Annotated in this window: 44 protein-coding genes and 1 tRNA gene; 17 read left to right on the top strand and 28 right to left on the bottom strand. The window is 63.7% G+C overall.

Annotated elements, in window-relative coordinates:
* Positions 1–187 precede the first annotated feature (187 nt).
* From AK81_RS21115 to AK81_RS21105, 3 genes are all read right to left on the bottom strand, one after another.
* The gene (locus AK81_RS21115) at positions 188–1,150 is read right to left on the bottom strand and encodes an aliphatic sulfonate ABC transporter substrate-binding protein (RefSeq protein WP_043202153.1); all 963 of its coding nucleotides are present in this window, start codon (positions 1,148–1,150) and stop codon (positions 188–190) included.
* Between the two features lie 14 nt (positions 1,151–1,164).
* Positions 1,165–2,127, bottom strand: a complete 963-nt coding sequence (locus tag AK81_RS21110; RefSeq protein ID WP_043202150.1) for an ABC transporter substrate-binding protein — start codon at positions 2,125–2,127, stop codon at positions 1,165–1,167.
* A 120-nt stretch (positions 2,128–2,247) separates the two neighbouring features.
* Positions 2,248–6,576: an NEL-type E3 ubiquitin ligase domain-containing protein gene (locus AK81_RS21105; protein ID WP_043202148.1), complete on the bottom strand. Its 4,329-nt coding sequence runs from the start codon at positions 6,574–6,576 to the stop codon at positions 2,248–2,250.
* Positions 6,577–6,819: 243 nt separating this feature from the next.
* Between AK81_RS21105 and AK81_RS21100 the strand changes: the two genes are divergently transcribed.
* On the top strand, positions 6,820–8,733 hold the full coding sequence (locus AK81_RS21100; RefSeq protein ID WP_043202146.1) for a tyrosine-protein phosphatase: 1,914 nt from the start codon (positions 6,820–6,822) through the stop codon (positions 8,731–8,733).
* Between the two features lie 186 nt (positions 8,734–8,919).
* On the opposite strand, the gene AK81_RS21095 is transcribed toward AK81_RS21100, so the two are convergent.
* The gene (locus tag AK81_RS21095; RefSeq protein WP_043202144.1) at positions 8,920–9,891 is read right to left on the bottom strand and encodes an AraC family transcriptional regulator; all 972 of its coding nucleotides are present in this window, start codon (positions 9,889–9,891) and stop codon (positions 8,920–8,922) included.
* Positions 9,892–10,020: 129 nt separating this feature from the next.
* Between AK81_RS21095 and AK81_RS21090 the strand changes: the two genes are divergently transcribed.
* Positions 10,021–11,169, top strand: a complete 1,149-nt coding sequence (locus tag AK81_RS21090) for a M14 family metallopeptidase (protein WP_043202141.1) — start codon at positions 10,021–10,023, stop codon at positions 11,167–11,169.
* Between the two features lie 204 nt (positions 11,170–11,373).
* Here AK81_RS21090 and AK81_RS21085 read toward each other — a convergent pair whose 3' ends face one another.
* The 7 genes from AK81_RS21085 to AK81_RS21055 all read right to left on the bottom strand — a co-directional run bounded on the left by AK81_RS21085 (position 11,374) and on the right by AK81_RS21055 (position 17,713).
* Positions 11,374–12,342 (bottom strand): Csu type fimbrial protein, encoded by a 969-nt coding sequence (locus tag AK81_RS21085; RefSeq protein WP_043202159.1) that lies wholly within the window; start codon positions 12,340–12,342, stop codon positions 11,374–11,376.
* On the bottom strand, positions 12,339–14,636 hold the full coding sequence (locus tag AK81_RS21080; protein ID WP_043202139.1) for a fimbria/pilus outer membrane usher protein: 2,298 nt from the start codon (positions 14,634–14,636) through the stop codon (positions 12,339–12,341). Before AK81_RS21080 ends, AK81_RS21085 begins: the two co-directional genes overlap by 4 nt.
* Before the next feature lie 108 nt (positions 14,637–14,744).
* Positions 14,745–15,521 (bottom strand): fimbrial biogenesis chaperone, encoded by a 777-nt coding sequence (locus AK81_RS21075; RefSeq protein ID WP_043202136.1) that lies wholly within the window; start codon positions 15,519–15,521, stop codon positions 14,745–14,747.
* Between the two features lie 39 nt (positions 15,522–15,560).
* Positions 15,561–16,064, bottom strand: coding sequence for a Csu type fimbrial protein (locus AK81_RS21070; protein ID WP_043202132.1), 504 nt, complete (start codon positions 16,062–16,064; stop codon positions 15,561–15,563).
* A gap of 3 nt (positions 16,065–16,067) precedes the next feature.
* Positions 16,068–16,601 (bottom strand): Csu type fimbrial protein, encoded by a 534-nt coding sequence (locus AK81_RS21065; protein WP_043202130.1) that lies wholly within the window; start codon positions 16,599–16,601, stop codon positions 16,068–16,070.
* 18 nt (positions 16,602–16,619) lie between these two features.
* Positions 16,620–17,156, bottom strand: a complete 537-nt coding sequence (locus tag AK81_RS21060) for a Csu type fimbrial protein (RefSeq protein ID WP_043202127.1) — start codon at positions 17,154–17,156, stop codon at positions 16,620–16,622.
* A gap of 29 nt (positions 17,157–17,185) precedes the next feature.
* Positions 17,186–17,713, bottom strand: a complete 528-nt coding sequence (locus AK81_RS21055; RefSeq protein ID WP_043202126.1) for a Csu type fimbrial protein — start codon at positions 17,711–17,713, stop codon at positions 17,186–17,188.
* A gap of 268 nt (positions 17,714–17,981) precedes the next feature.
* Here AK81_RS21055 and AK81_RS21050 point away from each other — a divergent pair, with 268 nt between their 5' ends.
* The 3 genes from AK81_RS21050 to AK81_RS21040 are packed head-to-tail and all read left to right on the top strand — an operon-like array spanning position 17,982 to position 23,106.
* The gene (locus tag AK81_RS21050; RefSeq protein ID WP_043202124.1) at positions 17,982–20,228 is read left to right on the top strand and encodes an ATP-binding protein; all 2,247 of its coding nucleotides are present in this window, start codon (positions 17,982–17,984) and stop codon (positions 20,226–20,228) included.
* Positions 20,229–20,243: 15 nt separating this feature from the next.
* A complete protein-coding gene (locus AK81_RS21045; RefSeq protein WP_043202122.1) occupies positions 20,244–20,705 on the top strand; it encodes a response regulator in 462 nt (153 codons plus the stop codon).
* Between the two features lie 13 nt (positions 20,706–20,718).
* Positions 20,719–23,106: a response regulator gene (locus AK81_RS21040; protein ID WP_043202121.1), complete on the top strand. Its 2,388-nt coding sequence runs from the start codon at positions 20,719–20,721 to the stop codon at positions 23,104–23,106.
* 222 nt (positions 23,107–23,328) lie between these two features.
* On the opposite strand, the gene AK81_RS21035 is transcribed toward AK81_RS21040, so the two are convergent.
* Positions 23,329–23,403, bottom strand: a tRNA-Gln gene (locus AK81_RS21035).
* Positions 23,404–23,663: 260 nt separating this feature from the next.
* On the opposite strand from AK81_RS21035, the gene AK81_RS21030 reads away from it, so the two are divergent.
* A complete protein-coding gene (locus AK81_RS21030) occupies positions 23,664–23,906 on the top strand; it encodes a hypothetical protein (protein ID WP_043202120.1) in 243 nt (80 codons plus the stop codon).
* A 127-nt stretch (positions 23,907–24,033) separates the two neighbouring features.
* Positions 24,034–25,104, top strand: coding sequence for a cell division protein ZapE (zapE, locus tag AK81_RS21025; protein WP_043202117.1), 1,071 nt, complete (start codon positions 24,034–24,036; stop codon positions 25,102–25,104).
* A gap of 126 nt (positions 25,105–25,230) precedes the next feature.
* Here the strand turns inward: zapE and AK81_RS21020 are convergent, their stop codons facing one another.
* Positions 25,231–27,120: a propionyl-CoA synthetase gene (locus AK81_RS21020; protein ID WP_043202115.1), complete on the bottom strand. Its 1,890-nt coding sequence runs from the start codon at positions 27,118–27,120 to the stop codon at positions 25,231–25,233.
* Positions 27,121–27,299: 179 nt separating this feature from the next.
* Between AK81_RS21020 and AK81_RS21015 the strand changes: the two genes are divergently transcribed.
* On the top strand, positions 27,300–28,166 hold the full coding sequence (locus tag AK81_RS21015; protein WP_043202113.1) for a LysR family transcriptional regulator: 867 nt from the start codon (positions 27,300–27,302) through the stop codon (positions 28,164–28,166).
* Here the strand turns inward: AK81_RS21015 and AK81_RS21010 are convergent.
* From AK81_RS21010 to AK81_RS20990, 5 genes are all read right to left on the bottom strand, one after another.
* Positions 28,140–29,294 carry an HPP family protein gene (locus AK81_RS21010; RefSeq protein ID WP_043202111.1) on the bottom strand — a complete coding sequence of 385 codons (1,155 nt, stop codon included), beginning with the start codon at positions 29,292–29,294 and terminating at the stop codon, positions 28,140–28,142. The genes AK81_RS21015 and AK81_RS21010 overlap by 27 nt on opposite strands.
* A 324-nt stretch (positions 29,295–29,618) precedes the next feature.
* Positions 29,619–30,938 carry an ATP-binding protein gene (locus AK81_RS21005; RefSeq protein ID WP_043202109.1) on the bottom strand — a complete coding sequence of 440 codons (1,320 nt, stop codon included), beginning with the start codon at positions 30,936–30,938 and terminating at the stop codon, positions 29,619–29,621.
* On the bottom strand, positions 30,935–31,603 hold the full coding sequence (locus tag AK81_RS21000) for a response regulator transcription factor (RefSeq protein WP_016500523.1): 669 nt from the start codon (positions 31,601–31,603) through the stop codon (positions 30,935–30,937). Before AK81_RS21000 ends, AK81_RS21005 begins: the two co-directional genes overlap by 4 nt.
* Positions 31,604–31,918 (bottom strand): PepSY domain-containing protein, encoded by a 315-nt coding sequence (locus tag AK81_RS20995; protein ID WP_043202108.1) that lies wholly within the window; start codon positions 31,916–31,918, stop codon positions 31,604–31,606.
* Positions 31,918–32,226, bottom strand: a complete 309-nt coding sequence (locus tag AK81_RS20990; protein WP_016714736.1) for a PepSY domain-containing protein — start codon at positions 32,224–32,226, stop codon at positions 31,918–31,920. Before AK81_RS20990 ends, AK81_RS20995 begins: the two co-directional genes overlap by 1 nt.
* A 238-nt stretch (positions 32,227–32,464) precedes the next feature.
* Here AK81_RS20990 and AK81_RS20985 point away from each other — a divergent pair, with 238 nt between their 5' ends.
* Both AK81_RS20985 and queD read left to right on the top strand, forming a co-directional pair.
* Positions 32,465–33,544 carry a patatin-like phospholipase family protein gene (locus AK81_RS20985; protein WP_043202106.1) on the top strand — a complete coding sequence of 360 codons (1,080 nt, stop codon included), beginning with the start codon at positions 32,465–32,467 and terminating at the stop codon, positions 33,542–33,544.
* A 53-nt stretch (positions 33,545–33,597) separates the two neighbouring features.
* Complete coding sequence (queD, locus tag AK81_RS20980) at positions 33,598–33,954, top strand: 6-carboxytetrahydropterin synthase QueD (RefSeq protein ID WP_043202104.1); 357 nt, start codon at positions 33,598–33,600, stop codon at positions 33,952–33,954.
* A gap of 130 nt (positions 33,955–34,084) precedes the next feature.
* Here the strand turns inward: queD and AK81_RS20975 are convergent, their stop codons facing one another.
* A complete protein-coding gene (locus AK81_RS20975) occupies positions 34,085–34,564 on the bottom strand; it encodes a DUF1289 domain-containing protein (RefSeq protein ID WP_162491984.1) in 480 nt (159 codons plus the stop codon).
* Between the two features lie 406 nt (positions 34,565–34,970).
* On the opposite strand from AK81_RS20975, the gene acnB reads away from it, so the two are divergent.
* Positions 34,971–37,580, top strand: coding sequence for a bifunctional aconitate hydratase 2/2-methylisocitrate dehydratase (acnB, locus tag AK81_RS20970; protein ID WP_043202101.1), 2,610 nt, complete (start codon positions 34,971–34,973; stop codon positions 37,578–37,580).
* Positions 37,581–37,769: 189 nt separating this feature from the next.
* On the opposite strand, the gene prpD is transcribed toward acnB, so the two are convergent.
* From prpD to AK81_RS20940, 6 genes are all read right to left on the bottom strand, one after another.
* Positions 37,770–39,254: a 2-methylcitrate dehydratase gene (prpD, locus tag AK81_RS20965; protein WP_043202098.1), complete on the bottom strand. Its 1,485-nt coding sequence runs from the start codon at positions 39,252–39,254 to the stop codon at positions 37,770–37,772.
* A 161-nt stretch (positions 39,255–39,415) separates the two neighbouring features.
* Positions 39,416–40,606 (bottom strand): 2-methylaconitate cis-trans isomerase PrpF, encoded by a 1,191-nt coding sequence (gene prpF, locus AK81_RS20960; protein WP_043202096.1) that lies wholly within the window; start codon positions 40,604–40,606, stop codon positions 39,416–39,418.
* A gap of 146 nt (positions 40,607–40,752) precedes the next feature.
* The gene (acnD, locus tag AK81_RS20955; RefSeq protein ID WP_043202156.1) at positions 40,753–43,341 is read right to left on the bottom strand and encodes a Fe/S-dependent 2-methylisocitrate dehydratase AcnD; all 2,589 of its coding nucleotides are present in this window, start codon (positions 43,339–43,341) and stop codon (positions 40,753–40,755) included.
* 160 nt (positions 43,342–43,501) lie between these two features.
* Positions 43,502–44,629 (bottom strand): bifunctional 2-methylcitrate synthase/citrate synthase, encoded by a 1,128-nt coding sequence (prpC, locus tag AK81_RS20950; RefSeq protein ID WP_043202093.1) that lies wholly within the window; start codon positions 44,627–44,629, stop codon positions 43,502–43,504.
* Between the two features lie 174 nt (positions 44,630–44,803).
* A complete protein-coding gene (gene prpB, locus AK81_RS20945; protein WP_016485912.1) occupies positions 44,804–45,694 on the bottom strand; it encodes a methylisocitrate lyase in 891 nt (296 codons plus the stop codon).
* Positions 45,691–46,407: a GntR family transcriptional regulator gene (locus AK81_RS20940; protein ID WP_043202092.1), complete on the bottom strand. Its 717-nt coding sequence runs from the start codon at positions 46,405–46,407 to the stop codon at positions 45,691–45,693. The genes prpB and AK81_RS20940 overlap by 4 nt, the downstream gene beginning before the upstream one ends.
* Before the next feature lie 307 nt (positions 46,408–46,714).
* On the opposite strand from AK81_RS20940, the gene AK81_RS20935 reads away from it, so the two are divergent.
* The 5 genes from AK81_RS20935 to AK81_RS20915 all read left to right on the top strand — a co-directional run bounded on the left by AK81_RS20935 (position 46,715) and on the right by AK81_RS20915 (position 52,123).
* Entirely contained in the window at positions 46,715–47,251 is a 537-nt protein-coding gene (locus AK81_RS20935) for an ATP-dependent zinc protease family protein (protein ID WP_016500534.1), read from the top strand.
* A gap of 5 nt (positions 47,252–47,256) precedes the next feature.
* Positions 47,257–48,792: an inactive transglutaminase family protein gene (locus AK81_RS20930; protein WP_043202090.1), complete on the top strand. Its 1,536-nt coding sequence runs from the start codon at positions 47,257–47,259 to the stop codon at positions 48,790–48,792.
* Complete coding sequence (locus tag AK81_RS20925; RefSeq protein WP_023048389.1) at positions 48,792–49,772, top strand: alpha-L-glutamate ligase-like protein; 981 nt, start codon at positions 48,792–48,794, stop codon at positions 49,770–49,772. Before AK81_RS20930 ends, AK81_RS20925 begins: the two co-directional genes overlap by 1 nt.
* A gap of 193 nt (positions 49,773–49,965) precedes the next feature.
* On the top strand, positions 49,966–51,309 hold the full coding sequence (gene pabB / locus AK81_RS20920; RefSeq protein ID WP_043202086.1) for an aminodeoxychorismate synthase component I: 1,344 nt from the start codon (positions 49,966–49,968) through the stop codon (positions 51,307–51,309).
* Between the two features lie 79 nt (positions 51,310–51,388).
* Positions 51,389–52,123 carry a phosphoadenylyl-sulfate reductase gene (locus AK81_RS20915; RefSeq protein ID WP_043202085.1) on the top strand — a complete coding sequence of 245 codons (735 nt, stop codon included), beginning with the start codon at positions 51,389–51,391 and terminating at the stop codon, positions 52,121–52,123.
* Positions 52,124–52,248: 125 nt separating this feature from the next.
* On the opposite strand, the gene cysB is transcribed toward AK81_RS20915, so the two are convergent.
* The 3 genes from cysB to AK81_RS20900 all read right to left on the bottom strand — a co-directional run bounded on the left by cysB (position 52,249) and on the right by AK81_RS20900 (position 54,934).
* Complete coding sequence (cysB, locus tag AK81_RS20910) at positions 52,249–53,223, bottom strand: HTH-type transcriptional regulator CysB (RefSeq protein WP_043202083.1); 975 nt, start codon at positions 53,221–53,223, stop codon at positions 52,249–52,251.
* A 128-nt stretch (positions 53,224–53,351) separates the two neighbouring features.
* Entirely contained in the window at positions 53,352–53,849 is a 498-nt protein-coding gene (locus AK81_RS20905) for a universal stress protein (RefSeq protein ID WP_016500539.1), read from the bottom strand.
* 137 nt (positions 53,850–53,986) lie between these two features.
* Entirely contained in the window at positions 53,987–54,934 is a 948-nt protein-coding gene (locus AK81_RS20900; protein WP_043202080.1) for a putative 2-dehydropantoate 2-reductase, read from the bottom strand.
* Between the two features lie 233 nt (positions 54,935–55,167).
* Between AK81_RS20900 and AK81_RS20895 the strand changes: the two genes are divergently transcribed.
* Positions 55,168–56,244 carry a 3-deoxy-7-phosphoheptulonate synthase gene (locus AK81_RS20895; RefSeq protein WP_016500541.1) on the top strand — a complete coding sequence of 359 codons (1,077 nt, stop codon included), beginning with the start codon at positions 55,168–55,170 and terminating at the stop codon, positions 56,242–56,244.
* Positions 56,245–56,354 lie beyond the last annotated feature (110 nt).

Here is a 56,354-nt window from a genome sequence, read left to right as displayed (position 1 = left end):
AGATTACGGCCCTCATCCAACTGTTCGGGCTCTCGCCAAAGTGGAACGGTGAATGGCAGCTTTTGCTCCCACACGTGCTCTGGGCACCTCGGGTTATCAGCTTGCCATTCACCGCTCTCACTTCAGATTCTATTCCCTCTCCAAGACACAAGCGGGTTCACCCGCGAAGAGGCCGGCACAGGCATCCTCAGTCAGCAACCTTGGGCTCGAACACAGTCACCGCACGCGCATCCACCGGTTTGGGCAGCAGCCCTTCACGGTAGAAGGCATCGGCAATGCGTTGCTGTTCGCCAAGGTTGTCCAGTTGCACCGGCTGCACGTCATAGCTGCGTCGGCCATTGGCCTGCTGCACCGTGGCGCTGTCCAGGTTGCCCCACAGCGGCCCCAGCACCCGGGCAGCCGCTGCGGGGTTGGCCTTGGTCCAGGCACCGATCTCGCGCAGCGCCTGATACACCTGCTGCAGCACTTCAGGGTGCGCCTTGGCGTAATCGCTACCGGCCAGGTAGTAGCGCTGGTAGCTCGCCAGCTCGCTGCCATCGGCCAGGATGCGTGCATTCTGCTGACGCTGGGCACTGGCTACGTAAGGGTCCCAGGTGACCCAGGCATCGACCTTGCCATTCTCGAACGCCGCCCGGCCGTCGGCTGGGATCAGGTACGCCGGGGTAATGTCCTTGAAGCTGAGGCCGGCCTTGGCCAAGGCCTGGATCAACAGGTAATGGCTGCCCGCCGCCTTGGTCACCGCCACCCGCTTGCCCTTGAGGTCGGCCAGGGTCTTGAGCGGCGAACCGGCGGGTACCAGGATGGCCTGGGCCGTGGGCGATGGCGCCTCACGAGCAAAATAGGTGAGCTTGGCGCCAGCCGCCTGGGTGAACACCGGCACGGTGTCGGCCACGTCCGCCGACAGGTCGACATTGCCCAGGTTCAGCGCCTCCAGCAGTGGCAGGCCGCTGGGGAACTCGTGCCAGCTGACGCGAATACCTTCGGCCTGCAGGCGCTGCTCCAGCGTGCCACGGGCTTTGAGCAAGGTCAGCAGGGTCGAGGATTTCTGGTAACCGATGCGCAAGGTCTGCTCGGCATGGGCAAGCGAGGGCAGCAGGCCACCGAGCAGCAGGCCCAGGGCCAGGTGACGCAGGCGTTTGCGGTGCAGCATGGGGTGTCTCCAGGTCAATGTTGGGCCAGTGAGTCAGTGGCGGGCACGGTAAAGCCCGTGGCGAAGGTCGGGGCAACGTCCAGGCGTTGATTCATAAGGCCGTGGGCGTGGTAGAAGTCAGCGGTTTCCTGCTGTTCACCGATGGTCTTCGCGTCGATGGCCTGCCAACGCAACTGGCGGCGCTCGAACTGCAGGCGGGCGGCGTCCTGCGGGAAGCCGATGATCGCGGCCAGGGCTTGCGAATAGCTGTCCAGGTGCTGGTACGCCCAGACCTGGGCGCCGGCCAGGCGGGCCAGGTAATCCTGCAGTGCGGCCTTGCGCGCCGGGTCATCCAGCGCCTCGTCGGTGGCCGCCAGGAAACTGTTGCCACTGGACAACCCACGGCCGTTGACCAGCACTTTGCCCTGGCCGCTCAGCTCGGCCAGCGCGGTGTAGGGTTCCCAGGTCGACCAGGCGTCCACCGAGCCATTGGCCAGGGCGATCTTGGCGTCGACCGGGCCGAGAAAGCGGAACTCCACGTCTTTTTCGCTGAGCCCGACCTGATCCAGCGCCTTCAACGCCAGGTGATGGCCGATAGAGCCACGGCCAGTGGCGATGCGCTTGCCCTTGAGGTCGGCAGCGCAGTGCAGCGGGGCATCTGGGCGCACCAGCAGCGCCGTGCCATACGGGTCGGACTTGTCCACGGCAATGGCTTTGACCGGAGCCCCGGAAGCCAGCACGAACAGCAACGGCGCATCGCCAATGATGCCGGCATCAATCGCCCCGGCGTTCAACGCCTCGGCCAGCGGCGCGGCAGCGGGGAACTCTGCCCAGCGGATGTCATAAGGCAGGTCGCGCAAGGCATCGGCCGCCTCCAGCTGGGCGCGCATGTTGCCTTTCTGGTCACCGATGCGCAGGGTCAGGCGGTCACTGGCCAAAGACTGAGTGGCCAGCAGCGTGGCGGCGGCGAAAAGCAGCAGGCGAGATCGAAGGGACATTCGCAGTTCCTTGCAGGTTGAGGAAATGCGAATGTAACGGGCCACATCAAATAAATAAAAGTGATTAAATGCATAAGCTAATATGCAAAATACAGAATCGTCACATCTTCTCTTGAAGCATCAGACCGGATGCCTGTCATAGGCCTGGCGGGTCAGTTCAAGATACAACGCTCGCTCTGCTGCCGAACGCTCGGCCTGCAGCGCCTCGATAGACTCGCGAAACACCAGGTCAGTCATCTGCTCGCGCTGATCGAATATTGCCTCCAGCCGATCATGGAACGGCCCGCCCATGGCCTCGAACCTGTCGGCATGCAAGCGCTGCAAGTATTGCTGCCAGAAGTCGCGCGCGGCCATTGAGCGGCTCAACGCTTCAGCGTTTTCGGCAAGCTGAACCTCAAGCTTGGCGAGCTCCAGGTCATGTTTGCTCACGCCACTGACGTATCCGTAGTTCATTGCCGAGGGTTGCCCGGGCAAATCGAGGCCATCCGCCAAGCCAACCCGGTAGGCCAGGTGCACTTCTACCTCGTCGACCGCCATGTAGGGGGCACTTATGTGCATCTGCTGGATATGCCGGATGGCGATACGGTCGACCTGATCCAGGCGGAACAGCTCCCGCCCCAACTGCAGCAGCGGCCGCATGGCGTAGGCCCCTTCCAGCCCGGCAGCACGCTGCGCCGCCAAGGTACGCACCTCAAGGGCACTGAGGATCAACAACATCTGGTCGGCACAGCTGCGCGGCCCGGCGGCTTGCTGAAACACCGCTTCACGCACTTCACCGTTCAGCTCGCAGGCCTCGATGATGCCCCACACCCGACGGCTCATTTCACGCGGCTGTCGCCGAAAATCCGCAGAGCACGAAAAGTCGGTAAAAAAGCGGAACAAATCCTGCGCCCCCTCTTCCCCCGCCAGGTTGCTCCATTGTGCCAGGCGGCGGTTCTGGTCGCTGGGTGCCACGCCGTCCAGGTAGCGCAGGCGCTCATCCTCAAGCAACTCTTCATGGACACGACCAGGCAGCACGATTGCCGCCTGGTTGCCCACCAGCTCACGCAGTTGCCGGATGGCCCGCGGCGACAGGGGATTGCCATGCAAAAAGACTCGGCCCGGGTTGCGCCTGATCAGTTGCAGCACCGCTTCGGGCAGCTCGCTGATGCCGTTTTCGCGCAGGTCGATTACGGTCAGCGTGGGTGATTCGAGCAGCACCATCGGCAATTCGCGCAGCCCCGTGTTGCGCATGTTGAGGATCCGCAAACGGTACAGTGCGCGCACATCCGGGGCACGACCCAACAGATTGCCGTGCAGGTCAAGGGACACCAGCCGGTGCAGTGCAGCAAGACGCTGGCTGCTTTCGCGGGTCAGGACGATGTGGTTTCCGGCAAGGTTCAGCTCCACGAGCTCCACCAACTGCTCGATACTGGCGGGCATCGCCGTCAGCAAGTTGCCACGCAGGTCCAGGCTGCGCACCCGGCTGAACCGCTGCAGGAAAGCGGGCTCGATCTCCAGCAGGCTCATGTCGCGCAAGGTCAGGCGGGCAACATGGCTGAAGTCCACGGCTTCAGGCAGCCTTGGCAGCCGCCCTACCCGCCAGCCATCAATGAGCAACTGGTAGTTGCCATGGGTATCCCGATGCTGGCGCTGCCAGGCGCGGCGGATCACCCTTGCCACCCAGGCGCGGCGTACGTTTTGCGTCGGGCCGGCAGACGCTCGCCGCCAGTCGCTCAGTGCGTTCTCCAGAAGACGCAGCTGCTCGCGCAACTGGAAGCAGTAATGCCAAGGCGTCACACCCTGGCGGTCGGCCGAGGCGATAAACGCCTCCAGCTCGGCATCGGTGAAACCCGGAAACAAACGCCTGATCGCCCGGTGCAACGCCTCGGTGCTGCTTTCTCCCCGCCCGCTGAGCGGGTAGCCAAGGCGACCATCCCCCAGGCGCACCGGCGGGCGCACTCTGCCGCCCACGGGTGCCATGCCCAGCAAGGTGGCCAACCCGTCGCGCTGTGCGAAGGCCCGCTCTGCCAGCGCCTGTGCCAACTGTGCGGCCGATTGCCCGGCATCCCCCAGCGCCTGTCGCTGTGCAGTATTCAGTTGCCACAGCAGCGCCTGCACAAGGCTGTCACTCTCGCTCGCACCCTGCAAAGGCAACCCCGAGCGGTCCTGGGCCTGATAACCGTGGCGCCCCTTGGCGACCACGCGTACTTCGGCTGCGGACGGAGCGCCCATACTGGCCAATGGCATTGCCCCTGGCTCGGCCTCACGCAGCTCTATCCGCTGCGTATCGGGCCAGCTCAACCACTGACCCAGCAACCCGAACGCCAAGCGCTCGGTATCGGCATTGACTGCCTCGGCCTGGCCAAGGCCCGCACACGCCCGGTCCAGGCGGCTGTCCCTGAGCAACCAGCGGGCTTGCTCGGCCAAGGCCAGCGGCACCCGTTGCCGGTCAACCATGCGCTCGACCAGCAGCTCATCAGCCTGTTGCACGATTTCACTCGCACCCCGGGCTGTAAGCCCCGGGAAATCACGCAGTAAAACCTGTTCGGCAGGTGACGGCACCCGCTGCTGTTCGAGGAAATGCTGTTCGAACGCAGCCCCTTGCAAGCTCGGAAACTGCTCGTGCAGCGCCCAGCGCTGCAGGGCATCGAGCAAACGTGCCGGCGCCGCGCCCTCCTCCTGGTGCAAACGCCGCAGCCGGTCCTCATCGTAGCCCGTGGCCCACAACACATCGCGGGCCACCTGCTCATCCACCTCAGCCAAGCCACTGTTCAGGCGCCGCAGCAACTCTACCCCCTGCCATGCCTGCGGTGTCTCCAGTTCATGCCGCCATGCGCCGTCCCCCAGGTGCCGCAACTTTGGCGCATAGGCCCCATCACGCTGCGGATGCTGGATGTACAACTCGCCTTCGTAAAAGTCGCCGGCTACCCGGTAAGCCGCCTGGTGCGTTCGTAAGTGAGCCTGACCCGCGACGCTGGCGTACTGGCCGGTGGCAAGAAGGTCATCATTCAGCGCGTAGGCCTCCAACCGTGGGTCGATCAATTTGTACTGCCCCTGCGCAGTTTGCACGGGCGCCAGCGCGTCAACAAATGAAGCGCGGCGTAGCAGGCGCTCCGAGGCTGCTCCTGCCCCGGCAGTCACCGCCGCTTGTGCCACGTTCACCGCTACGCTGAAGGCATGTTCCAGCGCGCTCTGCCGGTCTCCCAGTTGCCAGTCGACGTAACCCTCATACACGTCATCCACCACCTGCAGCGCAGAGATACCCAAAAGCGGCAGGCCGAGGCCCGGCACGTAGAAGCTCGCCAACCCCAGCAAGTCGAGGCCGAGGCTTGCGTAGAAGTGCAGCCGTCGATCACGTTCGGCACTGTCCTGAATGGCAGTAGGCACAGCCAGCACCTGCGCATCGTCGAACAGGGTGTCGAGTTGGCTTTTCTGCAGGAACCGGAACAAGGGTTCGCGGATAACTTCGTGGCGCCCATCAAGCACCACGGGTGTGTGCGCCGCCCCCTGTGCCAAGGCGAGGTTCAATGCCAGTGTGTAACGCTCGCGGTCACGTTCGCTGATGAATCGCTGGAAGTACTCACGGTAGCCGGGCACTCGAAACCGCCTGCCCAACATCTGAAACAGTGCACCCCAGGACGCATGCCAAGTCATTGCTCCCTGCGGGTCGTCAGGTAACCAGCACAACACGCCTTGCAGTTGCCCCTCGCCCAGGCCGTCGCTGTGCAGCTCGAAGGCCACGGCCCCACGCACACGCTTGCCAAACACGCGCAATGCGTTCGGGCGCATCCGCGTAACCGCGCCTTGCTCAACGCTGATCGCCGCCAGGCATTGCACCTGTGCAGTCTCATCAATGTCACCTTTGAGGGCAGCAATACGCAAGGCAGCTTCAAGCGCATGGCGCTGGCCTTGCTCAAGCAGCATCGCCACCCGCTGCCCCGCCTCCCCCTGCGCGGTCAACTGCGCTTTCAGGTAGGCCTGGTACTGCCCACCAAGGTCCAGCGTGCGGCAAAGCCCGGCAAAGGCCCTGGCCGTCATGGGCAAGACGTTGCCCTGGGCATCCAGCAGCCTCGATTGATCTGATAGCCCAAGCGAACGGGTTTCGCCGTGGCTGAAATTGTGCAGTGCAGCGGCCAGCAAGCTGTGCTGCAGGGTGCGCTCGCGAACACCTGGCGGTACTTCCGGGCGGGAGCCGGGATAACGTTCGATGAAGTGTATTTTCAGCATGGCCTTGCGCACATCCTGTGAATGCACAAGCGGCTCGGCAAGCGCGTTCTGGAGCAAGGGTGCAGCAAAGACATCGAGGGGCACCAGGTCACCAAACAATGCCTCCAGATGTTGCTGCACAGCCTGTTGCTCGCGTAAACAGGCATGCAACTCGACCAGCCGGGTGGCCGAGGCTCTCGCCAGCCACTCGGGCAACTGGCTGGCGATCAAGGTGTCGATGGAAGCTGCGGGGGTTGGCATCCTGGGCCTCTCCTTTCGGGAAAGGCACCATCACACCCGATGGGGTTACTCCACTGCGGTAGTTATGTCTGCGCACCGAAGGCAGTGCGCCCGCTGTACAGGGAATATTGGCGCCTGAAAGACAAAACGCGCAGGAGCAAGACAGAACGCGCACCCTTTCACCCGCTACCGCACCTTGTAACATTCAGTTTCATCTTGCCCCCGGACAGTAGGCAGCCCAACCCACTGACTGAGGCCTGATCCGTGCTGCAACGTGTGCTCTGCTCCCTGTCCCTGCTCACCCTTGCCATTTCCACCGCCCACGCCGCCGAGGCGCTCGACACGCCGCGCCTGGCCGGCATGGACAATTTCCGCGACATCGCCGGCACCACCAGTGCCTACACCACAAGCCATGACGGCACGATGCGGGCCGGGGTGTTCTACCGCTCCAATGCCCTTACCCCGACCGCTGCCGACCTGGCCACCCTCAATGGCCTGGGCATCAGCGATGTGTACGACCTGCGCACTGCGAGCGAAATCGCCAGCACGCCCGATACCCTGCCGGACGGCGCCAGCTACACCAACATCGACATCATTGGCAGCACCGCATCGGGCTCCAACATCACCAACATTTCCTTCAGCAGCGCTGAACAGGCGCGGGCGATGATGCAGGAGACCAACCGCGCCTTCGTCAGCGACGCCGGCATGCGTGGCCAGTTCACCGTGCTGTTCAACGAACTGGCCGCCGCCGACGGCGCCGCGCTGTTCCATTGCACCGCCGGCAAGGACCGCACCGGCTGGACGGCCGCCGTGCTGCTGAGCATCGCCGGGGTGGACGACGCCACCATCATGAGCAACTACCTGGCCACCAACGACTACACCGCCGCCCGCGTGGCTGCCACCCTGGCGGCAATGCCGGCAAGCATGGCCGCCATCTACGCGCCGTTGCTCGGGGTTGAAGCCAGCTACCTGCAGACGGGTCTTGATGAAGTCAGCGCCGCGTACGGCAGCATGGACAACTACCTCAAGCAGGGACTGGGCCTGAGCCAGGAAACGATCTACGTGTTGCGCGGCAAGATGGTGCGCTATGGCTCCCTGCCCGGCGAGGCTGGCCTGTTGGGCAACGCTGCCGCGGGCGCGCAACTGTTGCGCGAGCTGCAGGACACGTCGCTGTCGGGCAGCTACAGCGCCTATAACTACTACCTGCAATCGGCCATCGATGCCGGCACCTTGGGCGGCGTGACGTCTACCGTTGGCGGCCAGGTGCACGCGGATGCCGCCAGCTACCTGCTGCGCCAGGGCGCCATGGTCGAGCGTGCGGCTTCGCCGTTTGCCGACGCCAGCAACCTCAAGGTCGGCCAGGCGCGCTTGTGGAGCACAGCGCTGGCCGGCTACCTGGGCACTGACGGCTCAGCCCACGCGGCCAGCAGCAACGAGCACAGCCAGGGGTTGATGGTGGGCATGACCCAGCGTTTCTCGGAACAGCTCAGCGCTCACGCCGGCTTTGGCTACAACCGGGGCAGTGTGGGCGGTGCCGGTGGCGAGGCCGACACCGACCTGACCTTCCTCAGCCTGGGCGCACGCTTTGCCCCAGGGAGCCTGGAGCACGGCCTGTTCATCGATGCCGACATCAGCGGCGGCTGGCTCGACTACTCCAGCAAGCGCGAACTGGGCGGCGGCCTAGGCACAGCCAAGGGTGACAGCCACGGCACCCTGGCGGGTGCCAGCCTGGCATTGGGTTACCGCCTGCCCACCAATGGCGTGGTGCTGGAGCCAAGCCTTGGCATGCGGGTCAGCCACGTTGACCTGAACGGCTTCACCGAGAAAGGCAGCGAACTGGCCCTGCAGGTGGACGACCTGAAAGAAACCCGTCGCAGTGCGGTGGCCAACCTCAAGGCGTCGTTCGCGCCGATTCCCGTAGGCAGCTGGCAATTGGTGCCGGGGGTGGAAGTGGGTTACGAGCATGCCCTGGGTGATCATCAAGTGGACAGCCAGGGGCACCTGCTGGGGCTGGATATCGAGCAACGGGCAGCGTTCGACAACCGCGACCAGTTCACTGGCGGGGTGAACCTGATGGCCAACCTGGGTGCCTTGAGTGTCGGCGCCGAAGTGGCGGCGATGGGCGGTGGCGACAGCCACGGGGTGAGTGGCAGCCTCAAGGCCAGCTATGCGTTCTGACCCTTTAACCGCTGGCACCGGCTGCGCCGGTGTTCGCGGGTGAACCCGCTCCCACAGGGACGGCGCTGACCTTGCAAACTATGATCAGACCTGCACCCACAGGTACTGCAGCACTTTTGAAGGCCGTACTGCACCTGTGGGAGCGGGTTTACCCGCGAACACCGGCACAGCCGGCGCCAGGCTGTGCTAACCGCCGCGCCGTACTTCGGCCGGGCTTACCCCGAACGCCCGCTGAAAGTACTGGGCAAAACGCCCCGCGTTGCTGAACCCATGTCGCAAGGCCACTTCGGCCACCGACCCGCCCTCCCCGCGCGCCAGCACCTGGCGCGCACTTTCCAGCCGTACCTGCCGCTGATAAGCAACAATCGAGGTCCCGGCAAAACGGCGAAAGCCATCCTGCAAGGCGCGCAGGCTGACGTTGGCCAACCCCGCCAGCTCAGTGCCACTGACCAAGCGCGCCGGATGCTCGTGCAGGTAGGCCATCGCCAGCTTCACATGGCGCGGCGCCAACGCAGGTGCGGGGCTGCGCAGTGCCTCGCTATAGTTGTGCGGCCAGGCCTCCAGCACCGCATCCACCAACATTTCCTGCAGGCGGGTCGGCATCAGTACGCCGGTATTGATCAGTTGGTCAAACTGCGTACCGGTGGCCATTTCCAGTAACGCACGTATGCCCTGGAACACCGGCAACGCCAAGTCCACCACCGGGGCAAAACACACCGGTGCCGCCAAGGGCTGGCCTAACAACAATGACAGGCGCTCGGCAAACAACCCGCGGCGGATCGACATGCCGCACTGGGCATGGTTTTCGGCAAAACGTACCGTGCGAATATCGCGTTTGTCGACCGCCAGCCCCACCTGGGCACCCCCAATCGATTCGCCTCGGTGACCGAAAATGATCTTGCCAGCGGTGGACAGCACGAAGGTGATTTCGTCCTGTGGCGTGGGCAGGGTGATGCTGAAATCCCCGCCATACTGCATGCGCCGCACGCTCATGCCTTCAAAGCGCCCATACACGCCGCCAATGCTGATGCCCTCGGCCAGCGGCGGCATGTCGGCATACAGGCTGCCGAACATCTGCGTGAACAAGGCACCGAAGTCATCGCTGCGCATGTCGCTGGAGCGGAGGATGAAGGGCTTGCGGGTCATGCCGGAATGCACTGTGGTTTCACCTGTGCGAAGGGGGACCCGCATGCTGCCATGCCCGCATGACAACCGCGTTAAAGCGCAGCAAGCCTGCCAAGCCGTGTACAGTATCCCTACAACAACGCCCGCAAAGGAGCCCGGCACATGACCGTGACGCTGTCCCCCCTGCAGATCGACTGCGCTTTCGATTCCGGCAACATCCAGGTGCTGGACGCCAGCAACCCGGCCCAGGTGCACCTGGCCATCCGCCCGGACACCCACAGCGGCCACTACCAGTGGTTCCACTTCAAGGTCAGCGGGCTGACGCCGGGCCAGGTCCATCGCTTCAGCCTCGACAACGCCTCCGGCTCCTCGTACAAGAACGCCTGGAGCGATTACAACGCCGTGGCCTCCTACGACCAGCAAAGCTGGTTCCGCGTGCCTAGCCAGTTCGACGGCACGGCGCTGTCGTTCGAAGTGAAAGCAGAGCAGGACCAGATCTGGTTCGCCTACTTCGAACCTTACCCACGCGCGCGCCACAACCAGCTGATCGAACGCGCGCAGCAGCTGCCGGGGGTCGAGTTGCTGGCCAGCGGCCGCAGCGTGCAGGGCCGTGACATTCCCCTGCTGCGTGCCGGCGATGGCGCCACAGGCAAGCGCAAGCTGTGGCTGATTGCCCAGCAACACCCGGGCGAACACATGGCCGAATGGTTCATGGAGGGCGTGATCGACCGCCTGCAAGCCAACGACGCGGTGATCCAGGGTTTGCTGGCCAAGGCCGACCTGTACCTTATCCCCAACATGAACCCCGACGGCGCCTTCCTCGGCCACCTGCGTACCAACTTCAAGGGCAAGGACCTCAACCGCGCCTGGCAGGACGCCAGCGTCGAACTCACCCCCGAGGTGTTCTTCGCCCAGGCGCAGATGAAGCAGTACGGCGTGGATGCGTTCGTCGATGTGCATGGTGACGAAGAGATTCCGCACGTGTTCACCGCTGCCTGCGAGGGCAACCCGGGTTACACGCCGCGGCTGGCAAAACTCGAAGAGCAGTTCCGCAGCACCTTGTGCAGCGTGACCCGCGACTTCCAGACCGTGCATGGCTACACCCGCGACGAGCCTGGCCAGGCGAATACGACGCTGGCCTGCAATGCCGTGGGCATGGCCCATGACTGCCTGTCGCTGACCCTGGAGATGCCGTTCAAGGACCATGACGACGCACCTGATGCCGTTACCGGGTGGTCGGGCGCGCGGTCGAAGGCACTGGCCGGGGCGGTGCTGGAGACCCTGTCAAAAATGGCGGACGATTTGCGCTGAACCTCACCTCACGCGGTCCCCTGTAGGAGCGGCCTTGCCGGGGCGCCGGACCGGTCGGATGGGCTGCGTCGCGGCCCCAAGATCGCAGCCCCAGCACAGATTGCCGGGGCTGCTTTGCAGCCCATCGCGACACAAGGCCGCTCCTACAGGGACTGAGCTGCGCCCCAAAAGATAGACCGCGTCTGCGGCAGGAATAAGGCTCAGTCAGAACTGCACATCCAGTATCACGCTGTCGGAATAGGTGGCTGCCGGCGGCGTAGCCTGGTCGGTATAGACCTTGGCGTTGTAGTTGAACACCTGGCTCCCCGTACCGGTACCCAGGCCGGGATTGACGTCGGCATCTGTGCTGGAACGCCTGGCAGCCCCTGACGACCCCCAGCGCACAGTCCCGGCACTTTTGAAAATGTCATAGGCCAGGTAGTTGTTGGCGGCCGACTTCATTCGCCGCCGACCGTTGGCGACGTTCTGCCCGTCATTCAAGCCCACCGTGTAGCTGCTGCCCTTGGTGCACGACACACTCAGGTTCTGGCTCACGGTGCCGAACCCAGCCACCACTGGCGCGCTGGCGAAGTTGATGTCAGGCGTGGTGATCTGGCAGTCATTCGTCACTGTCAGGCTCACGGTGAGGCTCGCCGAGCCCGAGCTATTGTCACGCCCGATACAAAGCCCGCCGATGGCAATCCCTTCGCAATAGTTCCACGCCCACGCCAGGGACAGGGTTTCCTGGTACAACCCAGCTGCCACGTTACTGCCAATCTGCGTGCGGATATACAGCGGCACCGCCTTGGGCGTGCCATTGAGCAGGCCGAGCAGGTCGAGAATACCGGTGCGACCAAACTCGAAGGCCACATTTCGGGTAATCGGGAAGTTGGTGGTTGAATCGGCATACAGGGTGTAAGGGATAACATCACCGGTAGGCCCTACCAACCCGCCAGTGGCCGGGGTCACGGTCAGCTTGAACGAGTCGCTGCTGCTGAGCACGCTCAGCACCGTCCCGTTGCACTGCAAGCCCGCGTTGGTGGTAGAGGCCGCCTGGGTCGCCAGCCGTACCTGGGTCGAATTGACAGCGCCGAACAGCACCGGCAGTGTCGACACTATCGTGCACTTGGCCAAGGCCGAACCGGCCCACAGTAGCAAGGCAACGGCCGACAACACGCGCCAACCAGCCTTCATCTGCATACCAACGGGCCAATCAGGGGGATCGAACCTTCGGCCTTGGGCAGGTCGAAGGCCACCTGACAATGTCCACCGCCTTCAACCTCAACCTGCAGGCTGTTATGCGGCGAGAGGTTCTCCAGATACACCAGCCCATCCCAACCGACTACCGCCTGGCTGCCGCTTTCATCATGTGTAACGCGGCTCCCCAGCTTGAGCGCCTGCTGGTTGCTGTCGACCAGTTCGACACTGGCCGCCATCACACGTTTGAGCGGGAACTCCAGCAGGTAGCCACTGCCCCGACGTACCGCCACACGCTGCTCGACGTTCGGCGCGAGGACATCCGGTGGCAGGTCCATGGGGTCGATTTCATATTTACCACGGTAGTAACCGCTGCTGTACGGCACCAGCAAGTGCCCCTTGGCATCCGTGCGGCCGACTTCCTGGTTTTCGTAACGCACCGGCACATCGGCGTAGCCTGCGGTACTGACCACCACGAAGGCATCATCGATGCGGTTGGCGGCGAATACGCCGGCATCCATCCACACCAGCGAGCCACTGGCGTCGGCCCAGCGGGTCATCGCGCCGCTGCTGCCATACACACCGGCCTGCAACTGCACCGACTGCAAGCGCCAGGTGACGTCGGCCTGGCGGTAGGCATCGCGGTCGCTGCCTGCGGCATAGCCCAGGTTGTAACCGACGCCTACTCCCGCCGGTACTGCATGGCTGTAGTTGACCCTTTGCAGGCTCTCGCCTTCCTTGCTGCGCTCCATGCCCAGGGCCATGGTACCGTGCAGGTCGAACGGGATCACCAGTTGCGCCTGCACTGCCCATTGGCTGTCGCCGACCTCGCGGTTGGCTGACAGGTACATACTGCTGCTGCCCCACAGCGGCCTGCTGTAACTCAGGTTGATCAGCCGGGTACGCGTGCCATCACCTGCACGCACATCGAAGTAACCGGCGCCGATGCTGCCGTATTCGTTCAGGTTGAGGCTGAGGGTAACCTGTTCGCTGCTTTTGCTCAGTTGCATGTCCGGGGAATCGACCCGGCTCAGGTCGGCGTAGTCGCCGTGGCGTTGCAGGCGCTGGTAACTGAAGCCGATGCGCTGGCTGTTGTACTGGTAACCCAGGGCGACCTGATGGCCCTTGTCACCGTCGAACCGGCTTTGCGCAAGGGCGGCGTTGAGCACGCCGAAGTTGCCCAGCCGCATGTTGCCGCCCAACCCGCCAAGCATCAGCGACTCGGCAGTTTCGGCGTGGGTTTCCAGGGTGAAAATGTCGCTGAGGCCATAGCGCAGGCTGCCCGAGGCAACCCCCGGCCCGTAGCTGAAATCGCGCACCGCGTAATCACGGCGCAGGCTACCGGCGGCTACCGAGTAGTCAGACAGGCCCTTCTGCAACAGGCTACTGGTGACATAGAACGGCAAGGTAGTCGACACCTGCCGGCCAAGGGCATCCGTGGTAACCACCACCGCCTCCCCGGCACCGTTGATGAACGGCACGTTGGTCAGGGTGTACGGCCCTGGCTGCAGCTCGGTGGTGCTGGACTTGAAACCGTTGATGAACAGGTCGAGCGAGGTCGGCACCGCGGCTTCGCCGGCGAACGCCGGCAACGGGTAAGTGACCAGATCGGGGCGCGCAGCGAAGTCCCGTGACACTTGCAGGCCGCCCACCCGCACCGAACTGCTCCAGGGCAAGGCGCCGGTCACGAAGTCACCGGCTTCGTAGGTGAGCAGGCGCTGCTCGTCGGTGAAGCGCCAGGTGGTGTCGTAACGCATGAAGCCTTGGCGCGTATCGTCCGCCTGTGCGCCATTGAATGACTGGCGCCATTGCCCGGTACTGGAGAAGGTCCCCCAACTGTCGAACAGGCGCAGCTCGTTCCAGGCGGCCAGGTAGGTGCCACCCTCATCGGTGTCGTTCAGATACAGGTCGTAGTTGAACAAGGCGCCGAAACTGCTGCGCGCATCGCTGGTCGGGTACAGGTTACGGTCACCCACTTGCTGGTCTGGCAACCAGGCCGGCGGCACCTGCAGCAGCAGGCGCTGGTTCTGGCTGTCGTAGTCGGTGTGCAGCCCCGCGATGCTTTCCAGGGCCACCTCGCCCTGGGGGTTGCCCGGCAACGAGATACCGGCCGCCCGCAATACATCGCTGCCCAGGTACAACTGCCCGGCCCGCTGCTGCACCGGTACCAGTTCAGCCCTGGGCATCTGGTTCACCACCAGGTCGAGGTACAGGGTGGCGTCGGCGATGGCGGACATCTCCGTGGGCGGCGGGGGCAGGTCGTCGGCCAGCGCCAGCCCGGGGCTGACCATGGCCAGCCCCAGACACCAGCGGCGCGTCGTCGCCGAAAGCCATTTCACACACGGTTTCCAACCATTGCCGGGTCCTCCCTGGCCCCTGCACTGCATTCATTCGTTGGCTCATTGGCCTTGGCGGATGGCGTCCGCCGCGCTCTGGCCGTTGACCCTGCCCTTCAGCACGCTGCCGCTGGTGGACGCCACGGGGGCAGGCCAGCGCATGCTGGCGCCCGGCAGCACATAGCCCAGCAGGCCTTCGGCCAGTGGCTTGCTCTGGCTGCCTTGCTGCACCACCACATCGGTCAGCCGCGCATGCACCGGGCCGGTGTTACGCAGTTCAACGTAAGGTTTGCCCTGCACCGTCACCGGCTGCCAGCTGAGCTGCGGCTTGCCCACGCCTTCGGCATTGCGTTTGCCTTCAGGGTCGGCCTTGCCCCACAGCCCCTCGCCATAGACGAACAGCGGCACCGAATAACGCATCTGCAAACGGATGGCCGCAGTCGCGCCGGGCTCGGCCTTGTCGACCGGGATGGCGGGCGGGATCTCGTCGATGATGATGCGGTAGGCCTGCTCCTGGCCGGCAGGTGAAGGGCCGGTACGGGTCAGGCGGATCAGTTGCTTCTGCCCGGGGGCAATGTTGGCGACCGGCGGGCTGCCGATGATCTCGCGCTGCGCCTGGAACTGTTCCTGGTAATCACCCTGGCGCCAGGCGAATACCCGTACCTGCAAATTGGCCGGCTCAGTGCCACGGTTTTCCAGCCACAGTGCACCGGCCTTCTGGTCGGCCTCCAGCACCGGGTCGATCGGCCAGATCAGCACCGAGGTGGCCGCCCCGGCCGGCAGGCTTGCCAGCCACAACAATCCGATCAATCCACGCGCCCACTTCGCGCCTGCCCGCATGCAGCTCTCCTTAGACACTTGTCGTTGGTGCGCTGGCGTTTACCAGGTCACCGTCACTTGCACTACATCGGTGTAGGTCCCTGCCGGCAGCACGCCGGTCAGCTGGACCCGCCCGTACACCGGCAGCTTGATCGCCGTCGGGTCGGAATAGCTCACGGCCACGCTCTGGCCGATTCCCAGGGCCTGGCTGTAGGCCGCGTCCCGGTACAACTGGTAGGCCAGCACTTGCGTGCCGCTGGTGCGTTTCAGGTTGCGTGTGCCACTGGTACTGTTCTGCCCGCCGTCCACGCTCATGCTCATGGCCACGCCCGGCGTGCACTGGAAAGTCACTGTCGTGCCCCCCAGCGAGGTGCTGAGCAACGCTTTGGACAGTGCCGACTGCGAGCCATAATCGAGCGTGCCGTAACTGGTGACACCACCCCCCACCAGGCACCCGGCGACAATCTGCGCCGTTACCGTGAAGGTGCTGGTGGTCACCGCCCCCAACGGGGCGGCCAACAGCATGCCGACTCCGGTCAGGCCACCTGCCAGCCAGCCGCGCATGGATCAGAACGACAGTTCGACCGAAATCGTGTCGCTGTAGACCCCTGCGGGCAGGCCCGCCTTGCCCACGGCCTTGCCGTAAAGGTTGACGGTCTGGGCCACGCCAGTACTGGTCGGCAGGGTGATGGTGCCGTCGACGGCCAGCAACGTCGTACGCCCGGTGTCTGTATAGAGGTCATACGGCACAAAGTTGCCGGAACCGTCGGCGAGCGCACGCGTGCCACCGCTCGACTGGCCGTCATGCAGGCCTGCACGCACTTTGATCACAGGCACCGTACCCGCCGAGCACAGGATGCTCATGGCACCATTCCCGCCGCCCAGCACCTGGGCATTGGCGGTGACGAACAAGGCATCCTGGGTACCGAAGTTCAAGGCACCGAAGTTGAGCCCCGAGGTGCCCGAGCTACCATTTACCTGGCACGCCGAAATCAGCGTCAGGGTCGAGTTGATGCTGCCGGTCACCGTGGCGGCCTGGGCCTGGGAAGCCAAGGCCAGGCCCAGGCCTGCGAGCATGCAGCATGAAAGGTTCGGTCGCATCGGAGTCTCCTTGCGTGGTTACCAGTCCAGGGTCACTCTAAGGGTGTCGCGGTAAAGCCCGGCCGGCAGTGCGCGCGGTTGCGCCACCACCACACCGTAAATGGGGATCGGTACTTGCTGGCTGCTGTTGATGGTGAAGGCACGCGCCTGGCCGATGACGTAGCGGCTGTTGCCGCCCGGGTCGACCGCCAGTTGATAAGGGATCAGTTCTCGGCCGTTGCTCAGCCGGCGCACGCCGTCGTCACCATTCAGGCCGCCATTGATCCGCACGTTGAAGGCGCGAACTTCTGGCGTGCAGCTGATCTGCAGGGTGCCCTCGCCGCCGGCTTCGTCAACCCGGCTGCGCAGCGGCTGGTCCCAGTTCGGGCCGCGCTCGCCAAAGTCCAGTACCCCCGGGTTGCCCAGCACAGCCGGTTGCGTGTCGTTGCTGCTGATCTGGCAGGCTGCACTGATCACCAACCGCGCCTGGATGAAACCGGTGGTGCTGCCATGCGCCGCACCACCGGGAACCAGTAGCGGGCCAAGGGTAAGCAACAGGATCGAAGTGCGGTTCATGGCGTGGCGTCCTTGTGCATGGTGCGTCCCTACCAGGTGACCGTGACTTTGAGCAGGTCGGCGTAAACCCCTGCATTCGGTACCCAGGCCAGTTTGTCGATGCGTGCGAACAACGGCAGCTCGACCGAACCGCTGCTCGGCACCCTCGCCGACTGGGCTACCCCAACGGCCAGAGGCTCACGCCAGGCAGCGTCGCGGTACAAGCGATAAGGGATGGGCCGAGCCGTGCGGTCGTCGCTGGCCAGGTAGCGCAACTCGCCTACGCCGCCATGCTGGCCGCCATCGACGCGCACTTGATAGGGGGTGTCCGGGTTGCACTCAAGGCGCGGTGGGCGCGGGCTAAGCAGTACGCCGCTGAGCGGCGCGCCAGGGCCGTCCAGGCGTGCCGTCGTGCCCAGGTCAACCTGTCCCAAGGCCTGGGCTCCCGCGTCGCGTGTCTGGTTGACCAGCATGCAGCCACGCTGCACCAGCACCCGCACTTCCACGAGAAAATCCGCTGCCACGGTACTGCCGCTGAACAACAGGCCAAACAACGCGGCCACCAAGCGCTCCGTCACCTTATTATCCTTGTCGAAACGTCCTGAACAGAGCGTAGCAGCGAGGCTGCGCAACGGGGTTGGCATCAGGCCGTTTTTTTGTATTAGCGATAAAGCGATAGCGCCCCATTAAAAAAAGCCGGAACGGCACAGAACCCCAGGGCATCCCCGTGCCTCCAATGGCCGAGAGCCGGTAAATGTGCCTGGTTTCTGATAGGGTGAGCCAAACACATCCTGTGCCAGGCACCTCTGCCGTACATGGAAGGACATGACAGGAGCGTTTTCATTGATGACTGCAGACAACACGCTGGCAGAAGCCATGGAGCGCTGTGCCCGGGAACCGATCCACGTGCCGAGCAGCATCCAGCCCCACGGCTTTCTGCTGGTGCTGGATGCCACCGACCTGTGCGTACTGCAGGCCAGTGAAAACGTCGAGCACTGGTTGGGCTTGCCGGCCCGTGAACTGATCGGTTGCCCCTTCGCCAACCTGGTCAGCGATGGCTTTGACCTGCACGCGCAGCTCGCCCGGCTGCCTGAAGATGAAGTATTCCCCTTCCACATCGGTGATGTGCGCTTGCGCCAAGGTGCGCCGTACAGCACCCCGCTGCACTTGCTGGTGCACGGCCACGACGACGTACTGATTGCCGAATTCGAACCCCCTCGTCTGCCGCCGGATCTGGCCGGGCAAGGGGACTATTACCCGCTGGTGCGCAGCTTTGTCGGCAGCCTGCAATTGGCCAGCAGCCTCGAAGACCTGCTGCAGCAAATGGTGGTGCAGCTCAAGCGCATTACCGGCTTTGGCCGGGTCAAGGCGTACCGTTTCGATGCCGACGGCAACGGCCAGGTACTGGCCGAGGCGGCCGACCCAGGCTACCCGGGTTACCTGGGCCTGTGCTTCCCGGCGGCGGACATCCCGCGTCAGGCGCGCGAGCTGTACCGGGTCAACCGCATTCGCGTGATCGAGGATGCCAACTATCAGCCCTCGCCCCTGCTACCGGCCACCAACCCGCGCACAGGCAAGGCACTGGACATGAGCTTCGCCGCGCTGCGCAGCGTCTCACCGGTGCACCTGCAATACATGCGCAACATGGGCACGCTGGCCTCGATGTCGCTGTCTATCGTGGTCGACGGCGAGCTATGGGGGCTGGTGTCCTGCCACCACCACCAGCCGCGCGCGGTGGACCTGCGGACCCGCACGACCTGCGAGTTGCTGGCCAGTGTGCTGTCGTTGCAGATCGAGTCCCGCGAGTCCCATGCCAGCACGCGCAAGTTGCTGGCGCTGCGCCAACACATCGTGCGCATGATCTCGTCCATGGCCGACCACGACAGCGTCAGTGACGGCCTGCGCGAACTGCCCCAGGTGTTGCTGGCCTTTGCCGGCGCCCAGGGCGCCGCAGTGATCTCGGCCGAACGCTGTGACCTGATCGGCCAGACCCCGCCTGAAGCCCAGGTGACCGCGCTGGTGCACTGGCTTGGCCAGCGCGGCGAAGACAATGTATTCCACAGTGACAACGTGCGCCGCGACATCACTGACCTGCCCGAGCTGGCCACCCATGCCGGTGGTGTGCTGGCGGTGGCCATCTCGCAGATCCACTCGCACTACCTGCTGTGGTTCAAGCCCGAGCAGGTGCGCACGGTGAACTGGGCTGGCCAGCCGACCAAACAGGTGGGGCCACAGGGCAACCTGGACCCGCGGCACAGTTTCGAACGCTGGCAGGAAGAACTGCGCGGCTATAGCCAGCCTTGGGACCCGCTAGTGATCGAGGGCGTGCTGGAACTGCGCACCGCCGTGCTTGGCATTGTCCTGCGCAAAGCCGAGGAACTGGCACAGCTGGCTGGCGATTTGCGCCGTTCGAACAAGGAACTCGAAGCGTTTTCCTACAGTGTTTCCCACGACCTGCGCGCCCCCCTGCGGCACATTGCCGGCTATACCGAACTGCTTGGCGAAATGGAGGGCCAGGGCCTGAGTGAGCGCGGCAAGCGCTACTTGCAGCATATCGGGGAAGCGGCGCACTTCGCCGGTAGCCTGGTCGACAACCTGCTCAACTTTTCGCAGATGGGCCGTTCGGCCTTGCGCCTGTCCGACGTCGACCTCAACGCGCTGGTCGATGCCATTCGCAGCGAGCTTGCCCCCGATTACGAAGGCCGCGCAATCGTTTGGGACGTCGCCCCGCTGCCCAAGGTGATCGGCGACCCGGCGTTCATCAACATGGCGTTGCACAACCTGATCGCCAATGCCATCAAGTACACACGCGGCCGTACACCTGCACATATCGGCATCAGTGCCGTGCAGCATCCAGACGAAACCGAGATCTGCATCCGCGACAATGGCGTGGGCTTCGACATGGCCTATGCCAACAAGCTGTTCGGCGTATTCCAGCGCCTGCACCGCATGGAAGATTTCGAGGGCACAGGGATTGGCCTGGCCAGTGTGCGCCGCATCATCGAGCGCCATGACGGCCGGGTCTGGGCCGAGGGCCAGATCGACCAGGGCGCCAGCTTCCACTTCACCCTCCCCCGAAACACAGCTACCTGAGGCACCGCTACCATCATGCTCAAACCCATCCTGCTGGTCGAAGACAACCCCCGGGACCTGGAACTGACCCTGCTGGCCCTGGAGCGCAGCCAGTTGGCCAACGAAGTCATCGTGCTGCGCGACGGCGCCGACGCACTGGACTACCTGCTGCGCCGCAACGCCTATGCCGCACGCGACGACGGCAACCCAGCCGTACTGTTGCTGGACCTGAAACTGCCCAAGGTCGACGGCCTGGAAGTGCTCAAGGTAGTGCGCGCCACCGCCGAGCTGCGCAGCATCCCCACGGTGATGCTGACATCCTCGCGAGAGGAGCCCGACCTGTTGCGCGCCTATGAACTTGGGGTCAACGCCTACGTGGTCAAGCCGGTGGAATTCAAGGAATTCGTCGCCGCCATCTCTGACCTCGGGGTATTCTGGGCAGTGCTTAACGAACCGCCACCCGGCTCACTGCGGCTGAATCGTCGCGGTAGCAACTGAGGCCGCCGCAACGATGCAGCAAACGCCGTTGAAACTACTGATGGTCGAAGACAGCTCGATGGACGCCGAGCTGACCCTGATGCGCCTGGAGCGCAGTGGGCTGCACGTGCAGTCACAGCTGGTGTTCGACCATGTGGGTGTCGAACATGCCCTGCACCACGCCCGCTACGACCTGATCCTGTGCGACTGCGTGCTGCCGGGGTCGTCTGGCACCGAGGTGCTGGCGATCGCCCAACGCCTGGCACCAGACACCCCGTTCATCTTCCTGTCCGGCATCTACGGCGAAGAGCACGCGGTGGAAATGATCCGCCTGGGCGCCACCGACTATGTGCTGAAGAAGAACCTGCCGCTGCTGCCCAAGGCCGTGCGCCGGGCCCTGACAGAGGTGCAGGAACGCCAGCGCCGGCGCCGCGCCGAAGAGGCCCTGATCGACGTCGAGGCGCGGGCACGGATTGCCATCGATGCCGCCGGCATGGGCACCTGGGACCTGCGCCCGCAAGAAGGCCTGTTGCTGTGGGATGACCGTTGCAAGACGTTGTTCGGGCTGCCTACCAGCACCGAAATGAGCCTTGAGGTGTTTCTCGGTGGTATCTACCCCGATGACCTGCAAATGGTACGCGAGGCGGTGGAGCACGCCATGCGCCCGGAAAGCGGCGGCCATTACCGCGTGGAGTTCCGCATCGCGCAACCCAATGGCCTGGAGCCGCGCTGGTTGCTCAGCAGCGGCCAGAGCAAGTTCGTCGATGGCCAGTGCGTGCGCTTTTCCGGCGTGCTGCAGGACATCCACACCCAGCGCCTGGCCACCCAGGCACTGCGTCAGCTCAACGAGATGCTGGGGGAACGGGTCGAACGCCGCACCCGCGAACGCGACCGTGCCTGGGAGCTGTCGCAAGACCTGCTGGCCGTGCTGAACAAGGACCTGACCCCAGTCGCACTCAACCCGGCCTGGGAAGCCAGCCTGGGCTTCTCCCGCGAGCGCCTGAGCCAATCGTCGTTGCTGCATCTGCTGCCCGAGGCCGACCAGGAACTGCTGCTGACCGAACTGGCCGCCCTCGCCCATGGCCGTACCAGCGCACGTTTCGTAGGCCGCATCCTGCATGCCGGCGGCCAACAGCGCTGGCTGTCGTGGGTAGTGGTGCCGGAAGACACCCTGCTGTACGTGGTGGCACGCGACATCACCAGCGAGCGTGAAGCCGCCCTGGGCCTGGCAGAAGCCAATGCCCGCCTGCGCGAGCAGATCAACGAACGTGAGCGCATCGAGGCCGCGCTGCAGCAGATGCAGCGGCTCGAAGCAGTCGGCCAGCTGACCGCTGGCGTGGCCCATGACTTCAACAACCTGCTGACGGTGATTCTCACCGGCGCCAGCTTCCTTGAGCGCGACCTGGCCAAGGCCAACCTGGACAAAGCCCGCACGCGCCTCACGCATATCCGCGAAGCGGGCGAGCGTGGCGCCAAGCTGACCTCGCAGTTGCTGGCCTTCTCGCGCCGCCAGCGCCTGGAGCCCGTAGCGCTGAACCTCAACCGAACCCTGGCCGGCCTGGAAGAGCTGTTGCGCCGTACCCTGGGTGGCAACGTCTCAGTACGCCTGGACCTGGACCAGGCCTTGTGGCAGGCACTGACCGACCCCACCCAGACCGAGATGATCATCCTCAACCTGGCGATCAATGCCCGCGATGCCATGCCTGACGGCGGCCAATTGACCTTGACCACCCGCAACACCCGCATCGACACCCGCCCGCAACGCCCGGAAGACCCGGACCCGGGCGAGTACGTGATGCTGAGCATCCGCGATACCGGCTGCGGCATGAGCGAAGACGTGCTGGCCAAGGTGTTCGAGCCGTTCTTTACCACCAAGGACATCGGCAAGGGCTCGGGCCTGGGCCTGGCCCAGGTGTTCGGCTTCGCCAAGCAGTCCGGGGGCGGTGTGCGCATCGATACCACGCCAGGCCGCGGTACGCAGGTGGCGGTGTACTTGCCCGCCGTAAAGGACCAGATCGTGAGCGAGCCAGTGATCCCGACGCTCGGCCAGCCGGTCAGCGACAGCGGCCGCAACCGCACGGTGTTGCTGGTGGATGATGACCATCTGGTGCGTGACATGCTTGGCGATGTGTTGCGCCAGTATGGCTACCAGGTGCGTCAGGCGCACAGCGGCGAACAGGCATTGGCCTTGCTGGACGACGAGATCGACCTGCTGCTTACCGATTTCGCCATGCCCGAGTTCAACGGCGCGCAACTGGCGCTGGCGGCACGCGAACGGTACCCGCGCCTGCCGGTGGTGTTCCTGACTGGCTATGCGGAGTTGCAGGGGCTGGAGTTGCCAGGGAGCGTGGTGGTGCAGAAGCCGGCGCAAGCGGATGAACTGGCCAGGGTGCTGAACGAGCTGCTGGGCATTACCGGGTAGTTCGGGAAGGCACAAACCTTTGTAGGAGCGGCCTTGTGTCGCGATCGGGCTGCGAAGCGGCCCCGGCTATTTGTGCATGTGCGCAGAAACCTGGGGCCGCTTCGCAGCCCGATCGCGACACAAGGCCGCTCCTACAAGGAATCGCATGGCGAAGTTAAATCACGGAAACGACAAAACCCAGGGCTTGAAAGCACTGGGTTGAATACGTTTGAATCTGGAAAATGGCAGGGGCGGCTGGATTCGAACCAACGCATGGCAGGATCAAAACCTGCTGCCTTACCGCTTGGCGACGCCCCTGTATCGGATGCAGCATCTGCTGCTCTGACAATTCCAACTGAGTGACAACTGGGTTGTTGTCTTGGAATGCGCGGCACTTTAACAACAAAGTTTGGATCTGTGAAGCCCCTGATGAAAAAAAATTGTCAAAAAACAGCGGCTTAGTCATTTCGGCGGTTCGTGCAGCGACCATCCGTCGCTTTCCCCCCGCTTCGCTTCAACACAATCGCATTCCTCCCTTCCAATCTATTGAGCCCATTGCATTGACCAAGGAGGACCTCATGCCTGTCTCCCACGATCTCTACCAGGACCTGCACTACCCGCGCGAAATCGTCCAGCAGCGCCGCCAGCAGGACCAGGCGCTGGACCGGCTGCTGGACGAGTACATGGACATCGACAACCAGGTGCTGGCCGCCGAATCGATCTCGGCGGGCAACTTCGTTGACGAAGACCTGCGCCACCTCAAGGAGCGCCGCCTGGCGGTGAAATACATGATCGAGCGCCAGCTGGAACGCAAAGCCTAGGCAATGCAGGTGTGCAGCCAGACCTATCGCATGAAGTGATCATTGCCGGTCACTTTCTGTATTAGTCAAAATGGCCGCCCTCGGGCAAGCTGCACGCTGCCCCGTCATCGCCCAAGGAGCGTTGCTTTTGTCTGCCTGGATCCCTGCCCCACTGCGCCAGCTTGGCCAGCGCCTGCGCGGCGCTGCCGCCAGCCAGAGCGAACTGCTCGACTGGTTCGAGGACAAAGCCCGAAGCCGGGGTTACCAGCTGAGTGGCGGCCAGCGACGGGTGATCCACTGCATGGCCGAACAACTGGCACTGCTCGAACAAGGGCAGCCACGCAGCCTGTACCTGTACGGCTCGGTGGGCCGTGGCAAGAGCTGGCTGCTGGACGGCTTCTTCCAGGCGGTGCCGGTCGAGGCCAAGCGCCGCCTGCATTTTCATGATTTCTTTGCCCGCCTGCACCAGGGCATGCACCGCCACCGAGCGCTGGACGATGCGCTGGGCGCAACCCTCGACGAGCTGGTGGGTGGCTGCCAGGTGCTGTGCTTCGACGAATTCCACGTGCATGACATCGGCGATGCCATGCTACTTACCCGCCTGTTCAACGCCCTGTTCGCACGCGGCGTGTTCCTGCTGGTGACCTCCAACTACGCCCCCGAAGGGCTCTTGCCCAACCCGCTGTACCACGAGCGCTTCTTGCCGGTGATCCGCTTGATCAACGGGCGCATGCAGGTTCTGGAAGTGGGTGGCGACACCGATTTTCGCAGCTTGCCAGCCAACCGCGAGCACCAGCGGTTTACCCAAGGCCACTATGTGTGGCCGGGGACGGCAGCGCAGCGCCAGGCGTTGAGCGTGCCGAACGAGCAGCCGGTAGTGCTTGAAGTGAACAAGCGGCCGCTGCGTGCGCTGGCCATCGATGGCCGGCGGGTGGTGCTTGGCTTTGACGATTTGTGCGAAAAGGCCACGGCAGTGATCGACTACCTGGTGCTGGCGCAGCAGTATGATGAATGGATCATCGATGGGCTGGATGACCTGGCAGAATGTTCGCTGGCGGCTCAGCAGCGCTTCGTCAACCTGGTGGATGTGCTGTATGACCAGGACCGACAGGTGACGGTGATTGGTAAACGGCCGCTGGAAGAAAGCCTGGGCGGGCCGCTTGCTGACCTGATGCGTACCCGCAGCCGGTTAGGGCAACTGCACCAGGTAGCACCCTAGAACTGCATGGCCCGCACCGGCCTTATCGCCGGCAAGCCAGCTCCCACAGGTACCACGCAGGCTTCAGGGCCTGTGATGAACCTGTGGGAGCTGGCTTGCCGGCGATAGGCTCTGAAGGTCAAAACATCAACCCGCCCTGGGCAAATCCGCCAGCACCGCCTCGATCTCCCCCAGCACCGCCGGGTCATCCAGGGTCGAAGGCGGTACATAGTCCTGCCCGTCGGCAATCTTGCGCAGCACCGCGCGCAAGATTTTCCCCGAGCGGGTCTTGGGCAGCCGCTTCACCAGCCGAACCCGGTTGAAACAGGCCAGCGGGCCAATCGCTTCGCGCACGCTGCCCACCAGGTCCACCAGCAACTGCGCCTCGGCAATGCCCTCACCGTCCTTGAGCACAACCAGCGCCAACGGCACTTGCCCCTTGATTTCATCGTGCACGCCAATCACCGCACACTCGGCCACCGCCGGGTGGCAGGCCACCAGGTCCTCCATTTCGCCGGTGGACAACCGGTGCCCGGACACGTTGATCACATCATCCGTGCGCCCCATGATGTAGACAAAACCGTCATCGTCCAGAAAGCCGCCGTCGCCCGTGTGGTAATACCCCGGGTAGGTGCGCAGGTAAGCCTGCAAGTAACGCTCGTGGTCGCCCCACAGGGTCTGGCTGCACCCAGGCGGCAATGGCAAGGCAATCACGATCGAGCCCTGGTGGTTAGGCCCCAGCAAGTGGCCCTCGTCATCCACCACACGCACGTGATAACCCGGTACCGCCCGATTGCTGGAGCCCGGCTTCGCCGCACTGCCTTCCAGCCCCACACAGGGCGCGGTGACCGGCCAGCCGGTCTCGGTCTGCCACCAGTGGTCGTGCACCGGCTTGCCACTGACCCGCTCCAGCCATTCATGGGTGCTGGAATCGAGCTTCTCACCCGCCAGGAACAGTTGGCGCAGCGAGCTGAGGTCGTGCTTGCGGATCAGCTCGCCCTCCGGGTCTTCCTTGCGGATGGCACGCATGGCGGTGGGCGCACAGAACAGCGCGTTGACCTTGTATTGCTCCACCACCCGCCAGTAGGCCGAGGCGTCCGGCGTGCGGATCGGTTTGCCTTCGTAGAACACCGTAGTGCAGCCGCTCATCAGCGGCCCATAGACGATCAGCGAATGGCCGACCACCCACCCCACATCGGAAATGCCCCACCACACGTCGCCGGCCTGCATGCCATAGATATGGCGCATGGCATAGCACAGCGCCACGGCATTGCCGCCGTTTTCGCGGACGATGCCCTTAGGTTTTCCGGTGGTGCCAGAGGTATACATGATGTACAGCGGGTCGCCAGCATCCAGCTCGACCGGTGCCACCGGCTGGGCGCCGGCCAAGGCGGTGTGCCAGTCCAGGTCGCGGCCTGGCTGCAGTTCAGCTTGCGCCTGCGGCCGTTGCAGCACCAGCACATTGCGCGGCTGGTGCCGGGCCAGCTGCAAGGCGCGGTCGACCAGCGGTTTGTAGGCAATCACTTTGTCAAATTCCAGCCCGCACGATGCTGTCAGCAGCAGCGTGGGCCGGGCGTCATCGATGCGCAGGGCCAGCTCGTTGGCGGCAAAGCCGCCGAACACTACCGAATGCACCGCGCCAATCCGCGCGCAGGCCAGCATGGCCATGGCCGCTTGCGGCACCATGGGCATGTAAATGATCACGCCATCGCCCTTTTCCACCCCTAGCTGGCGCAGCAAACCGGCCAGGCGCGCCACTTCATCGCGCAACTGGTTGTAGGTGTAGGCCTGCTGAACACCGGTGACTGGCGAATCGTAGATCAGCGCCACCTGCTCGCCCCGGCCCAGCTCGATCTGGTGATCGAGGGCCAGGTAGCAACTGTTCAGGCGGCCATCGGCGAACCAGCGGTGGGTACCGTCGGCGTTGTCTTGCAGGGTCAGGGCAGGCTTGCGGTGCCAGGCCAGGTGCGCGGCCTGTTCCGCCCAGAAAGCGGCAGGGTCGGAAATGGAATGGGCGTAGCTGTGCTGGTAGCTCATATCGAAGGGAACCCGGTACTTGTTGTTATTGAAGGGCGAAACCTGAGTATGGACCGCTACACCCGCGCCGCCATGGGACTAAAGTCACAACCGACCTGCAAATTTGCAGACAACGCAAAAGCGCCCCATAACGGTGCAAAGCCTCTAGAATAGGCCTCCCCTCAGCCACCGAGCAGCCCATGGATATTGATCAGGCCCGAACCTTCCTGGAGATCGTGCGTTGCGGCAGCCTGGTCGCCGCCGCCGAACGCCTGTTCGTGTCACAGACGGCAATTACCGCCCGGGTGCAGCGCCTGGAGCAGCAACTGGGTTGCCAGCTGTTCGTGCGCAGCCGCAACGGCGCCAGCCTGACCAGCGACGGCGAGGCATTCGTCAGTTATGCCAACCAGCTGGTGCAAACCTGGGAAGCGGCGCGGCGCGACCTGCCGCTGCCCGAGGGCTGCCAGCAAGTGCTGCATGTGGGGGGAGAAGTAAGCCTGGGCAACCCGATGATGCTCGACTGGGTCAGCGCCCTGCACCGTGAGCTGCCCAGCCATGCCATCCGCAGCGAGGTGAGCGACGGCGAGTCGCTGCTGCGCAAGGTCGAGATGGGTTTGCTGGACGCTGCGTTGGTGTACCAGCCGACCTACGGGCCGGGCCTGCAGGTGGAACAGTTGATGGAAGAAAAGCTCATCCGCGTGCGCCGGGTCGACCAGCCGGAACCCTACATCTACATCGACTGGGGCGAGGCCTTCCGCCGCCAGCACGATGCCGCCCTGCCCGACTGCGCCCGCCCGGCGCTCAGCTTCAACCTGGGCCCACTGGCCTTGCAGTTCATCCTCGATCAGGGCGGCAGCGGTTACTTCCGTACGCGGGTGGTGCAGGCTTACCTGGACAACGGCGTGTTCGAGCGGGTGCCGCGGGCGCCGGAATTCACCTACCCGACCTTTCTGGTGTACCCCCGCAAACGCGACAGCGAAGCCCTGCAACAAGCCTTTGCCATCCTGCGCCGGCTGGTAGCCGCCGGCGCCAGCGACTGGTCACAACGCTGGGACCCGGTTATCTGAAGCCTCGGCTTTGCTGAGCAGCTGGCGCTTGAGGCCAGCGATCAGGTCGGTCTGGGTGATCACCCCCACCAGCTTGCCGGCATCGAGCACCGGCAAGCAATGCAGGCCCTGCTCGCACAACAGCGGCAACAGGCGCTCCAACGGGTGCTGGCTGCTGACACTGACCACCCGCCTGCTCATTACCTGTTCCATGCGCACCGCCTTGCGGCCGAACAGCCCGCGCCAGCTGAAGCGGCCACGCTGCATGGCCGGGCCGACCAGGTCGCTGAGGCTGACGATGCCCACCAGCTTGCCCTGCTGCAATACCGGCAGTGTTTTCAGGTGGTGGCTGGCCAGCATTTTCCAGGCCTGCTCGAGGGTGGTCTCGGGCGTGGCGAACTGCACGTCGCGCGACATCACCGAAGCCGCGGTAATACCACCAAGGCTGCGCTGCAAGGCGTGCTGCTCGGTGGCCAGAATAATGCGCTCCAGCTCGTCACGGGTGACGTCGACGAACTCACCCAACTCTTCCAGGGCCTGGTCCAGGTCCTCGCCACGGATGCCGACCCGCTCACTGGGCAGTGGGTCGTGGGTATGGTGCAAATCTTTGCGCGCCGCAAAGCCTTTCGGGTAGCGCACCCCGGTCAGGCGGTTGTAGATAACCGCCACGCTCACCAGGATCAGCGCGTTGAGCAGAATGGGCTCAAGCAGATGATCACCCATGGCGGTCAGCCCCGAGTCGGCCAGTACTGCGCTTACTGCCACCCCGCCACCCGGTGGATGCAGGCAACGCAGCAGGCACATCACCAGGATCGAGACGCCCAGGGCCGCAGCGGCCACCCACAGTTCCGGGCCGAAGCCTTGGCGCATGGCCAGGCCGACCGCGCCAGCCAGCGCGTAGCTGCCCAGCACCGGCCAAGGTTGGGCCAACGGGCCGGAATGCACGGCGAACACCAGTACTGCCGAGGCCGCCAGCGGGCCCAGCAAGTGCAAGGCGATGCCGGGGCCATAGGCCATGCTGGTCAGCCAACCAGCGAGGAACAGACCGAGCAACGCCCCGATACCGGCACGCAACCATTCTTTTGGAGGGATATTCAGGGGCGCCGGCAACAGGCGCTGCAGACGGCTTTCGGAACGCGAGGCAGACATTGGGTAATCGGGGTCTTTGGTTTTTTCTGATTAAAAAGAAAGCCCAGCCGAGCTGGCCTGGGCCTCGTATTGCGCGTGCAATACCACAAGGGGCTCCGTCCGTGGAGAGATGGAAACCGCAGGGTTTCGTGGGGGGATTTTGCCGGGTGGGGGGAATTTGGGCTAATTCAAAAAACTGCGGCTGTACTGCAATTTTTTTGCAGTACTGATAGGGCCTCGGGGGCGCTGCGCGCCCTTTCGCGACACAAGGCCGCTCCCACAGGGGATTGCGTACACCTGTGGGAGCGGCCTTGTGTCGCGATGGGCCGCAGAGCGGGCCCGGTATTACCGAGCCTTGCGCGGCAGGTCGATGCTCACCCGCAACCCGCCCAGCGGGCTCTCCAGCAAGGTCATTCGCCCGCCCCATGCGTCGACGATATCGCGCACGATGCCCAACCCCAACCCATGCCCGTCCACCTGCTCGTCCAGCCGCGAGCCGCGCTCCAGCACCTGCTGCCGTTGGCTCTCGGGGATGCCGGGGCCATCGTCATCGACCCACAGCTGGAAGCCCTCGGCATTCGGCGCAATGCCCAGGCGCACCTCGCTGTCAGCCCACTTGCAAGCGTTGTCCAACAGGTTGCCCAGCAGCTCCAGGAAGTCTTCACGGTCCCATGGCAACAACAGCCCCGGCGGCACATCACTTGCCAACAGCAGGCCCTCGCCATGGATCATGCCCAGCGTTCCGAGCAACCCCGGCAACTCGGCGTCACAGTCGAACTGCGCGCCCGGCAGCGCATCCCCTGCCAGCCGCGCACGGTTCAGCTCGCGTGCCAGCCGTTGCTGAATCTGCTCCAGCTGCTCGCGCATTTGCGCGCGGACTTCGGGCAGATCTTTCAGGCGCTCGCTGGAAGCCAGGCTGAGCAGTACCGCCAACGGCGTCTTCAGCGCATGGCCGAGGTTGCCCAAGGCATTGCGCGAACGGCGCAGGCTGTCTTCGGTGTGGCTGAGCAAGTGGTTGATCTGCCCCACCAGCGGCGCCAGCTCGCTGGGCACCTCAGCATCCAGCTGCGAACGCTGGCCCTGCTGCAACTGGGCGATTTGCCGGCGTGCGCGCTCCAGTGGCCGCAACGAACGGGTCACGGTGATGCGCTGCAGCACCAGCACCAGGATCAGCGCCACCAACCCCATGCCAAGGCCGATCTGCTGCAGGCGCCGGAAGCCTTCGCGCACCGGCGAATAGTCCTGTGCCACGCTGATCGATATGTCCTGGCCCAGACGCCGATAGTCGGCACGCAAGGCCAGCAGTTGCTGCCCTTCCGGGCCTAGTTCATGGCTGTCGGAAAGGCCGGGGGTGGCGGGCTTGGGCATGTCCAGGTCCCACAGCGAGCGCGAGCGCCAGGTACCCTGATCGAAGTCGATGCGAAAGTAATAGCCAGAGAACGGCCGCTGGTAAGCGGCAGAAATGCGCCGTTCGTCCAGCTGCAAGCCCGAAGGCCCACGCACCAGGGCCACCAACAGGTTCTCGCTTTCCTTGCGCAGGCCGTTTTCCAGGTAGCGCTGCAGGCCCGCCTCGAACAGCCACAACGTCAGTTGCGCCAGCACTACACCGACCACCACCAGCACCGCCACCAGGCCCAGGCTCAGGCGCGCCTGGATCGACTTCACCCGGCGCTCCCGGCGTAGATGTAGCCTTGCCCGCGACGGGTCTCGATCACGCTGCGGCCCAGCTTGCGTCGCAAGTGGTTGACGTGCACTTCCAGCACGTTGGAATCCCGCTCGGTTTCGCCGTCGTAAAGGTGCTCGGCCAGGTGGCTCTTGGACAGGATCTGCTGCGGGTGCAGCATGAAGTAACGCAGCAGCCGAAACTCGGCGGCGGTCAGTTGCACATCCATGCCGTCACGGCTCACGCACTGGCGGCTTTCATCCAGGTGCAGCCCGGCTGCCTCCAGTTTCGGCTGGTTGGCCAGGCCACGGGCACGGCGCAGCAATGCCTGTATTCGCAATTGCAGCTCTTCCGGGTGGAACGGCTTGCTCAGGTAGTCATCGGCCCCGGCCTTCAGCCCTTCGATACGCTCGGCCCACGAACCGCGAGCGGTGAGGATCAGCACCGGCGTGACTAGGCCGGCAGCGCGCCACTGGGCCAGCACATCCAGGCCCGGCAAGCCCGGCAGGCCAAGGTCGAGAATGATCAGGTCGTAGGGTTCGCTCTGGCCCTGGTAAACCGCGTCACGGCCGTCGGCCAGCCAGTCCACGGCATAGCCCTGGCGCTGCAGGCCTGCGGTCAGTTCGTCAGCCAGCGGTACATTGTCCTCGACAAGCAACAGGCGCATTCAGTCGTCTTCCTCGTCTTTGAGCAGGGCACCGGTGCTGGCATCGAGCTTGATCTCGCGCACCACACCTTCAGCCGTCAGCAGTTCGACTTCATATTCGTAGCGATCGTCGTCTTCTTCCAGCTCGGCTTCCAAAAGACGCGCCCCGGGGTAACGCCCCAGGGCGGTTTCCAGCAATTGTTCGAGCGGCAGGATGACGCCCTTCTGCCGCAGCTCCAGGGCTTCGTCCTGGTCAAGGTCGCGGGCAGCGGCCAGCGAGCATACGGCCAGCAGCGCCAGCGCGAGGTAGCGCGCCGGCCGCGGTAAGTGGATCATCAGTTGTCCCGCTCGTCCTTTAGCACTTCACCGGTCTTGGCGTCCAGCGCCACGTCCCACTCGACGTTCTGGGTGTCGCGCAACTCGACCTTGTAGATGTAGCGGCCGTACTCGTCTTCAAGCTCCGAGTCGGTGACGGTGGCGCCTGGGTGCTTGGCCACTGCGGTGGCTTTGAGTTCATCCAGCGACTTGATGGTCTTGGCGTTGACCAGCTTGACCACTTCGTCAGGCTGTACATCCTTGGCGAAAGCGGCATTGGCGCCCAGGGCGAGGGCGGCGGCGGTGAACAGGGCAGTCAAGGTTTTCATCGTTCTTCTCTCCTGAGAACTGTGTAAGTTGTCTACGGGGTTAAGACTAACCACCGGTCCTTAATTCAACCTGAAAACAGCTGGCGCCATGATAGCGCAGTTACACCTCCAGCCAGACTCGCTCCCCTGTAGGAGCAGCCTTGTGCTGCGAAAGGGCCCGTGCAGGTACAACAGTTGTGTAGTCTGTAATGGCCCTTTCGCAGCACAAGGCTGCTCCTACAAGCCCAAGAGATCCGCCATGAGCACCATCCACATCAAGTACCCCGCCCTCACCTTCAAGGCCGGCCAGCGCGCCCTGCGGCATATCCGCGAGCGCGGCCTGCAGGCGGCCGATGTCGGAGTGCTCCCGGGTGCGGCCGGTGGCCCGAAGCCGCTGGGTATCCAGGGCCTGGACCTGGCGCTGTTCGGCGAGTGGCTGCCTTCGGCACCGCGCCAGCGCGCCCTGATCGGCGCTTCGATCGGCGCCTGGCGCTTCGCCAGTGCTTGCCTCGACGACCCGGTCGCCGGTATCCGTCGCCTGGGCGAGCTGTACACCGAACTGGATTTTGCCAAGGGTGTCACCCCGGCCGAAATCAGCCACAGCTGCCAACGCATGCTCGATGACCTGCTGCAGGGCCGCGACGGCCAGTTGCTGGCCAACCCGCACTATCACCTGAATATCCTGGTAGTGAAAAGCCATGGCCAGCTTGCCCACGACCATCGCGGCCGCCTGGGCCTGGGCCTGGGCTCGGTGGTCGCCAGCAACCTGCTAGGCCGTTCGCGCCTGGCGCGCCACTTCGAGCGCATCATCCTGCACGACGGGCGCGCCGCGCCGCCGCTCGACGCGCTGACCGACTTCCCCTCACGCTACCTGCCGCTGGACCTGGCCAACCTGCGCCACGCCCTGCTCGCCTCGGGCTCGATCCCCATGGTCATGCAGGGTGTGAAAGACATCCCCGGCGCGGGTGCAGGCACCTACCGCGACGGCGGCCTGCTGGACTACCACCTCGACCTGCCCTACCGCGGCGACGACCTGGTGCTGTACCCGCACTTCACCGACAAGGTGGTACCCGGCTGGTTCGACAAGGCCTTGCCCTGGCGCAAGGGCGATGCCACCCGCCTGCAGAACGTGCTGCTGATGACCCCTTCGCCGCAGTACCTGGCCGCCCTGCCCTACGGCAAGCTGCCCGACCGCAACGACTTCAAGCGCTTCATCGGCGATGCGCCAGGCCGCAAGCGCTATTGGTACAAGGCCATCGCCGAAAGCCAGCGCCTGGGCGACGAGTTGCTGGAGCTGATCGCCACCGGGCGGCTGCATGAACGCCTGCAAGCCTTGTAACGGCCATGCTGGTAGACTGCGCGCATTGTTGATTCACACAGAGTTACGACAGCGTGGAAATTTTTAAAGAGTTCACATTCGAATCGGCCCACCGCCTGCCCCACGTTCCTGAAGGGCACAAATGCGGCCGCCTGCATGGCCACTCGTTCAAGGTCGGCCTGCACCTGACCGGCCCGCTCGACCCGCACACTGGCTGGATCCGCGACTTCGCCGAGGTCAAGGCGATCTTCAAGCCGATCTACGAGCAGCTGGACCACAACTACCTGAACGACATCCCGGGCCTGGAAAACCCCACCAGCGAAGTGATCGCCAAGTGGATCTGGGAACAGGTCAAGCCGCTGATGCCGGAACTGTCCAAGGTGCGCATCCACGAAACCTGCACCAGCGGTTGCGAATACACCGGCGACTGAGTCAAGTGATGTGCTGGCCTCTTCGCGGGCTCGCCCGCTCCCACAGGATTATCACCGTTCTTGAGGGCTGTGATGTACCTGTGGGAGCGGGCGAGCCCGCGAAGAGGCCGGTAGCTTTATCAAAAAGGCTTCAACCTTGACCCGCCTGCAAGGCATCGCGCAGGAAGCTGGGGGCGATGTAGCGCTGGTAATGCGCTTCTGAAAGCAGGAAGAACTCGCGATCGATGGCATCGCGCAATTGTGGCAGTTCCCAGTCGCGGAACTCTGGCAGCAACACCATGCCGTAGGCCTCCAGGTCACGGATCATCCGCGCCCCGCGGGCAATCAGCTGGTACGCCCAGCAATACTCCGACTGCTGCTCGACAAAGCGGATGGAGCGCTGCTCCAGTTGCTGGCGCAGCAGGCTTTTGTCGAACACTTCCAGCTTGGCCATCATCACCTGCACCAGCAACTGCTCAAGGCGCAGCCACACCGCGCGCTTCTGCGCGTCGTCGTAGCCGTTCCAGTTGATCACTTCGTGGTGAAAACGCTTGCAGCCACGGCACACCGTGTCTCCGTACACCGTGGAGCACAGGCCGACGCAAGGGGTCTTGATGGACTTGTTGGACATGAAAAACAACAGTTTGGCGGAGGAACACGGACCCATGTTAGCCCTTTGTCTAACCAGGGTCACTCGTTAAAGTCATCTTCTGCGCCTTACTTTCGGGCTTTTTTTGCCGTAGAATCATCCGGCCTTTTCAAAGGCAACAATGTCCGTTGGAAGCTGTTTTCAAAGCGTCACGAGCACAGTTAATCCGGTAGAACGGCGTTGGCCCGGGCCATGCATCCCTCGCATGCCCGCGCCAGCCCTCATCAGCTCCCCGTTCTGCAGGCGTAAAACTTTGAAAGCAGCTTCTGTAAGGATTCTTTGCGACTCTGGCTGGGCGGCCCACAAAGCCGTGGCAGCGCATGGGTGCATTGAATGCTGGATAAGCGTCCCGGACCCCCTTTAGGGACCACTGATGAGGGAAATAACTGTGCTTGAAGCCTACCGCAAACACATCGAAGAGCGTGCCGCCCTGGGTATCGTGCCCCAGCCGCTGAACGCCGAACAAACTGCAGGCCTGGTCGAGCTGCTGAAAAACCCGCCGGCCGGCGAAGAAGCCTTCCTCGTAGACCTGATCACCAACCGCGTACCGCCAGGGGTCGACGAAGCTGCCTACGTCAAGGCTGCTTTCCTCTCTGCTGTTGCCAAGGGCGAAGCCAAGTCGCCGCTGATCGACCGCAAACACGCCACCGAGCTGCTGGGCACCATGCAGGGCGGCTACAACATCGAAACGCTGGTCACGCTGCTGGATGACGCCGAACTGGGCGCCGTCGCGGCCGAAAAGCTCAAGCACACCCTGCTGATGTTCGATGCCTTCCACGACGTGGCCGAAAAAGCCAAGGCCGGCAACACTCACGCCAAGGCTGTGCTGGACTCCTGGGCTGCCGGCGAGTGGTTCACCTCGCGTCCGGCCATCGCCGACAAATACACCCTGACCGTGTTCAAGGTGCCTGGCGAAACCAACACCGACGACCTGTCGCCTGCTCCGGATGCCTGGTCGCGCCCTGACATCCCGCTGCACGCCCTGGCGATGCTGAAAATGGCCCGCGACGGCATCGAGCCTTCGCAGCCAGGTTCGGTCGGCCCGCTGGCGCAGATCGAAGCCGTCAAGGCCAAGGGCTTCCCGGTTGCCTATGTAGGTGACGTGGTCGGTACCGGCTCCTCGCGTAAATCCGCTACCAACTCGGTACTGTGGTTCTTCGGCGACGACATTCCGTTTGTTCCGAACAAGCGCGCCGGTGGCTTCTGCTTCGGCACCAAGATCGCCCCGATCTTCTACAACACCATGGAAGACGCCGGCGCCCTGCCGATCGAGTTCGACTGCACCGACCTGGGCATGGGCGACGTCATCGACGTTTACCCTTACAAAGGTGAAGTGCGCCGTCACGGCAGCGACGAACTGGTCACCAACTTCGCGCTGAAAACCGAAGTACTGCTGGACGAAGTCCGCGCTGGCGGCCGTATCCCGCTGATCGTCGGCCGTGGCCTGACCGAAAAAGCCCGCGCCGAGCTGGGTCTGGGTGCTTCCGACCTGTTCAAGAAACCAGAGCAGCCTGCCGATTCCGGCAAGGGCTTCACCCTGGCGCAGAAAATGGTCGGCCGTGCCTGCGGCCTGGCAGAAGGCCAGGGCGTGCGCCCAGGTGCCTACTGCGAGCCGAAGATGACCACCGTCGGTTCCCAGGACACCACTGGCCCGATGACCCGCGACGAGCTGAAAGACCTGGCGTGCCTGGGCTTCTCTGCCGACCTGGTCATGCAGTCGTTCTGCCACACCGCGGCCTATCCCAAGCCGATCGACGTCACCACCCACCACACCCTGCCAGACTTCATCCGCACCCGTGGCGGCGTGTCGCTGCGCCCAGGCGACGGCATCATCCACAGCTGGCTGAACCGCATGCTGATGCCTGACACCGTCGGTACCGGTGGCGACTCGCACACCCGCTTCCCGATCGGCATCTCGTTCCCGGCCGGTTCCGGCCTGGTGGCCTTCGCTGCCGCCACCGGCGTCATGCCGCTGGACATGCCAGAATCGATCCTGGTGCGCTTCAAGGGCAAACTGCAACCCGGCATCACCCTGCGTGACCTGGTGCATGCCATCCCTTACTACGCCATCCAGAAGGGCCTGCTGACCGTCGAGAAGAAAGGCAAGAAAAACGCCTTCTCCGGCCGCATCCTGGAAATCGAAGGCCTGGACGAACTGACCGTCGAGCAAGCTTTCGAGCTGTCCGACGCCTCGGCCGAGCGTTCCGCTGCCGGTTGCACCATCAAGCTGCCAGAGAAGGCCATTGCCGAGTACCTGACGTCCAACATCACCCTGCTGCGCTGGATGATCGGCGAAGGCTACGGCGACCCACGTACCCTGGAGCGTCGTGCCCAGGCGATGGAAGCCTGGCTGGCCAACCCTGAGCTGCTGTCGGCTGACGCCGATGCCGAATACGCCGAAATCATCGAAATCGACCTGGCCGACGTCAAGGAGCCTGTGCTCTGCGCGCCGAACGACCCAGACGATGCCCGCCTGCTGTCTTCGGTACAGGGCGAGAAGATCGACGAAGTGTTCATCGGTTCGTGCATGACCAACATCGGTCACTTCCGCGCTGCCGGCAAGCTGCTGGACAAGGTCAAGGGCGGTATCCCGACCCGTCTGTGGCTGGCTCCGCCAACCAAGATGGATGCTCACCAGCTGACCGAAGAAGGCTACTACGGCATCTACGGCAAGGCCGGTGCGCGCATGGAAATGCCAGGCTGCTCGCTGTGCATGGGTAACCAGGCACGTGTGCAGACCGGTTCGACCGTGGTCTCCACCTCGACCCGTAACTTCCCGAACCGTCTGGGCGACGCTACCAACGTGTACCTGGCATCGGCCGAGCTGGCTGCTGTCGCTTCGATCATCGGCAAGCTGCCGACCGTCGAAGAGTACATGCAGTACGCGAAAGACATCGACAGCATGGCTGCCGACGTTTACCGCTACCTGAGCTTCGACCAGATCGCCGAGTTCCGCGAAGCGGCAGCCAACGCCAAGATCCCGGTGGTTCAGGCGTAAGCTGAGCGGCAAGTTGTAAGCTGCAAGCTACAAGAAAAAGCCCCGGCAGCGATGCCGGGGCTTTTTTGTTTCAGCCTGTACTGGCCCTATCGCCGGCAAGCCAGCTCCCACAGGTACCCCACCGTCCTCAAGACCTGTGGAGTACCTGTGGGAGCTGGCTTGCCGGCGATAGGGCCAGTACAGGCAACCTCAGATCACAAACAAATCCACGAACCGGTGCACCGCCATCCCTTCCAGCTTCTGCTGATCCTTGCACACTTCTACAATCTCACCACACCGCTGCCGGGCAAAACGCGTCGCCAGGTTGGCCCTGAACTTGTCCTCCAGCAACGGTATGCCCTCCCCTCGCCGCCGCCGGTGCCCGATCGGGTATTCCACCACTACTTGGTCAGTGCTGCTGCCATCCTTGAAAAACACCTGCAGCGCGTTGGCGATCGAGCGCTTGTCTGGCTCCAGGTACTCGCGGCTGAAGCGCAGGTCTTCCACCACCTCCATCTTCTCGCGCAGGCGATCGATGCTCGGGTGGTTGGCGTGGAAGGCGTCCTCATAATGCTCGGCCACCAAATGGCCGAAGATCAGCGGTACCGCCACCATGTATTGCAGGCAGTGGTCACGGTCGGCAGCATTGGCCAGCGGGCCGCTCTTGGAAATGATGCGGATCGCTGACTCCTGGGTGGTGATGACGATGCGGTCGATTTCATGCAGGCGGTTGCGCACCAGTGGGTGCAGGGTTACCGCCGCCTCACAGGCGGTCTGGGCGTGGAACTCGGCAGGGAAACTGACCTTGAACAGCACGTTTTCCATCACATAGCTGCCCAAGGCCTGAGGCAGACGCAGCTCGTACTGCCCGGCAGGTTTGAGCGCCAGGTCCTTGTTGGTATGACTGAACGATACGTCGTAGAACCCCCACTGCGGCGCCGTGAGCACGCCCGGCACGCCCATCTCACCGCGCAGGGCAATATCGGCCAGGCGCACGCCCCGGCTGGAAGCATCGCCAGCGGCCCACGACTTGCGAGAGCCGGCATTGGGCGCATGGCGGTAGGTGCGCAGGGCCTGGCCGTCGACGAACGCGTGGGACAAGGCCGAGAGCATCTGCTCGCGGTTGGCCCCCATCAGCCTGGCACACACGGCGGTCGAGGCCACCTTCACCAGAATCACGTGATCGAGGCCGACACGGTTGAACGAATTTTCCAGTGCCAGCACACCCTGGATCTCATGGGCCATGACCATGGCTTCAAGCACATCACGCATCAGCAGCGGCGCCTCACCCGCTGCGACGTGCTTCTGTGACAGGTGATCGGCAACGGCCAGGATGCCGCCAAGGTTGTCCGAAGGATGGGCCCATTCAGCGGCCAGCCAGGTGTCGTTGTAGTCCAGCCAGCGCACCGTGCAGCCGATGTCCCAGGCGGCCTTGACCGGGTCGAGGCGGTAGGCGGTGCCAGGGACGCGGGCACCATTTGGGACCAGCGTGCCTTCCACCTGAGGGCCGAGCAGTTTGGTGCATTCGGGGAAGCGCAGGGCCAGCAGGCCGCAGCCGAGGGTGTCCATCAGGCAGTTGCGCGCGGTGGCGAGGGCTTCGGCGGAATCGACCCGATAGCCGAGGGCGTAGTCGGCCAGGGTTTGCAGCACCCGGTCGTAGTCCGGGCGGTCATTGAGGTCTACGTTGGCGCTCATATCCAGCTCCTGTGAAAGGGGGCTGCTGTGCAGCCCTTCGCGGGCTTGCCCGCTCCCACAGGGATATCACAGCATTCAAACCCTGTGATTACCTGTGGGAGCGGGCAAGCCCGCGAAGGGCCGCAAAGCGGCCCCTCTTGAAGCCGAGCGCCGGTAGTGCTTTAGAAGCTGTCGCCAGGCACGCGAACCCAGCCCTCCATCAGCACGCGAGCACTGCGGCTCATGATTGCTTTGGTCACTGTCCATTCACCCTCCACCCGGCGCGCCTCGGCCCCGACCCGCAAGGTGCCCGAAGGGTGGCCAAAACGCACAGCGCTGCGCTCGCCCCCGCCAGCGGCGAGGTTGACCAGCGTGCCCGGAATGGCCGCTGCGGTGCCGATCGCCACCGCCGCGGTACCCATCATGGCATGGTGCAGCTTGCCCATCGACAGGGCCCGTACCAGCAGGTCGATATCGCCTGCCTGCACCGCCTTGCCACTGGACGCAGTGTAGGTGCTCGGTGGCGCAACGAACGCCACTTTTGGTGTGTGCTGACGCCCGGCAGCCTGGTCGACATTGTCGATCAAACCCATGCGCACGGCGCCATAAGCACGAATGGTCTCGAAACGCAGCAGCGCCTGCGGGTCGCCGTTGATGGCGTCCTGCAGTTCGGTGCCGGTGTAGCCGATGTCGGCAGCATTGACAAAAATGGTCGGGATACCGGCATTGATCAAGGTCGCCTTGAACGTGCCCACGCCCGGCACTTCCAGGTCTTCGACCAGCTTGCCGGTAGGGAACATGGCACCGCCGCCGCCGTCTTCATCGGCTGCCGGGTCGAGGAACTCCAGCTGCACCTCGGCCGCCGGGAAGGTCACCCCGTCCAGCTCGAAGTCGCCGGTTTCCTGCACCTCGCCTTCGGTGACCGGCACGTGGGCGATGATGGTCTTGCCGATGTTGGCCTGCCAGATGCGCACCGTGGCGATGCCGGTGCGCGGAATGCGCGCCGGGTCGACCAGGCCGCTGCTGATGGCGAACGAGCCGACCGCGGCGGACAGGTTGCCGCAGTTGCCGCTCCAGTCGACGAAGGCCTTGTCGATGCTGACCTGGCCGAACAGGTAATCGACATCGTGCCCGGGCTTGATGCTTGGCGACAGGATGACGGTCTTGCTGGTGCTGGACGTCGCACCGCCCATGCCGTCGATCTGCTTGCCGTAGGGGTCGGGGCTGCCGATTACCCGCAGCAGCAGTGCGTCACGGGCGGGACCGGGGACCTGGGCCGGCTCGGGCAGGTCTTGCAGGCGGAAGAACACGCCTTTGCTGGTGCCGCCACGGATGTAGGTGGCGGGGATTTTGATCTGGGGTACATGTGCCATTGTCTTGGGCATCCTGATAGTCCGGTGAAATACCCTGGGGCTGCTTTGCAGCCCTTTCGCGACACAAGGCCGCTCCCACAGGTACTGCGCCGCCCGTTGTGGGAGCGGCCTTGTGTCGCGATGGGCCGCAAAGCGGCCCCTTGCAATTACACGGTCGCTTCGAGGAAGTCCTGGGCGAAGCGCTGCAGCACCCCGCCCGCCTCGTAGATCGACACTTCCTCGGCGGTGTCCAGGCGGCAGGTCACCGGCACGTCCAGGCGCTCGCCATTGGCGCGGGTAACCACCAACGTCAGGGTCGCCCGTGGCGTACGTGCGCCCAGCACGTCATAGGTCTCGCTGCCATCCAGGCCCAAGGTCTTGCGGTCGGTGCCCGGCTTGAACTCCAGCGGCAGCACGCCCATGCCCACCAGGTTGGTGCGGTGAATGCGCTCGAAGCCTTCGGCAACAATCGCCTCGACACCCGCCAGGCGCACGCCCTTGGCCGCCCAGTCACGGGACGAACCCTGGCCGTAGTCGGCGCCGGCAACGATGATCAGCGGCTGTTTGCGCTGCATGTAGGTCTCGATCGCCTCCCACATGCGGGTGACCTTGCCTTCCGGCTCGATACGCGCCAGCGAGCCCTGCTTCACGCTGCCGTCTTCCTTGCGCACCATTTCGTTGAACAGCTTGGGGTTGGCGAAGGTGGCCCGCTGGGCGGTCAGGTGGTCACCGCGGTGGGTGGCGTAGGAGTTGAAGTCCTCTTCCGGCAAGCCCATTTTCGCCAGGTACTCACCGGCGGCGCTGTCGAGCATGATGGCGTTGGACGGCGACAGGTGATCGGTGGTGATGTTGTCCGGCAACACCGCCAGCGGGCGCATGCCGCGCAGGGAACGTTCACCGGCCAGCGCACCTTCCCAATACGGCGGGCGGCGGATGTAGGTGCTCATCGGGCGCCAGTCATACAGCGGCGCCACCTTCGGCCCGCGGTCTTCCTCGATGGCGAACATCGGGATGTACACCTTGCGGAACTGCTCTGGCTTGACCGCAGCACGCACCACGGCGTCGATCTCTTCATCGCTCGGCCAGATGTCCTTCAGGCGGATTTCCTTGCCATCGACCACGCCCAGCACATCCTTCTCGATGTCGAAGCGGATGGTACCGGCAATGGCATAGGCCACAACCAGCGGCGGCGATGCCAGGAAGGCCTGCTTGGCATAAGGGTGGATACGCCCGTCAAAGTTGCGGTTGCCCGACAGCACGGCGGTGGCGTACAGGTCACGGTCGATGATTTCTTGCTGGATCGCCGGGTCCAGTGCGCCGGACATCCCGTTGCAGGTGGTGCAGGCGAAGGCGACGATGCCAAAGCCGAGTTGCTCCAGCTCCTTCTCCAGCCCTGCCTCTTCCAGGTACAGCTTCACAGCCTTGGAACCCGGCGCCAGCGACGACTTGACCCACGGTTTGCGGGCCAGGCCCAGCCTGTTGGCATTACGCGCCATGAGCCCTGCGGCAATCACGTTGCGCGGGTTGCTGGTGTTGGTGCAGCTGGTGATGGCGGCGATGATCACCGCACCGTCGGGCATCTGCCCCGGCACTTCTTCCCAGCTGCCGGCGATGCCTTTGGCTGCCAGGTCGCTGGTAGCCACGCGGGCGTGCGGGTTGGACGGGCCCGCCATGTTGCGCACCACACTCGACAGGTCGAAGCTCAGGGTGCGCTCGTAGACGGCGCCGTCCAGGCTGTCGGCCCACAGGCCGGTCGCCTTGGCGTAGGTTTCCACCAGCTTGACCTGCTGCTCTTCACGGCCGGTCAGGCGCAGGTAGTCGATGGTCTGCTGGTCGATGGCGAACATCGCGGCGGTGGCGCCGTATTCCGGGGCCATGTTGGAAATGGTGGCACGGTCACCCAGGGTCAGCGCGCGGGCGCCCTCGCCGTGGAATTCCAGGTAGGCGCCGACGACTTTCTGTTTACGCAGGAACTCGGTCAGGGCCAGCACCAGGTCGGTGGCGGTGATGTTCGGTGCCAGCTTGCCGGTCAGCTCGACGCCGACAATTTCCGGCAGGCGCATCCACGAGGCGCGGCCGAGCATCACGTTTTCGGCTTCCAGGCCGCCCACGCCGATGGCGATCACGCCCAGGGCGTCCACGTGCGGGGTGTGGCTGTCGGTGCCGACGCAGGTGTCCGGGTAGGCCACCCCGCGGTCGCTGTGGATGACAGGCGACATCTTCTCCAGGTTGATCTGGTGCATGATGCCGTTGCCCGGCTGGATCACGTCGACGTTCTTGAACGCCTTCTTGGTCCAGTTGATGAAGTGGAAGCGGTCTTCGTTGCGGCGGTCTTCAATGGCGCGGTTCTTTTCGAAGGCCTGCGGGTCGAAGCCACCGCACTCCACTGCCAGCGAGTGGTCGACGATCAGTTGCACCGGCACCACCGGGTTGACGGCGGCCGGGTCGCCACCCTTGTCGGCGATGGCATCACGCAGGCCGGCGAGGTCGACCAGCGCGGTCTGGCCGAGGATGTCGTGGCACACCACGCGGGCCGGGAACCACGGGAAGTCGAGGTCGCGTTGGCGCTCGATCAGTTGGCCCAGCGAGGCGTCGAGGGTGGCCGGGTCGCAGCGGCGCACCAGGTTTTCGGCGAGCACGCGGGACGTGTAAGGCAGGCCGTCGTAGGCGCCGGGCTTGATCGCCTCGACCGCCGCACGGGCATCGAAGTAGTCCAGGTCGGTGCCTGGCAGGTTTTTGCGGTATGCAGTATTCATCATTCAGGCTCGGTCAAGGATTCGGAAAGCTACACCGCCCCCTTGTGGGAGCGGGCTTGCCCGCGAATGCGTCAGCAGGTGCTCCGCGGTTGCCCGGTCGCTCGCATTCGCGGGCAAGCCCGCTCCCACAGGGGAAACGGGTTGCCTCTCTCATTTCTATTCAGCGCTGCTCGATCGGCACGAACTGACGCTGCTCGACGCCAACATACTCGGCGCTCGGGCGGATGATGCGGTTGTTGGCGCGCTGTTCGAAGACATGCGCCGCCCAGCCGGTCAGGCGCGAGCAGACAAAGATCGGGGTAAACAGCTTGGTCGGGATGCCCATGAAGTGGTACGCCGAGGCATGGTAGAAGTCGGCGTTGGGGAACAGGCGCTTCTGCTCCCACATGGTCTTGTCGATGGCTTCGGACACCGGGTACAGCACCTTGTCGCCCACTTCGTCGGCCAGTTGCTTCGACCAGCCCTTGATCACCTCGTTGCGCGGGTCGGACTCTTTGTAGATGGCATGGCCAAAGCCCATGATCTTGTCCTTGCGCTCCAGCATGCGCAGCAGCTCGGCAGTGGCCTCCTGCGGGCTCTGGAAGCGCTCGATCAGCTCCATCGCCGCCTCGTTGGCACCGCCGTGCAGCGGGCCGCGCAGCGAGCCGATGGCGGCAGTGACGCAGGAGTACAGGTCGGACAAGGTCGAGGCGCAGACGCGGGCAGTGAACGTCGAGGCGTTGAACTCGTGCTCGGCGTACAGAATCAGCGACACGTTCATCACCTTGACGTGCAGCTCGCTTGGCTTCTTGCCGTGCAGCAGGTGCAGGAAGTGGCCGCCGAGCGTGTCTTCGTCACTGGTGCAGTCAATGCGCACACCATGGTGGGTGAAGCGGTACCAGTAGCACATCACCGCCGGGAACAGCGCCAGCAGGCGGTCGGTCTTGTCGTGCTGGGCCTCGAAGGTGAGCTCGGGCTCCAGGGTGCCCAGTACCGAGCAACCGGTACGCATCACGTCCATCGGGTGGGCGTCACGCGGGATACGCTCCAGCACTTCCTTCAACGCTTGTGGCAGGTCACGCAGGCCCTTGAGCTTGCGCTTGTAGTGAGCCAGTTCGGCCTGGGTTGGCAGCTCGCCGTACAGCAGCAGATAAGCGACTTCTTCGAATTCGGCACCTGCTGCCAGGTCGCGCACGTCGTAACCCCGGTAGGTCAGCCCGGCACCGGCCTGGCCCACGGTCGACAGTGCGGTCTGGCCGGCCACCTGGCCACGCAGGCCTGCGCCACTGAGTACTTTCGCTTCGGCCATGGTGTTTCTCCTTTCTTGAATTTGTTATGGATATCTTGCTGGCTAATTCGGTTCGTCTGTCCCGGCCTCTTCGCGGGTAAACCCGCTCCCACAGGTAAAACACAAGTTTCAAAAGCTGTGCTGTACCTGTGGGAGCGGGTTTACCCGCGAAGAGGCCGGCACAGGCAGCATCACTTACCCTTTTTTCTGGGCAAACAGCGCGTCGAGGCTCTGCTCGAAGGCGTGGTAACCAATGGCATCGTAGAGCTCCATGCGGGTCTGCATGGTGTCGATCACGTTTTTCTGGGTGCCGTCGCGGCGCAGCGCGGTGTACACGTTCTCGGCCGCCTTGTTCATGGCGCGGAATGCTGACAGCGGGTACAGCACCAACGACACGTCGACCGAGGCCAGCTCTTCGGTGGTGTACAACGGCGTGGCGCCGAATTCGGTGATGTTGGCCAGAATCGGTGCCTTCACCCGATCAGCGAACGTCTTGTACATCTGCAGTTCGGTGATGGCTTCCGGGAAGATCATGTCGGCGCCAGCCTCGATGCACGCCTCGGCGCGATCAAGGGCAGCATTCAGGCCTTCGACGGCCAGGGCATCGGTACGCGCCATGATCACGAAGCTGTCGTCGCTACGGGCATCGACAGCGGCCTTGATGCGGTCGACCATTTCCTGCTGGCTGACGATTTCCTTGTTCGGCCGGTGGCCACAGCGCTTGGCACCAACCTGGTCCTCGATATGGATGGCGGCAGCGCCGAACTTGCTCATCGAGCGCACAGTACGGGCGACGTTGAAGGCCGACGCACCGAAGCCGGTGTCGACATCCACCAGCAACGGCACGTCACACACGTCGGTAATGCGGCGCACATCGGTGAGCACGTCGTCCAGGCCGGTGATGCCCAGGTCCGGCAAGCCCAGCGAGCCTGCCGCCACGCCGCCACCGGACAGGTAGATGGCCTTGAAGCCGGCGCGCTTGGCCAGCAGGGCATGGTTGGCGTTGATGGCGCCAACCACCTGCAGGGGGTGTTCGGCAGCAACGGCGTCGCGGAAACGCTGACCGGGGGTGCTCTTCACAGTCATTTCTCACCTCGTGGGCTGTTGTTGTGGGCGTCCAGATAGTGACGCTCGATATTGCGCTTGGACGCGCCGATGTGGCGGCGCATCAGGAGTTCGGCCAGCTCGCCGTCACGGTCGGCGATGGCATCGAGGATGCGGTGGTGTTCGGCAAAGGCCTGCCGTGGCCGATTGGGCGTGGCAGAGAACTGGATGCGGTACATGCGCACCAGTTGGTACAGTTCGCCGCACAGCATCTTGACCAGGGTCTGGTTGCCGCTGCCCTGGATGATCCGGTAATGGAAGTCGTAGTCGCCTTCCTGCTGGTAGTAGCCTACGCCGGCCTGGAATGCGGCATCGCGCTCATGGGTATCGAGCACCCGGCGCAGTTCGTCGATCTCGCCCTGGCTCATGCGCTCGGCTGCCAGGCGGCAGGCCATGCCTTCCAAAGACTCGCGAATTTCGTACAGCTCGATCAGCTCGGCGTGGCTCAGCGACACCACGCGCGCGCCCACATGCGGTACGCGCACCAGCAAGCGCTGGCCTTCCAGGCGGTGGATGGCCTCGCGCAACGGCCCGCGGCTGATACCGTAGGTGCGCGCCAGCTCCGGCTCGGAAATCTTGCTGCCGGGGGCAATCTCGCCCTTGACGATGGCCGCCTGAATGCGCCGGAAGACGTTTTCAGACAAGGTTTCCGTTTCGTCTGTCAGCACCGGGCTGGGGGTGGAAAGGTCCTGCATATTGTCGACACCTTGAAAGACTCTTCGCCAGAAATTAGCTAAATCAAGCGCATGAGTCAAAGACAAAATGAATATTGTCGACAATCGTCTAATAACGAACTAACCCCGGCCCGGCGCTGTCAGATCGCGCACCGCTGGCGTCAAGACGTCGGCGTGATAGAATGCCGCGCCTCCGATGGGGTATGGATAGCCTGTCTGTCATACATTCATGCTTGTTGACAGATATAAAGAGGAAGCTTGCGCAGTAGTTGCCAGTCGCCTTGACCAGAACCTTGCCTAGAACCTTGCACTGCACCGCGCCAGGATTATGAGACTTACACCCGTTTTATTGCTGCTATGCCTCACCCTGCTGCCGGCCCTTGGTCAGGCTGCGGGCAAGACCGTCTATGGTCTCAACGAATATGCGCGGCTGGGCGACCTGGACCTGGAAGTGGCCGCCAAGCTCGACACCGGTGCCAAGACCGCCTCGCTCAGTGCCCGCGATATCAAGCGGTTCAAGCGCAACGGCGAAAGCTGGGTACGCTTCTACCTGGCCATCGATGCTGCCCACTCGCACCCGATCGAGCGCCCGCTGGCACGCGTAAGCAAGATCAAGCGCCGGGCCGGCGACTATGATGCCGAATCGGGCAAGGCCTACACGGCACGCCCGGTCATCGAACTTGAAATCTGCATGGGCCAGGCCATGCGCACCATCGAAGTCAACCTCACCGACCGCAGCGCCTTCCAGTTCCCGCTGCTGATCGGTTCCGAGGCACTCAAGCACTTCGACGCGCTGGTCGACCCAAGCCTTAAATATGCGGCCGGCAAACCTGCCTGTGCCACCGACGCTCACAAAGCAGAGTAATTCCGATGCGCTCTCTTACCCTCCATCTGAAAGTCCTGATCACCGTACTGGTGCTACTGGGTGTGGCGGTCACGGCTTACCAGATCTTCTTCCTCGGCATCCCGGTGACCGAGGATGAAACCGACGACCTGTGGAACATCGACGCCAAGGTCGAGTTTGTGGCCAGCACCAAGGACCCGGTCAAGGTGCAGATGTTCGTGCCACCGCTGAACCGCGACTACGTCAGCCTCAACGAGAGCTTCATCTCCAACAACTACGGGGTGAGCGTCAACCGTGCCGACGGTAACCGCAAGGTCACCTGGTCGGCCCGCCGCGCCAGCGGCAATCAGACCCTCTACTACCGCCTGGTGCTGACCAAGCGCTACAGCAACGAAAAGACCACGGTCAAAGGCCCGACCTTCCGTGACAGCCTGGCGATCGAAGGCCCCGAGAAGATCGCCGCAGAAGCCCTGATGGCGCCGATTCGCCAGCACTCTGCCGACGTCGAGACCTTCGTCAGCGAGACCATCAAGCGGGTCAACAACCTGAACGACGACAACGTCAAGCTGCTGCTGGCCGGCGACACCTCGCCGATGAAGAAGGCCCAGATCATCGACCTGCTGCTGTCGATCGCCCACGTGCCGATGGAAAAGGTGCACACCATCCGCCTGGTGGCCGACACCCCGCAAACCCCGGAACTGTGGCTGCGCAGCTTCAACGGTAACGACTGGCTGTACTTCAACCCGGACACCGGCGAGCAAGGCCTGCCCAGCGACCGCCTGTTGTGGTGGACCGGTGACGACAACCTGATCACCGTCGATGGCGGCAAGAAGGCCAACGTCACCTTCAGCATGAACAACAGCGAGATGAACGCCATCCGCCTGGCCAAGCTGACCGACGAGAACACCGACGCCGACTTCCTCGAGTACTCGCTGTACAGCCTGCCGCTGCAGACCCAGCAAACCTTCATGATCATGGTGATGATCCCGATCGGCGTGCTGGTGATCCTGGTGCTGCGCAACCTGATCGGCCTGCAGACGCTGGGTACCTTCACCCCGGTGCTGATCGCCCTGGCCTTCCGCGAGACCCAACTGGGCTTCGGCATCGTGCTGTTCACGGTGATTACCGCGCTTGGCCTGTCGTTACGCTCGTACCTGGAACACCTCAAGCTGCAAATGCTGCCACGCCTGTCGGTGGTGCTGACCTTCGTCGTGGTGCTGATTGCCGCCATCAGCCTGTTCAGCCACAAGCTGGGCCTTGAGCGCGGCCTGTCGGTGGCACTGTTCCCGATGGTGATCCTGACCATGACCATCGAGCGCCTGTCGATCACCTGGGAAGAGCGTGGCGGCGGCCATGCCATGAAAGTGGCCATCGGCACCCTGTTTGCCGCCTCCGTGGCGCACTTGCTGATGATGGTGCCGGAGCTGGTGTACTTCGTGTTCACGTTCCCGGCCGTACTGCTGATCCTGGTGGGCTTCATGCTGGCGATGGGCCGCTACCGTGGCTACCGCCTGACCGAACTTGTGCGCTTCAAGGCATTCCTGAAGAAGGCTGACGCCTGATGTTTGGCCTGATCAAGACGTGGAAAGCCCTGGAGGCCCGGGGCATCATGGGTATCAACCGGCGCAACGCGGACTACGTGTTGAAGTACAACAAGCGCAGCCTGTACCCGATCGTCGACGACAAGATCATAACCAAGGAGCGCGCCCTGGCGGCCGGTATCCATGTGCCGGAAATGTACGGCATCATCGAAACCGAGAAAGAAATCGAGAAGCTCGACCAGATCATCGGCGGGCGCAGCGATTTCGTCATCAAGCCGGCGCAAGGCGCCGGCGGTGACGGCATCCTGGTAATCGCCGACCGCTTCGAGGACCGCTACCGCACGGTGTCGGGCAAGATCATCAGCCATGAGGAAATCGAGCACCAGATTTCCAGCATCCTCACTGGCCTTTACTCGCTGGGTGGCCACCGCGACCGCGCGCTGATCGAGTACCGGGTCACCCCCGACCAGATCTTCAAGAGCATCAGCTACGAAGGCGTGCCGGACATCCGCATCATCGTGCTGATGGGGTACCCGGTAATGGCCATGCTGCGCCTGCCGACCCGCCAGTCCGGCGGCAAGGCCAACCTGCACCAGGGCGCCATCGGCGTGGGCGTTGACCTGGCCACCGGCGTGACCTTGCGCGGTACCTGGCTGAACAACATCATCAGCAAGCACCCAGACACCACCAACGCGGTGGACGGCGTGCAGTTGCCGAACTGGGACGGCTTCATGAAGCTGGCCGCCGGTTGCTATGAACTGTGCGGGCTGGGCTACATCGGCGTGGACATGGTGCTGGACCAGGAGAAAGGCCCGCTGATTCTGGAGCTCAACGCCCGCCCGGGCCTGAACATCCAGATTGCCAACGACTGCGGCCTGACCCAGCGCACCCACGCCATTGAGGCGCATATCGAAGCGCTGGCCAAGGATGGCATTACCGAGGATGCCGAACAGCGGGTTCGGGTAGCCCAAGGCTTGTTCGGGCACGTGCCTAACCGCTGAATTGCCGGGGCTGCATTGCAGCCCTTTCGCAGCACAAGGCTGCTCCTACACCAAGGGCTGCGCTTGCCCTGTAGGAGCAGCCTTGTGTTGCGAATGGGCCAAACACACTGTTGAATGTCGCGCCCAGTGCTAGGCGCTTTTCCTACACAGGTCTACAATCGCCCTCCTCGCTTTTACATCGCCGTCCACACTGATGCCGACCTGTACGCTTTACCCCCTGCCCTACCAGCCCGACCCTGCCGCCTATTTCGCCCGCCTGCGCCAGGCCCCCGGCGCGATCCTGCTCGACAGCGCCCGCCCCGGCGCCGAACGCGGCCGCTTCGACCTGCTCAGCGCCTGGCCGCTGCAACAGCTGCAAGCGCACCCCGATGAAGAAGGCCGCACCTTCCTCCAGCGCCTGCGCGCAGGCCTGGCGCAACTGGGCCAGGCGCAACTGCCCGAAGGCAGCGAGCTACCCTTTGCCGGCGGCCTGATCGGCTACCTGAGCTACGACTTCGGCCGCCGCCTGGAACACCTGCCAAGCCTGGCTGTGGACGACCTCGGCCTGCCCGACGCGCAACTGGGCCTGTATGCCTGGGCACTGGTCAGCGACCACCTGCACGGCACCAGCCAACTGGTGTTTCACCCAAGCCTGGCAGGCAGTGAACGCGAACGCCTGATCACGCTTTTCGAAGGCGCCAGCAGCACTGCAAGCGGCGACTTCCAGCTGCTCGCGCCGATGGCCGGCGACCTGCAGCCCGAACAGTACCGGGCGGCCTTCGACCAGGTACAGCGCTATATCCAGGCCGGCGACTGCTACCAGATCAACCTTACCCAACGCTTCCGCGCGCCGTGCCAGGGCGACCCCTGGCGCGCCTATCAAGCCCTGCGCCAAGCTTGCCCGACGCCGTTTTCCGGCTACCAGCAACTGGCCGATGGCAGCGCCTTGCTCAGCTTCTCGCCTGAGCGCTTCATTCGCGTCAGCCAGGGCGAGGTGGAAACCCGGCCAATCAAGGGCACTCGCCCGCGCGCCAGCGACCCGATTGAAGACCAGCGCAATGCCGAGGAGCTGCTGCACAGCCCCAAGGACCGCTCGGAAAACCTGATGATCGTCGACCTGCTGCGCAACGACCTGGGGCGTACCTGCAAGATCGGCTCGGTGAAGGTACCGGAGCTGTTCAGCCTGGAGAGCTACCCCAACGTCCACCACCTGGTCAGCAGCATCACCGGCCAGCTGGCCAGCGACAAGGATGCCCTGGACCTGATCGGCGACAGCTTCCCCGGCGGCTCGATCACCGGGGCGCCGAAGATTCGCGCCATGCAGATCATCGACGAGCTGGAGCCGGCACGCCGGGCCCTGTACTGCGGCTCGCTGCTGTATGTGGATGTGCGCGGTGAAATGGACAGCTCGATTGCCATTCGCAGCCTGCTGGTCAAGGACGGCCAGGTCAGTTGCTGGGGCGGCGGTGCGGTGGTGGCCGACTCCGAATGGCAGGCCGAATATGAAGAGTCGATCGCCAAAGTGCGGGTGTTGATGCAGACCTTGCAGGCCTTGTGAGTCCGTCTAGCCCGCGTTTTTTTGTTACCATCACCTTACTACGAGCGCACAGCGCCACAGCCAAGATGGAAACCGCCTGATGAGCCAACCCTTCGACGTCGCCGCCCTGGCCGCGACCTACGCCAACAAGTCCCCGCAGGACATTCTCAAGCTCGCCTTCGAGCATTTTGGTGATGACCTGTGGATCTCCTTCAGCGGCGCCGAGGACGTGGTGCTGGTCGACATGGCCTGGAAGCTGAACAAGCAGGTCAAGGTGTTCAGCCTCGACACCGGCCGCCTGCACCCGGAGACCTACCGGTTCATCGACCAGGTGCGCGAGCAGTACAACCTGCCGATTGAACTCCTCAGCCCCGACCGCGCCAAGCTCGACCCGTTCGTCAAGGAAAAGGGCCTGTTCAGCTTCTACAAGGACGGCCACGGCGAGTGCTGCGGCATTCGCAAGATCGAGCCACTGCGCCGCAAGCTGGCCACCGTGAGCGCCTGGGCCACCGGCCAGCGCCGCGACCAGAGCCCGGGCACCCGCAGCCAGGTGGCGGCACTGGAAATCGACAGCGCCTTCTCGACGCCCGAGCGCACCCTGTACAAGTTCAACCCGCTGGCGCAGATGAGCAGTGCGGAAGTATGGGGTTATATCCGCATGCTTGAGCTGCCATTCAACAGCCTGCATGAGCGCGGTTTCATCAGTATCGGCTGTGAGCCATGCACCCGGCCGGTGTTGCCGAACCAGCATGAGCGTGAAGGGCGTTGGTGGTGGGAAGAGTCGACACAGAAGGAATGCGGGTTGCACGCGGGCAACCTGATCAGCAAGGCTTGAGATAGCCGGGGCTGCCTTGCAGCCCTTTCGCGACACAAGGCCGCTCCTACAGGAGATCGCATGATCTCTGTGGGAGCGGCCTTGTGTCGCGAAAGGGCCGCAAAGCGGCCCCCTGCAATTGCGGATCAGTGCACCGGCAGTTCAACGCCTGCGAACAGATCTTCAAGCTCTTGCTTGTTATGGCACTGGATGGCCTTGGCCATTACTTCGCGGGTCAGGTGCGGGGCGAACTTCTCGATGAAGTCGCACATGAAGCCACGCAGGAAGGTGCCACGGCGGAAGCCGATCTTGGTAATGCTGGCTTCGAACAGCTCGCTGGCATCCAGGGCCACCAGGTCATTGTCGAGTTTGGCGTCCACGGCCATACCCGCGACGATACCCACGCCCAGCCCCAGGCGCACATAGGTCTTGATCACGTCGGCGTCTGCTGCGGTGAACACCACTTTTGGCGTGAGGCCACGGTGGTTGAAGGCTTCGTCCAGTTTCGAGCGCCCGGTAAAACCGAACACATAGGTAACGATCGGGTATTCGGCAACCGCTTCCAGGGTCAGTTTCGGCAGCTTGGCCAGCGGGTGACCTTGCGGCACCACCACGCAACGGTTCCACTTGTAGCACGGCATCATGATCAGGTCGCCGAACAGCTCCAGCGCCTCCGTGGCGATGGCGAAGTCGACCGTACCGTCCGCAGCCATCTCGGCAATCTGCATGGGCGAACCCTGGTGCATATGCAGGGACACTTCCGGGTACTGCTTGATGAAACTGCTGATCACCGGTGGCAAGGCATAGCGCGCCTGGGTGTGGGTGGTGGCAATGGACAGCGTGCCCTTCTTCTCGTTGGAGAACTCCTGGGCAATCTGCTTGATGCTTTCGACCTTGCGCAGGATTTCGCCGGCGGTATTGATGATGCGCTCACCGGCCGGGGTGACACGGGTCAGGTGCTTGCCGCTGCGAGCAAAGACTTCAACACCCAGTTCGTCTTCGAGCAGGCGGATCTGCTTGCTGATACCTGGCTGGGAGGTATACAGGCTCTGCGCCGTCGCGGAGACGTTGAGGTCATGGTGCGCCACTTCCCAGATGTAGCGCAGTTGTTGAAGCTTCATAGGTTTCCCTCGGTTCAGCGATGAGTCCGCGGCAGCAGGCAGCGACGATATATAACTATATTAGTGGTTCTGGAAATAAATCTAGAACTATTTTGTTACGTGCCCCCGGAAATAGCAGACGCCCCTCTTCATGTTTTCCTACGCCCCAGGTGCTGCGCCAAAGGCACCATGTACACCGGTACCGGCGACAGTTGCAGCAGTCGCACTGCCGTGCGCCCCAAGGGCACATCCACGCCGGCGCCGGCGCTGTGGCTGCCGAAAATCAACAGGTCGACGCTCAGCCGCTGCGCCTGGTCAAGGATCACCTGCGCCGGGTCGCCCTGGCGTACCCGCACCGCCTTGATCACCGCAAGGTCGGCCTCCTCGCCCAGCTCATCGCGAAAGTTCTCCAGTACGCGCTGCTCGATGTTGGCCATCACCGCGTTCACCCCCTGGCTATGCAACTGGTCGAGCGTCTGCTCATCGAGGTAGCTTTGCAGGAGGGATTCGGCGAACTGGCCCATGGGCTCCACGGCGTGAATCACATACAACTCGGCATTGAACGTGCGCGCCAAGGCCAGCGCGTGCTGCATCACAAAAGGGGCATAGACACCGAGGTCGGTGGCGTACAGCATGGAGCGGATCATTCGACCTCCTCGACTGCCGCATCGGCAGAGCAAGCTTCAGCTTAGCAGCGGGCCGAACGCACGCTTGGCCGTCCGGCGCGCTGCCGGCGTGGCCTGTAGGCCCGCGCAAAAACGCAACGCCGAAGCCAAAGCCGCCGTCAGCAGGGCCGATCGCTGGTGTCGAGGAAACTCAGTGCCTGGTACAGCGTTTCCATGCGCGGCAAGCTGCAGCCTGCCGCACGCGCACGCGCCAGCGGCTCTGCATAGATAGCCTGCAGCTCTAGCGGGCGCACGAGGGCATAGTCGTGAAACATGCTTGGCCAGTAGTCGGGCATGCGCTCGGTCATCTGGAACAGGTGCTCGGCGTACCCGTCCGGCAACACATGCCCGCAGGCGGCAGCGCCTTGCATCACCTCTTTCATCAAGGCCTGGATCAGTTCACGGCTGTGGCTGCTTGCCATCAGCCCGGCGGTGCCTTCGCCCAGCAATACCGACAGGCCGTTGTACGGCACGTTCCACACCAGTTTCTGCCAGCGCGCCAGGTCCAGGTTCGGCATGGCCTGCGAATCGATGCCCGCCGCCTGGAACAACCCTGCACCTTCACTGACCACTGCAGCACCACCATCACTGGCCGACCCACTGTGATAGCCCAGGTTGACCGCCCCCAGTGCCTGGTGACGAATCACACCCGGCGCGTGGCGATTGACGCAGATGAAGCACAGGCCGCCGAGCAGGTGCATGTCGCGGCGCAAGGCCGGACGCAACTGCTCCTCCACACCCAGGCCGTTTTGCAGCAGTACAACCTTGGCGCCGGGTGCAGCGGCCTGCACGATCAGAGGCGCCAGCTGGTCATTGCTGGTGGCCTTGGCGCCGACCAGCAACCAGTCGCAAGGCGGCATGTCGGCGGCACTGGCATAGGCCTGCACCTTCATCTGCAACGTACCGTGTACCGCACTGTCCAGCGCCAACCCCTGCTCGCGTACGACCTGGTACTCGCTGCGCAGCAGAAAATGCACGTCGAAACCGGCCCGGGCCAGCATCAACCCATAGAAGCCACCGATAGCCCCGCTGCCAATGATGCCGATGCGTGGTGTGCGCGGATACATGCCGATCTCCAGGTCAATGTCAGCTCTCTTTTTACACAGCTTGCACACTGTCAGCTAGCCCATGCACGCCCACGCGCCACAGCAGCAGGGAAAACAGCATGCTGACGGGACTTGCGCCCATTGTCGCGCCACCCGTAACGCGCTAAGGTTCGGCTCCCCGCTGCGATTATTCTTGCTGCTGGGCCGCACGGGGATAGTTGGCGGCCGGCACCCGTGACCTGACGAGTAACACGATGGCTGATTTACCGATCGATGACTTGAACGTTGCCTCCAACGAGACCCTGATCACCCCCGATCAGCTCAAGAAGGAAATCCCTCTCAGCGCCAAGGCCCTGCAGACCGTGACTGCCGGCCGTGAAGTGGTGCGCAATATTCTCGACGGCAAGGACCATCGCCTGTTCGTCGTGGTCGGCCCTTGCTCCATCCACGATATCAAGGCCGCCCACGAATACGCCGAGCGCCTGAAGGTGCTGGCCGCAGAAGTGTCCGATACGCTGTACCTGGTCATGCGTGTGTACTTCGAAAAGCCGCGCACCACCGTCGGCTGGAAAGGCCTGATCAACGACCCGTACCTGGATGACTCGTTCAAGATCCAGGATGGCCTGCACATTGGCCGCCAGCTGCTGCTGGACCTGGCTGAAATGGGCCTGCCAACCGCTACCGAAGCGCTTGACCCGATTTCCCCGCAATACTTGCAGGACCTGATCAGCTGGTCGGCCATCGGCGCCCGCACCACCGAATCCCAGACCCACCGTGAAATGGCCTCGGGCCTGTCCTCGGCGGTCGGCTTCAAGAACGGCACCGACGGCGGCCTGACCGTTGCCATCAACGCCCTGCAGTCGGTGTCCAAGCCACACCGCTTCCTCGGTATCAACCAGGAAGGCGGCGTGTCGATCGTCACCACCAAGGGCAACCCGTACGGCCACGTGGTACTTCGCGGCGGCAACGGCAAGCCGAACTACGACTCGGTCAGCGTCGCCCTGTGCGAGCAGGACCTGGCCAAGGCCAAGATCAAGGCCAACATCATGGTCGATTGCAGCCACGCCAACTCCAACAAGGACCCGGCCCTGCAACCGCTGGTCATGGAGAACGTTGCCAACCAGATCCTCGAAGGCAACCAGTCGATCATTGGCCTGATGGTGGAAAGCCACCTGAACTGGGGCTGCCAGTCGATTCCGAAAGACCTGAACGAATTGCAGTACGGCGTCTCGGTCACCGACTCGTGCATCGACTGGGCCGCGACCGAGAAGACCTTGCGCAGCATGCATGCCAAGTTGAAGGATGTGCTGCCGCAGCGTAAGCGCGGCTGATTGATATAAAAAAGCGGGGCCGCTTCGCGCCCCATCGCGACGCAAGGCCGCTCCTACAGTGATATGCGATCTCCTGTAGGAGCGGCCTTGCGTCGCGATGGGGCGCGAAG

It is taken from the genome of Pseudomonas putida W15Oct28 (assembly GCF_000708715.2).
Classification (GTDB): Bacteria; Pseudomonadota; Gammaproteobacteria; order Pseudomonadales; family Pseudomonadaceae; genus Aquipseudomonas; species Aquipseudomonas putida_R.
The sequence above is the reverse complement of the archived record's forward strand: the minus strand, read 5'-3'. Positions and strand labels throughout refer to the sequence as shown.

Excerpts from the sequence above, each read along its gene's own strand:
- AK81_RS21010 (WP_043202111.1), bottom strand. The coding sequence starts at position 29,294 with ATGTCTGCCTCGCGTTCCGAAAGCCGTCTGCAGCGCCTGTTGCCGGCG.
- AK81_RS20930 (WP_043202090.1), top strand. The coding sequence starts at position 47,257 with ATGCGCTCTCTTACCCTCCATCTGAAAGTCCTGATCACCGTACTGGTG.
- prpB (WP_016485912.1), bottom strand. The coding sequence starts at position 45,694 with ATGACTGTGAAGAGCACCCCCGGTCAGCGTTTCCGCGACGCCGTTGCT.
- AK81_RS21000 (WP_016500523.1), bottom strand. The coding sequence starts at position 31,603 with ATGCGCCTGTTGCTTGTCGAGGACAATGTACCGCTGGCTGACGAACTG.
- prpF (WP_043202096.1), bottom strand. The coding sequence starts at position 40,606 with ATGGCACATGTACCCCAGATCAAAATCCCCGCCACCTACATCCGTGGC.
- AK81_RS20925 (WP_023048389.1), top strand. The coding sequence starts at position 48,792 with ATGTTTGGCCTGATCAAGACGTGGAAAGCCCTGGAGGCCCGGGGCATC.
- pabB (WP_043202086.1), top strand. The coding sequence starts at position 49,966 with ATGCCGACCTGTACGCTTTACCCCCTGCCCTACCAGCCCGACCCTGCC.
- AK81_RS20895 (WP_016500541.1), top strand. The coding sequence starts at position 55,168 with ATGGCTGATTTACCGATCGATGACTTGAACGTTGCCTCCAACGAGACC.
- AK81_RS21020 (WP_043202115.1), bottom strand. The coding sequence starts at position 27,120 with ATGAGCTACCAGCACAGCTACGCCCATTCCATTTCCGACCCTGCCGCT.
- AK81_RS20995 (WP_043202108.1), bottom strand. The coding sequence starts at position 31,918 with ATGATCCACTTACCGCGGCCGGCGCGCTACCTCGCGCTGGCGCTGCTG.
- AK81_RS21015 (WP_043202113.1), top strand. The coding sequence starts at position 27,300 with ATGGATATTGATCAGGCCCGAACCTTCCTGGAGATCGTGCGTTGCGGC.
- AK81_RS21115 (WP_043202153.1), bottom strand. The coding sequence starts at position 1,150 with ATGCTGCACCGCAAACGCCTGCGTCACCTGGCCCTGGGCCTGCTGCTC.
- AK81_RS21040 (WP_043202121.1), top strand. The coding sequence starts at position 20,719 with ATGCAGCAAACGCCGTTGAAACTACTGATGGTCGAAGACAGCTCGATG.
- acnD (WP_043202156.1), bottom strand. The coding sequence starts at position 43,341 with ATGAATACTGCATACCGCAAAAACCTGCCAGGCACCGACCTGGACTAC.
- AK81_RS20940 (WP_043202092.1), bottom strand. The coding sequence starts at position 46,407 with ATGCAGGACCTTTCCACCCCCAGCCCGGTGCTGACAGACGAAACGGAA.
- AK81_RS21090 (WP_043202141.1), top strand. The coding sequence starts at position 10,021 with ATGACCGTGACGCTGTCCCCCCTGCAGATCGACTGCGCTTTCGATTCC.
- AK81_RS20985 (WP_043202106.1), top strand. The coding sequence starts at position 32,465 with ATGAGCACCATCCACATCAAGTACCCCGCCCTCACCTTCAAGGCCGGC.
- AK81_RS20990 (WP_016714736.1), bottom strand. The coding sequence starts at position 32,226 with ATGAAAACCTTGACTGCCCTGTTCACCGCCGCCGCCCTCGCCCTGGGC.
- AK81_RS21080 (WP_043202139.1), bottom strand. The coding sequence starts at position 14,636 with ATGGTCAGCCCCGGGCTGGCGCTGGCCGACGACCTGCCCCCGCCGCCC.
- AK81_RS20975 (WP_162491984.1), bottom strand. The coding sequence starts at position 34,564 with ATGTCCAACAAGTCCATCAAGACCCCTTGCGTCGGCCTGTGCTCCACG.
- AK81_RS21065 (WP_043202130.1), bottom strand. The coding sequence starts at position 16,601 with ATGCGACCGAACCTTTCATGCTGCATGCTCGCAGGCCTGGGCCTGGCC.
- prpC (WP_043202093.1), bottom strand. The coding sequence starts at position 44,629 with ATGGCCGAAGCGAAAGTACTCAGTGGCGCAGGCCTGCGTGGCCAGGTG.
- AK81_RS20915 (WP_043202085.1), top strand. The coding sequence starts at position 51,389 with ATGAGCCAACCCTTCGACGTCGCCGCCCTGGCCGCGACCTACGCCAAC.
- AK81_RS21075 (WP_043202136.1), bottom strand. The coding sequence starts at position 15,521 with ATGCGGGCAGGCGCGAAGTGGGCGCGTGGATTGATCGGATTGTTGTGG.
- AK81_RS21050 (WP_043202124.1), top strand. The coding sequence starts at position 17,982 with ATGACTGCAGACAACACGCTGGCAGAAGCCATGGAGCGCTGTGCCCGG.
- AK81_RS21105 (WP_043202148.1), bottom strand. The coding sequence starts at position 6,576 with ATGCCAACCCCCGCAGCTTCCATCGACACCTTGATCGCCAGCCAGTTG.
- prpD (WP_043202098.1), bottom strand. The coding sequence starts at position 39,254 with ATGAGCGCCAACGTAGACCTCAATGACCGCCCGGACTACGACCGGGTG.
- AK81_RS20905 (WP_016500539.1), bottom strand. The coding sequence starts at position 53,849 with ATGATCCGCTCCATGCTGTACGCCACCGACCTCGGTGTCTATGCCCCT.
- AK81_RS21060 (WP_043202127.1), bottom strand. The coding sequence starts at position 17,156 with ATGAACCGCACTTCGATCCTGTTGCTTACCCTTGGCCCGCTACTGGTT.
- AK81_RS20900 (WP_043202080.1), bottom strand. The coding sequence starts at position 54,934 with ATGTATCCGCGCACACCACGCATCGGCATCATTGGCAGCGGGGCTATC.
- cysB (WP_043202083.1), bottom strand. The coding sequence starts at position 53,223 with ATGAAGCTTCAACAACTGCGCTACATCTGGGAAGTGGCGCACCATGAC.
- AK81_RS20935 (WP_016500534.1), top strand. The coding sequence starts at position 46,715 with ATGAGACTTACACCCGTTTTATTGCTGCTATGCCTCACCCTGCTGCCG.
- AK81_RS21070 (WP_043202132.1), bottom strand. The coding sequence starts at position 16,064 with ATGCGCGGCTGGCTGGCAGGTGGCCTGACCGGAGTCGGCATGCTGTTG.
- AK81_RS21085 (WP_043202159.1), bottom strand. The coding sequence starts at position 12,342 with ATGAAGGCTGGTTGGCGCGTGTTGTCGGCCGTTGCCTTGCTACTGTGG.
- AK81_RS21045 (WP_043202122.1), top strand. The coding sequence starts at position 20,244 with ATGCTCAAACCCATCCTGCTGGTCGAAGACAACCCCCGGGACCTGGAA.
- AK81_RS21030 (WP_043202120.1), top strand. The coding sequence starts at position 23,664 with ATGCCTGTCTCCCACGATCTCTACCAGGACCTGCACTACCCGCGCGAA.
- AK81_RS21110 (WP_043202150.1), bottom strand. The coding sequence starts at position 2,127 with ATGTCCCTTCGATCTCGCCTGCTGCTTTTCGCCGCCGCCACGCTGCTG.